Origin of the sequence: Streptomyces laurentii (assembly GCF_040635425.1) — a bacterium.
In the GTDB taxonomy this organism is placed as follows: domain Bacteria; phylum Actinomycetota; class Actinomycetes; order Streptomycetales; family Streptomycetaceae; genus Streptomyces; species Streptomyces laurentii.
Window position 1 is genome coordinate 110053 of record NZ_JBEYHT010000006.1, and the last position, 57671, is coordinate 167723.

The window sequence follows — 57671 nt, forward strand, 5'->3', positions numbered from 1 at the left end:
CGAGGTCCTGCCCCTCCTGCTTGCCGGCGAAGAGCCTCGCCGCCAGCAGCCCGAATTTGTACGCGTCGCTCGCCGGGGTCCCCTTGGGTTCGCCCGCGGGCACCTCCCAGTTGGTGGTCTCGGCCTGGGGCATCAGCGAACGGCCGCGTAGGAGCATCGCGTCGCAGTCGATGAGGAAACAGCCAGGTGTGCCGTCGAGGGAGAAGAACATGTTCTTCGGCGAGATGTCCCCGACGACGACACCCAGGGAGTGCAGCCGTCCGAGGGTGCGCGCGAAGTCCAGAAGCAGCTCGAATCGCTGCCGGGGGCTGATCGTGATGCCCGCGGTGTCGAGATATCCGGTGTCGTTCAGCAGGTACTCGAAGCCCGCGGCCTTCTGCACCCCCGGGTCGAAGGCGAACGCGCGCATGAACTGCGGGGGGATCTGGCGCATCAGGAATCCGCAGACCCCACCGGAATCGGTGACAAGACTCGCGGGCCAGGCCGTGCAGTTCGCCAGCCACGCGCCGGTGCCGCGCTCCAGGGAAGGGAGGAAGGCCACCATGTCGGCGAGGACACCGGCGTTCTCCAGAGGCCGTACCTTCGCGTGGTACTCCTTGTACGCCACCGGCCAGGACCCGTTGATGGTCCGGTCCTCGACCGCCCACACCGTGCCCTGCCCACCGGCCGCGAATCTCCGCCCCTTCGCGATCCGGCCGATGTCCATGGCCCCCGGATACGCGTGGTTCATCCCGTCGGTCCTCCCCCCCAGTACGCCGTCGTATCCCCGCTCTCGTCGAGGCGGTGCCGCGGCCAGACCGCCAGCAGTGTCCGGTCGTCGTCGAACGTCTCCCAGGAGAAGTCCAGCAGCTGGGCGAGGGCCAGCGGCTCACGCGGCGGACGCCCCAGCTCCCATGCCATGCGCTTGCCGATCCGGCCCGTGCCGTCACCCAGCGGATCGCCGAACCCGTCCGTCCCGATCAGCAGCGTCCCGTCCGCGGGGAGCGTGTACCAGGTCCCTTCGATCGACGGGGGCACCCAGGGAAGCGCCGCCACCGCGTGGGAGACGAGTCCTTCCGCACGCTCCTTCGTGTCGCCCCGCAGCGGGCGGAAGCGGCCCTCGTGGAGCATCCAGGCGCCGCTGTCACCGACGTGCACCAGATCGACCTCCAGCTTTCCGCCCTCGGCGAGCCGTACCAAGCCGGTCACCAGCGTCGTGGCCAGCAGGGTCTGGGCCTCGCGCTTCTGTTCCGGGGACGGCTCCGCACCGCGGGTCACCCGCATGAACAGCTGGTAAGCGGACGACTTGACGGTCCGGGCCCAGTCGACCTGCGGCCGTCCGTCGTCCAGCTGTCGCAGTACGTCGGCGACGGCGGTACGGCAGGCCAGTGCGGCACCCACATGCGACTGGGCGGCCGCCGAGACGCCGTCCGCGACCGCGAACACCACTGTGTCGGTCGGCTCGTGAGCCGCCACCACGATGTCGTCCTGGCGGGGCTGCCCGCTGTAGCGGTGCGCGTCCCCGCGTACGGAGGCCAGGCGGACGGTGAGCCCGCGCGTCGACCAGCCGTCGAACAGTGTGTCAGGGCGGTAGGGGTCCGCGGGCGGCGGCTTCGGTTCGAACGAGGCGGCCGGCCGGCCGAGCCGGATGCGTTCCCAGGGCACGGGCTTCGCGTCCGGGTCCCGCGGCTCCCGGGTCGTCGGTACGGGAGCCGAGGAGACGTGCCCCGGCTGGCGGCGAGGCGGTACGGGCCCCGCAGGCTGCGTTCGTCCCGGCGCCGGTCCCGTCTCCGGGGGCAGCGCCTGCCTCGGCGGCTGGACAGGCCCCGCCGACTGCGCCCCCGACGACGGCACGTGCCGCGCCGGGCCCGGGGCCCCGTGCCCCGAATCCGCCGGGGAGCCGGGATACGGTCCCGGCTCGTGTGCGGGCCTCGGCGGAATGGCCCGCGGTCCGCCCGGCGGGGGAACAGCGGGGTAGCCGCCGTTCCCGGGCGCGGCCGAGGCACGGACGTCGGGCGGCCGGCTTTCCGCCGGGGACGGCACGGCGCTGGAGGATCCGGCGGGCTCCGCCTCGTCCTCCCGCCAGCGCCACGAGTCGTGTGTCACGGTCACACCTCGTCAATCGCGAGCCGGAAGCCTTCCGGCCGCTCGACCACGAGCTCCGCCTGGCCCGCGGCCATCGCGTTGCCGGACTCCACCACGCTCCTGGTGAGCGCGGTGAAGAAGCGGGCGATGGACTCGCCCAGCTGGGCACCGGGCATCGAGATGAAGGCGAACTCAGGCTGCGTGGCGATCGCGAGCATCGTCTGGGCCTCGGCCTCGCCGATGCCGCAGGCGATGATGTTGGGCGCCGCCTTGGTCACCGAACGGTCGGTGAGTTCCCGGTGCCTGTCCCGCCATGCCTCCCCTGCGTTGGGCAGGCCGTCGCTGAGGAAGAACACCGCGGGCCGGTGGACGCGGTAGCCCTGGCTCTTGAGCGTGTCCACGTCCTGCGGAATCCGGCGCAGCAGCGCGGCGAAGGCCGCCTCGTAGCTCGTGCCCCCGTTTGCCGTGAGGCGGGGCAGCTCGCTCGCGGCCCGCAGATCGGCCAGGATCAGCCGCTCGGTGACGGTGTTGGAGAATCCCAGCACCGAGAAGCGGACCTTCGCCGCGGCCATCGGCTCGCCGAGCAGGGCCCGGTGGAGCGAGGCGAGTCCGGCGTTGAGGTCACCGACGTAGGAATGCATGGAACCGGACTCGTCCGCCAGGACGTACACCGGCAGCAACTGTCCTTGGGTTTCAGCCATGACTCTCTCGTTTCTCAGTTCTCTACTCGACGTCCTGGATGAGGCGCAGTCCCCGCGGGCGTTCCGGACGGAGCTCGGAAGAGCCCGCCACCGCGCTCCGCCCCAGGTGGAGCACGGTGTTCTGGAGGAGCATCGAGAACTGCGCCGCCGACTCCGCGAGGTGCGCCTGCGGGTCCGCCTCGACGGCGAACTCCGGGTGACTGGCGATCCGTGTCACCGTTCGCCGGTCGATCGCCCCGATGCCGCAGGCGATGACGTTCGGCCGGTAGGGGTGCCGCATCAGTTCCTGCTGTACGGCCTGCCACCGGCCGGAGTCCTCCGGGTCTCCCGCGACGAGGAAGAAGACGGTCGGCCGGTTCACGCGGGTCACCTGCTGCTTGAGCCGTTCCGTCTCCAGCGGTACGAGCTCCAGCAGACGTCGGAACACCGGTTCGTAGCGACAGCCGTTTCCTGACTGGAGGTCGGGGACGCCGGTCTGCCAGGACACCTCGGTGAGGGGCATTCGGACATCCGCCGTGTCGGAGAAGGTCAGCAAGGACAGCCGGACGGCCGAGGCCACATCCGGGCTGAGGGCGAGTGCGGTCTGCAACGAGCTGAGCGCGTCCCGGAGTTGGGTGACGCAGCCGGCCGCGGCGGGAGAGGTGTCCAGGACGACGTACACCGGCGCGAGCCCGGTCGGTGTCGGGCGCGCGTCCGCGGCGGGCGAGGCTGGCGTGCCGCCGGACTCCTGCGCGGCGCCGGGACGGGTCCCGCCCCACGGCGGGGCCGCCGGAGGTGCGGACGGGGACGCCGGGTACTGCGCCGCCGGCGGCAGCGCCTGTGCGGCCGCCGGCGCCGTTCCCATGGGCGCCCCGATGGCAGGCGGCAGCATCCCGCCGAGGACGCCGTTGCGTACGTCGGGCAGGTCCACTTCCCGCACGATGTTCTTGTCGACCAGGAACCGGAACATCTCGATCTGCCGTTGCTCCTGGTCCAGGGCCCGCGCGTGGCGGCCCTCTTCCCAGCGCAACAGCAGATCCATCGCCTTCTCGGTGTCGGCCGGGTGCTTGGCGAGATGTTCGACGACGAGACCGCGAAAGTCGAGCTGTACGGCGGCGAGGGCGGCGCGAGCCTGTTGCTCTCGCTCTATCTGGGCCACGTGTTTGATGTCCGTGATGACTTCTTCGTGGCGGGTGTTCCCGACGACCTGCGTGTGCTCCCAGCGGCCCCGCTCCCAGTCGCGGGCCGCCTGGGTGCGGCTGCGGACGAACTCGCGGACCGCCTCGTCGGGTTCGAGCTGCACATCGCAGTAGTAGAGCGTCAGGCCCTCCGGTAGCGGGATGGGCAGTGCCAGCGACCCGTTGATCCTGGCCTGTGCCTCGAATGCCTCGTCGATCGCGAACTGCATCGCGTACGGACGGATCCTGCTGATCAGATACGGGTATACGGCGCTGAGCACATCGGGGAGATTGCCCCGGACCACCGCCACCGGATCGTGCACGCGGAATCCGACGTCGATCGTCGCTTTGAAGCGGTGCGCCTGGTCCTTGCAGGTCAGCGGGGTCTTGGTGAGCACGGCCGTACGCCGGTGGTCACCCAGGTCCACGACGTAGCAGAGCTTGTTCTTGTGCAGCCACTTCTGGGTCGTCGTCCGGTGCTTCGGCGACTCGACCTCCCAGCCACCGCTGTCCAGGGGATAGACGACCGCGAAGTGCGGCGGCAGGTTGGGCAGGGTGCCGATCTTGGCCCGGAGCAGTGGGCGGTCGTTGAGAATCAGAGAGAGGGACACGTCAGACCCCTTCCAGATCGAGCTGGGCATGAACGACGGCGGCGGTCAGCGGCAGCGGTGCCAGCTCGTCCGGGTCGGTCCAGTCGGTCGCGCACCGCCTCAGGATCCGGCCCGTCCTCGGGTCCCCGTACGCGATCGCGCCCACCATCAGCTGGAACATGGAACGCAGCGCCTCGTCGAGTTCGGCGACCGTGGCCCAATTGCGCAGCACCTGTTGCGCGTTCCCGCCGAAGTCCGCGTGATTGAGCGACTCGCGCCACAGGGCGATGAACGCCCCACGCAACTCCTCCTGCCGGTCTGCCAGATAGAGGAGCTTCGGCCAGTTCTCGGCCTCGTTCCCGACCCCCGGCTCGTCCTTGCCCACCACCACCTCGGTCGCGACGATGAGGAACGAGAGCAGTGCCGTGGGCCGCATCCGGTGGTCGGCGGACCGCTCGTGAAGGGTGCGGAGCACCAGTCCCGTCGAGTCGGTGTTCCGCTCGAGCAGGTCGGTCAGGCTGTGGCCCACCGCCACCGCCACGGCCACCCGGTCGACGACGGTGAGGCGCGCCAGCGCCGCGACGGCCGGACCGGGTTCCTCGCGCATGCCGTACGCCCGGGCTGCCGTCGCCTGCGCGTAGGGCTCGCTCCGGTCGGCGAACCACCCCTCCACCAGCATGTCGGCCCGCTCCGCGATCCAGGGATCGCGCGAGGCGACCCGGAGCGCGTAGGCGACGGCGTCGCGCCGCAACGGGCTCTCGCTGCGCGCCCACGGGTGGAAGACTCGGTCGCAGAGGTAGGTGTACGACTCGGAGGCGATGACCCCGAGCGCCGCGGCCGCGTAGACCCGGACCTCTTCGGCGGGGTGTACGACCAGTGCCGACAGCCAGTCGAGCAGTTCGCTCTGGACCTCGTATTGGATCCACGCGTGCCGGACGACCCGCGGCGGATAGGCCGGATCCTTGTACTCCAGCGCCTGCCCCGGCTCGCCGTCCTCCTTGCCGATGGCGTGGGCGCGCAGCCGGGTCAGCTGCCTGCGCCGCGGGGCGCCGAAGGGGTCCTTGACGCGGGGGAGTTCGTTGCCGGGCCCGGCCATCAGCACATGCGGGCGGTCGTCCTCCAGCCGCTCGCGCAGCGCGCGGGCGGCCGTGGCGATGTACTCCTGAGGCAGCCCGTTGAGCACGGCGAGAGCGATCGCGAGACTCCGAACGGAGGGCTCCCGCAGGCTCTCCATCCAGATGTCGAAGTCCTCGTCGGCCTGGCGGGCGAAGCGTCTCTTGACGGCCTCGGGGTCCAGCTCGCCGGTCTCCCACTCCTCGGCGATCGCCGACGCCAGATCGGCCGCCCGCTGGCACGCGAGGCCGTCGAGGAGTTCGCCCAGCAGCGTGGTGATCCCGCCGTCGGCGAGAAGCCGGTCGCGGACCGCGTCCCCCACGCGCCAGCGCAGATGCGAGGAGACGATGTCGCGCGGGCCGGGCGCCTCGGTGACGTCGACGACGGCCGTGAGGAGTTCGCTGTCCGTGAGCTCGGTGCTGGAGACGGTGATCACCAGCCACGCACCGGCGAGGGCGAGCGCGCCCCGCACCTTCTCGTATTCCGCTCCGCGCAGCCCGTCGATCCCGGACGGCTGGTCGAGCAGGAAGGCCGCACCGCGCTCGATGGAGTCCCCGCCGCGCTCCAGGAGGTCGGCGAGGGAGCCGAAATCGACATCGCTGTCCAGGTGGTACGTGGTGGTGGCGCCCATGCCCTGGAGCAGGCGGACGGCCATGGCCGTCTTCCCGTGACCGGGGGCGCCGCGCAGGATCAGCAGATGCCGGCCCGCCAGGGCCTCCCGGGCAGCAGGCAGACCGGGGTGCTCCTGGTAGGCAAAGCGCACCGGCTCGGCCAGGAACGGGGAGAGGGTCCGTAGCCGCCGCCGGCCGCCGTCCAGGAGCAGGACGTATTTGTCGCCGCCGACGACATCGCCCTCGACGTTGGCGAAGGCGTTGCGCAGCCGGTCGTGGCGCAGAGACCCCTGTCCCATGGCGCCGGTGGCCTCGAAGGACTCGGTTCCGGGCCCGGACCGCGGGGGCTCGCCCGGGGCGCCGTTCTCCCCGCCGCCCTGCGCGCCCGGACTGCCGTCCGCGGACGGGGGCTGTCCCGCGCCCGTCGGCTGCGCCGGGCCGGGCGGACCGGCGTGACCCGCCGCCCCACCCTGCCCACCCGTCCCGCCGCCCGCCGCCGGGGCCGTTCCACCGCCGCCGGCGGCGGGTGCTCCGCCCGTCGGTGTGGTCATGGCCGGACCGGGCCGTTCGTGTGGATGTGCACGGTCTTGTCACCCTGGAACGCGTCACCCTGGACAGTTCCGATGCTGAAGACGGATCCGCCCGCCGGCCGCCGGTCCTGGGCGCCGCCGGCCTCCGTGGGACCGGTCTGCGCGGGGTCGGCCTGCGCAGACCGGTCCGGGGCCGCCGCGGGGAGACCGGGCGGGGCCGGGTAGCCCGGCACGGTCACCCAGCTCTCGACGAGTTCGCCGTGCTTGGTTCGGAAGGGCATAGGCAGGTACGCGGCCGGGTCGAGCGAGAGATGGCCGTGCCGGACGACGGCCTGGTAGATCCCGTCCGAGACCACGAAGACCATCCGCGACGAGGCTGCCGCGGCCAGGACCTCGCGGAGCGGGCCGGCGTCGACCAGTCGGCAGGCGGTGTTGACGGCGTCCCCGGACCAGCCCTCACCGTCCCGGGCGGTGAGTCCCTGGTGCAGCGCCACGCGGAACCGCATCGCGTGGGCGGGGCTGTACACGACCGCCTTCTGCTGCAGCTCGTCGTCGAGGGCGCGTACGAAAGGCCCGGCCAGGACGATCGGCGAGACGGTCGCTGGAACGATCATGAGGACCCCGTCCCCTCGGTCCTCGGTGACGATGTCGTCGGCCGGCAGCCCGGCCCGTACCAGCGCCGCGCGCAACACCTCGTACATTCCGGTGCGCAGCGAACGCTGGATCGGATCGGGCCGGGAGCTGAAGTTCTCGATGTCCAGAACCACGATCCAGCAGTGCATGGCCTCACCAGGCATGGTGATCTCCCCAATGCTCGGGCAGCAGATGCTCGATCAGTGGCCCCAGTTGTACGACACCAAAGTCGGCCGGGTCTACGCCACTTGACACATAAGGGGAAACCGGGGACGCGGGGTCGTCGAACGTGATGGGATGCCCGTCAGCCCGGCGACTTGTGACATCCGCCCCTCGGCACCCGGGCCACGCATAGGCCAGGGAAGTCCTTCGTGATCACGAGGCCGGTCGAGGTCATGGGGGAGTGTCTTTGCGATCTACTCCCGGCATCGCATGCCAGCATCCCCCCCGAGGCCCCGGAAACCACTCAGGGGCCCGACCCGCTTGCGCGGATCAGGCCCCTGAACTGGTATTTCGGCTGTCGGGGTGGCGGGATTTGAACCCACGACCTCTTCGTCCCGAACGAAGCGCGCTGCCAAGCTGCGCTACACCCCGATGTCGCTGTTCCGATTTCGCTTCTTCCCGGCGACATCGATTACTTTAGCCCACCCGCGCCCAGAGACGAAATCCGGTTCTCGGGGGCGCCCGCCGCAGGTCAGACAGGGCTCGCGGCGGGCACGGCCGAGAACCGGGCCTCTGCGCCGGGACTCAGCGCCGCGCCTCGGTCAGCGTCAGCAGCGTCGCCTCCGGCGGGCAGGCGAAGCGGACCGGGGTGTAGCGGTTGGTGCCGCAGCCCGCCGAGACGTGCAGGTACGAGGTGTGGCCGTCGGCCGTGTGGGTGGACAGGCCCTTGACCCGGTCGGTGTCCAGGTCGCAGTTGGTGACCAGCGCCCCGTAGAACGGCACGCACAGCTGCCCGCCGTGCGTGTGACCGGCCAGGACCAGGTCGTAGCGGTCGGCCGTGAACGCGTCGAGCATCCGCAGGTACGGGGCGTGCACCACGCCCATCGAGAAGTCGGCGTCCTGCTCCGGACCGCCCGCGACCCGCTCGTACCGGTCCCGCTTGATGTGCGGGTCGTCGACGCCGGTGAACGCGAGCTCCGCGCCGGGCAGCTTCAGCCGGCCGCGGGTGTTCGTCAGGTTCACCCAGCCCGCCGCGTCGAAGGCGTCCCGCAGGCCCTCCCAGGGGTTGTGCACGGCGCCGGTGACCGGTGCGTTGCCGTTGAGGCCGTGCCGGCCCTGCATCTTCTCCTTCAGGTACAGGGCGGGGTTGCGCAGCCGCGGGCCGTAGTAGTCGTTGGAGCCGAAGACGTACACGCCCGGGAACTCCATCAGCGGCCCGAGCGCGTCCAGCGTCTCGGGCACGGCCTCGGGGTCCGAGAGGTTGTCGCCGGTGTTGACGACGAAGTCGGGGCGCAGTCCGGCCAGGGACTGCAGCCAGGCGCGCTTCTTGCGCTGCCCGCTCACCATGTGGATGTCCGAGACCTGGAGGACCCGCAGGTCGCGCATGCCCCGGGGGAGCACCGGGATGGTCACCCGGCGCAGTCGGAAGGAGCGGGCTTCGAAGCCCGCCGCGTAGACGAGTCCGGCCGCGGCCGTCGCCGTGAGACCTGCCGTGATCTTCAGGGGGATCCCGTACCGTGCGCGCATCCCCTTATCGTCGCAGACCCGCCGGGCGTAAATGCGCGGGCGGTCGGCGCCGGGCACCTGCCACACTTGACCTCATGACCACGCTCAAGGCCAAGCTGAAGGACGACCTCAACGCCGCGATCAAGGAGCGCGACGAGCTGCGCTCCTCGACTCTGCGACTGACCCTCACCGCGATCCAGAAGGAGGAGGTCGCGGGTACCACCAAGCGCGAACTCTCCGACGACGAGGTGCAGAAGGTGATCGCCAAGGAGGCGAAGAAGCGCCGCGAGGCCGCGGACGCCTTCACCCAGGGCGGTCGGCCCGAGTCGGCCGAGCGCGAGCGCGCCGAGGGCGTCCTGCTCGACGCGTACCTGCCGCAGCAGCTGACCGACGCGGAGCTGGAGGCCGTCGTGGCCGGTGCCGTCGAGGAGGCCAAGGCGGGAGGCGCCGAGGGCCCGCGCGCGATGGGTGCCGTCATGAAGCTCGTGAACCCGAAGGTCGCGGGCCGGGCGGAGGGCGGCCGGGTCGCCGCCGTTGTGAAGCGGCTGCTCGCCGGCTGAGCCTCGGCACCTTTCTCGTCGACGACTGAGGGCGCCCCTCCGGGATCCGTTCGGATCCGGGAGGGGCGCCCTCGTCGTTCAGCCGGTCAGGTGTCGTTCAGCCGGTCAGGTGTCGTTCAGCCGGTCAGGCGGGTGCCGCGACCCTTACGGGCCGTTGCCGCCGCCCCCGTTGCCGTGGCCACGGCCGTTGCCGCCGCCCGCGCCGCCGATCATGCCGGGCGGGAAGATCCCGCCGGGAAGGGTCGGGGTGCCGGTGCCGGGGCGCTGGCCGCCCGGCTTGTTGTCGCCGTCCTCGCCGGGCTGCTGCGGCTTGGTCTTGTCCTTGTCGGCCGGGTCGGCGCCACGCGGCACGTCGACGGGGACGAAGGAGGGGGTCTGGCCGGCGTCCAGCGCGCCGGTCATCGCGATCTTCCAGATCGGGCCCGGGAGACAGCCACCACAGACCTTGTCGTAGTACACGCCGCCGATGTTGATGTCGTACATCGGGGTCTTCTCGCCGATGTCGTCACCGACCCACACCGCCGTGGACAGGTTCGGGGTGTAGCCGACGAACCAGGCGTCCATGCGGTCGTTGGTGGTACCGGTCTTGCCCGCGTTGTCCCGGTCGGTCAGACCGGCCCGGGTACCCGTGCCGTCCTCGACGACGCCCTTCAGCATCTGGTTGACGGTGTCGGCGGTCTTCTCGCTCATCGCGCGCGAGCAGCGGCTCTTCGGGACCTTCAGCTTCTCGCCGTTGGCCGTCGTGATCGACTGGATGGCGATCGGGGTGCAGTACGTGCCGCGGTTGGCGAAGGTGGCGTAGACGGAGGCCATGTCGAGCGGGGTGCTCTCGATGGCGCCGAGGGTCGCGGACGGGCTCTGCTTGATGGGCTTGCCCAGCTCGCGCTCGTAGCCGACGTTCTTCGCCATCGTCAGCGTCTCGCACAGACCGGCCATCTGCTCGAGCCGGGCGAAGTACGTGTTGATGGACTTGCCGAGGGCACTCGTCATGTCGTACATGCCCTTTTCCGACTCGAGCTCGTTGCCGACCTTCCACTCGCCGTTGCCGGCGGGCTTGCCGTCGCAGCGGGTGTACTCCCGCTCCGGAACGGTGATCTCGGTCGGGTCGTTGAAGCTCTGCGTCGGGCTCAGGCCCTTCTCCAGCGCCGCCGCGGCCGTGATCGGCTTGAACGTCGAACCGACCTGGAAGCCGAAGGTCGTGCCGCCCATCTTCTTGCCGACGGACAGGTTGAGCGTCGTCTGGTGCAGCTTCTGGTCGAGGCCGTACGGGCGGGACTGGCCCATCGACAGGATCTTGCCGCTGCCGGGCTGGACCTGGACCACCGTGGCGGCGACCTTGTCGTCCTTGTCGACCTTGGCGATCGCGGCCTCGTTGGCGGCGGCCTGGGCGGCCGGCGAGAGCGTGGTCCGGACGGTCAGACCGCCCAGGTTCCACAGCTTCTGGCGCTCCTCGGCCGTCTTGCCGAAGACCGGGTCGCTGAGGATCGTCTTGCGGACGTAGTCGCAGAAGAAGCCGGCGCCGTCGACGGCGGTGATGCAGCCGTTCTTCGGAGCCTTCACCTTCAGCTTGATCGGGGTGGCCTTCGCCTGGTCGGCCTCCGCCTGGCTGATGTCCTTGTGGTCGGCCATGCGCTGGAGGACGATATTGCGGCGCTTGGTGGCCTCCTGGATGTCGTTGACCGGGTCGTACCGGCTCGGCGACTGCACCAAGCCGGCCATCATGGCGGACTCGGCCAGGGTCAGGTCCTTGGCGGGCTTGGAGAAGTAGCGCTGCGCGGCGGCCTCGATGCCGTACGCCTGCTGCCCGAAGAACGTGATGTTGAGGTAGTTCTCCAGGATCTTCTTCTTGCCCAGCTCCTCCTCGACCTGGATGGCGAACTTCAGCTCGCGCACCTTGCGGCCCATCGTCTGCTGGGTGGCGAGGGCGACCTTCTCGGGGTCGTCGCCCGCCTCCTCCACGAAGACGTTCTTCACGTACTGCTGGGTGAGCGTGGACGCGCCCTGCGACACACCGCCCGACTGGGCGTTGCGGTTGATGGCGCGCAGCACGCCCTTGAGGTCGATCGCCCCGTGCTCGTAGAAGCGGCCGTCCTCGATGGCGACGATGGCCTTCTGTACGTACGGGGAGATCTTGTCCAGGGGGACGACCTGGCGGTCGCGCGAGTACACGGTGGCGAGGTGGCCGCCCTGCGAGTCGAGGATCGTCGTGCGCTGACTCAGCGGCGGCGTCTTCAGGTTGGACGGGATCTCGTCGAACCCCTCGACCGTGCCCTTCGCCGCCAGCCCGAGCGCGCCGGCGGCTGGCAGGGCGATGCCCGCCAGCACGGCTCCGGCGAGCACACTGACTCCGAGGAACTTGGCGGCCTGCTGGGTCCCGGTCAGACCTCCGCCCGAGCGCTTCTTTGGCATGGGGGCAGCCTACGTTCTCATTCGCCGGACACGCGTATATGCCTTGGCCTAAGCTGCTCCCAACTGTCACGGCAATGCGGTCACGCACCACGATTCCCGCATGACGGCGGCGTGCATTCCGGCGTACCCGAAACGCGTGGAATCCATGCCTGGTTGGTGCTTGTTTTCGGCCCATGTCCGATAAGTTCATTATGCTCTCAGGTCACTCCCCTGGGTGATCTCCCGCGCACGCATAGTCCGTTCGGGCCATTCAAGATTGGGCCCGAAGGGGGTGTTGCGCTGTCGCCACCTTCCGTAACGTCCCAACTGGCAGCGGTGAATATGCCGCTACCGCCGTGGGGGAGCCTCGATTCGGGAGAGGACGGCGCCGGTATGGGCTGGGTAGCTGACTGGAGTGCGCAGGCGGCCTGCCGCACTACCGATCCGGATGAACTATTCGTGCAGGGTGCGGCGCAGAACAGGGCGAAGGCGGTGTGCACCGGATGCCCGGTGCGGACCGAATGCCTCGCCGACGCCCTCGACAACCGTGTGGAATTCGGCGTGTGGGGCGGAATGACGGAGCGCGAACGGCGCGCTCTGCTGCGCCGGCGGCCGACCGTCACCTCGTGGCGGCGGCTCCTGGAGACCGCGCGCACGGAGTACGAGCGCGGCGCGGGCCTGCTGCCCGTGGCGATGGACGAGGACGCGACGTACGAGACGTACGCGGCGGTGGGCTGACCCGCCCGGATTCCTCCGGGCAGGGCGGCTCCCGCACCGGCCGGGCGGCCATGGGCCGGCGGGCCGGGCCGTCGCGCGCGGGAGCATGCGCGATCGCGGGCACGACCGTGGGCGAGAAGGCCCGGGGTGAGACGGCCGGGGCTGTGGCCCGCGGTGTGACGGCAGCGGTGTTACGGCATGCGGCCGATCGCGAGACGGTCGCCGATGGCGCGCAGCCCGTCGAGATCGTGCACGTCACCGGGGAGAGCGGCCACTTCGGCGACCGCGACCTCGGGATGGAGCGCGGTGAAGCGGTCGCGGGTGCGCTGCTCACGCGCGAGCACCCGCATCCGCTCGGCGTGCAGACGCAGCAGTCCGGCGGTGAGTTCCCGGACGTCGGGCGCGACGGACGCGTCCGGTGCGGTGGGTGCGCTGTGCTCCCCGTCGGCTGTGGGGGCAGCCTCGGGTACGGGTGGTGCTGAGGGTGCGACGGTGGTGCCGGCGGCGGTGGCGAGGTCGGGCGTGGGGGCCGCGGTGGGGGGTGCGGCGGGGGCGTGCGACTCGGGAGAGGCGGCCCGTGGGCCACGTCCAGGAGTCTTCCCGGCCCCCTGATCCACAATGCGGCCCTCGTCAAGATTTTCCGCCGCGGCCCGGGCCCGCTCGGCCGACAGCCGCGCGGCGCCGCTGCCGTGCACCCGGTTGAGGACGAGGCCGGCCAGCGGCATCTCCTCCGCCGCGAGCCGCTCCACGAAGTACGCCGCCTCGCGCAGCGCGTCCCGCTCGGGCGTGGCCACCACGAGGAAGGCCGTGCCCGGCGCCTGGAGCAGCTTGTACGTGGCGTCCGCCCGGGTCCGGAAGCCGCCGAACATCGTGTCCATGGCCGCCACGAAGGTCTGCACGTCCTTCAGGAACGGCCCGCCGAGCAGCTTGCCCAGCGTCCCGGTCATCATCGACATGCCGACGTTCAGGAACTTCATCCCGGCCCGGCCGCCCACCTTCGCCGGGGCCATGAGCAGCTTGATGAACTTCCCGTCCAGGAAGGACCCGAGACGCTTCGGCGCGTCCAGAAAGTCCAGCGCCGAGCGGGACGGCGGGGTGTCGACCACGATCAGGTCCCACTCGTCCCGGGCCCGGAGCTGGCCCAGCTTCTCCATCGCCATGTACTCCTGCGTACCGGCGAAACCGGCCGACAGGGACTGGTAGAACGGGTTCTCCAGGATGGCCCGGGCCCGGTCGGCGTCCGCGTGCGCCTCGACGATCTCGTCGAAGGTCCGCTTCATGTCGAGCATCATCGCGTGCAGTTCGCCGCCGTCCGAGCCCTTGATGCCCGGCACCTCGCGCGGCACGTTGTCCAGGGAGTCGATGCCCATCGACTGGGCGAGCCGGCGCGCCGGGTCGATGGTGAGGACGACCACCCGCCGGCCGCGCTCCGCCGCCCGCACCCCGAGCGCCGCCGCGGTCGTCGTCTTGCCTACCCCGCCCGCGCCGCAGCACACGATGATGCGGGTGGCCGGGTCGTCGAGCAGTGGGTCGAGATCCAGGACGGGCACGCTGTCCAGCCCGTTGTCGCCGCCGGGTCCGCCCGTCCCCGCCCGCCCCGGCCCCGCCGGCCCCGCTGTCCCCATCGTCACGCGCCCGCCCCCTGTCCGCCCGTTCCCCGCTCGCCCACCCCTTGGGCGCGCAGCTCCCTCGCCAGCCGGTACAGACCGGCGATGTCCGCCCCGTCCCCCAGGAAGGGCAGTTCGTACGTCGGGACCCCGATCGTCTCCAGGGCCGTGCGCTGGACCCGCTCCAGCTCCACCCGCCGCGCGTGCTCCGCCGCCTCGTCGAGCAGCGGATCGACCAGCAGCGGGCCGTCCTTGAGGCCGACGGAGGCCAACGCCCCCGCGACGGCGTCCCGGTGGACGCCGGAGGCGGCCCGTACCGCCGCCTCGTCCAGGACGTGCGGCCGGACCATGTTCACGATGGCGCGGCCGACGGGCAGGCCGGTCGCGCGCAGCTCCGCGATACCGTCCGCGGTCTCCTGGACCGGCATCTCCTCCAGGAGCGTCACCAGATGCACCGCCGTCTCCGGCGACTTGAGGAAGCCCATGATGGCCTGGGCCTGGTTGTGTATGGGGCCGATCCGGGCCAGCCCGGCCACCTCGTCGTTCACGTTGAGGAAGCGGGTGATGCGGCCCGTCGGCGGCGCGTCCATCACCACGTAGTCGTACGTGAACCCGCCCTGCTTCTCGCGGCGGCGCACCGCCTCGCACGCCTTCCCGGTCAGCAGCACGTCCCGTACGCCCGGCGCTATCGTCGTCGCGAAGTCGATCGCGCCGAGCTTCTTCAGGGCCCGGCCGGCGCCGCCCAGCTTGTAGAACATCTGGAGGTAGTCGAGGAGGGCGCGTTCGGCGTCGATGGCCAGCGCGAACACCTCGCCGCCGCCCGGCGCGACGGCGATCTTGCGCTCCTCGTACGGCAACGCCTCCGTCTCGAAGAGCTGCGCGATGCCCTGCCGGCCCTCCACCTCGACGAGGAGGGTCCGCTTCCCCTCGGTGGCGAGGGCGAGCGCGAGTGCGGCGGCGACCGTCGTCTTACCGGTACCGCCCTTGCCGCTGACGACCTGGAGCCTGCTCACGTATTCGAGCCTAACCACTGGCGCGCCGCACCAATCAGAGGGCTGCCCCGGACAAGGCCCTGAGAAGTCCCTGAGGCGTCCGTGAGGGCTTGGCGAGGGTCGGCGAGGGCCGTCGGGGGGCTGTCTGACGGGATGATGGGGGGCGTCCGCCGGCAATCCGCGGGGCCCGCGCGGGGAACTCCGGGTCCTTGGGCCCGGGCCTGCCCGGCCGGTCGGCTCGGCGGGCGGCCCGGCGCCAGCGACTACAGTCGGCTCATGACCAAGTGGGAGTACGCGACTGTGCCGCTGCTGGTGCACGCGACGAAGCAGATTCTTGACACCTGGGGCGAGGACGGCTGGGAGCTCGTCCAGGTCGTGCCCGGGCCGAACAACCCCGAGCAGCTCGTGGCCTACCTGAAGCGGGAGAAGACCTCGTGAGCGGGACCGGCGCCGTCGAGGCGAAGATCGCCGAGCTGGGCATGACCCTGCCGGACGTCGTGCCGCCGCTGGCCGCGTACCAGCCGGCCGTGCGGTCCGGCGTGTACGTGTACACCTCGGGCCAGCTCCCGATGGTGGGGGGCAAGCTTCCGGTGACCGGCAAGGTCGGCGCCGAGGTGACCCCCGAGGAGGCCAAGCAGCTCGCCGCGACCTGCGCGCTCAACGCGCTCGCGGCCGTGAAGTCGGTCGCCGGTGACCTGGACCGCGTCAAGCGGGTCGTGAAGGTGGTGGGCTTCGTCGCCTCCGCCCCCGACTTCACCGGCCAGCCGGGCGTCATCAACGGTGCCAGCGAGCTGCTCGGCGCCGTCCTCGGCGACAAGGGCGTCCACGCGCGCAGCGCGGTCGGCGTCGCCGTCCTCCCGCTCGACGCGCCCGTCGAGGTCGAGATCCAGGTGGAGCTGGTCGAGGACTGAGCGTCCCCGCACCTCACGCCTGCCCCGTACGGCAGCCCGTACGTCACGGAGCCGGTTCCCCCACCCGGGAGGAATCGGCTCTCGTGCATTCGGAAGCTTGCGCATAGCATCCGGCCATGTCGAATGGTCAGTCGAACGGTCAGTGGTACCCGCCGGAATGGCCCGACCGCATCCGCGCCCTCGCCGCCGGTGAGCTCGTCGCCGCCACGCCCCGGCGGGCCGCCACCGTGATGCTCCTGAAGGACGGCGCGGACGGCCCCCTCGTCCACATGCTGCGCCGCCGCACCTCCATGGCCTTCGCCGGTGGGGCATATGCCTACCCGGGCGGCGGAGTGGACCCGCGCGACGAGCACCCGGTGCGCTGGGCGGGCCCCGCGCGCGAGGAGTGGGCGGCCCGCCTCGGCCTCACGGACCCCGCACAGGCGCAGGCCGTCGTCTGCGCCGCCGTACGCGAGACGTACGAGGAGGCGGGCGTCCTGCTCGCCGGCCCGACGGCGGACACCGTCGTCGGCGACACGACGGGCGACGACTGGGAGAAGGACCGGGAGGCGCTGGTCGCCCGCGAGCTGTCCTTCGCCGACTTCCTCGACCGGCGCGGCCTCGTGCTGCGCTCCGACCTGCTGGGCGCGTGGGCCCGGTGGATCACGCCCGAGTTCGAGCCGAGGCGCTACGACACCTGGTTCTTCGTGGCGGCGCTCCCGGCCGGCCAGCGCACCCGGAACGCCTCCACCGAGGCCGACCGTACGGTCTGGACCCGCCCGGCGGACGCCGCGGCCGGCTACGACCGCGGCGAGCTGACGATGATGCCGCCGACCATCTCGACCCTGCGCGCCCTGGAGCCGTACGGGACGGCCGCCGAGGCACTCGCCGCCGCTCCGGCCCAGGACATGACCCCGGTCCTCGCCCGGGCGCGGCTCGACGGCGACCAGGTCGTGCTGAGCTGGCCGGGGCACGACGAGTTCACCAAGCACGTCCCGGCGAACGGGAGCGCGGGCACGGAGACGAACCCGGGCACGGCCACCGGTCCCGGTGCCGGCAGTGGAGACGGAGGCGCGGCATGAGCGACGCCGCCGCCCTCCCGGGCCAGCCGCGCGGCTCGGTGGTCTCCGGACCCGGTACCCCGCGCGCGTACAACGTCCTCGCGCCGAACCCGTCCGCCATGACCCTGGACGGCACCAACACCTGGATCGTCGCCGAGCCGGACTCCGGCCTCGCCGTCGTCATCGACCCCGGCCCGCTCGACGAGGGCCATCTGCGGCGGGTCGTGGACACCGCCGAGCGGCTCGGCAAGCGGATCGGCCTCACGCTGCTCACCCACGGCCATCCCGACCACGCCGAGGGCGCCGCGCGGTTCGCCGAGCTGACCCGGACCGCCGTCCGGGCCCTCGACCCGGCGCTGCGGCTCGGCGACGAGGGGCTCGCCGCCGGGGACGTGATCACCACCGGCGGGGTCGAGCTGCGGGTCGTGCCCACCCCCGGGCACACCTCCGACTCGCTCTGCTTCCATCTGCCCGCCGACGGGGCGGTGCTCACCGGCGACACCATCCTCGGGCGCGGCACGACGATGGTGGCCCACCCGGACGGGAAGCTCGGCGAGTACCTGGACTCGCTGCGGCGGCTGCGCTCGCTCACCGTGGACGACGGGGTCCACACGGTCCTGCCGGGCCACGGGCCGGTCCTGGAGGACGCCCAGGGGGCCGTGGAGTTCTATCTGGCGCACCGCGCGAGCCGGCTGGCCCAGGTGGAGACGGCGGTGGAGGCGGGCCACCGGTCGGCCGAGGACGTCGTGGCCCATGTGTACGCGGACGTCGACCGCTCCCTGTGGCCGGCGGCGGAGCTGTCCGTACGCGCGCAGCTGGAGTATCTGCGGGAGCGCGGTCTGATCTGACGGACTGTCCGGGCATATGCCCGGCGGTTCCTGACCGGTTCCTGGCCGATTCCCGGCAGATCGTTGTCCGGATCCTGGCCGGGAACCGCAACCTTTCGGCCTTGCCCCATGTCTTACGTTCCGCTTATATCGCGTACATCGCGTCGGAACTCTGGGGGGAATCCCGTGTTCGTCATAGCCATTCTGCTGGTCATAGCGGCGGTGGTGCTCTACATCGTCGGCCGCGTCAACGACACCCGCGGCCTGAGGCTGGGCGCCGTCGGCGCCCTGCTCGCCGGTCTGTTCTCCCTGATCGTCAGCATGACGTACGTGATCAGCGCGTACGAGGTCGGCGTGCCGGTCGCCTTCGGCAAGGTCGGCACGCCGATGTCCTCCGGCATGCACATGAAGTCGCCGTTCACCAACGTGACGACGTTCTCCACCCGGCCCGTCGACCTCAACCTCTCCGACAAGGACGTGGTCGAGGTCCGCTCCTCGCAGGGCGGCGTGATGTACGCCGAAGTCACCGTGAAGTGGGCGGTCCACCCGTCCAAGGCCGTCGAGCTGTACAAGCTGGCCGGCAGCGAGGACGCCATCCAGCAGCGGCTCGTCTACCCGGACAGCCGCGAGATCGTCCGCAACGTCTTCGCCCGCTACTCCAGCGAGCAGGGCTACGCCACCGACCGCGAGAAGATCAACGCCGAGATCGCGACCCTGATCAAGGACCGGCTCGCCCCGCGCGGCATCGACGTCACCACCGTCAACCTGCGCAATGTGAAGCCCTCCAACGCGCTCCAGGACCAGATCGACCGCAAGATCCAGCAGCAGCAGGCCACCGAGCGCGCCCTGGAGGCCTCCCGGACCGCCAAGGCGGAGGCCGACCGGCGCCGGATCGAGGCCGAGGGTATCGCCCGTGCCAACAAGATCCTCAACGAGTCGCTGACCGACAAGGTCCTGACGAACCAGTGCATCGACGCGTACAAGGAGGCCGCGGCGAAGAACCCGGTCTACGCGGTGCCCTGCGGCGGTGGCGGCTCGAACCCGCTGATCGTCGACGGCACGAAGCGCTGACAGCCCGCGCGCGACGCCCCGCGACGCGAAAAGGGGGCCGCCCGGTCGAACCGGGCGGCCCCCTTCCCGTACGTACGAGGGGTACGGAACCGCTGAGCGCGAGGCCCTGGAGCGGAGCCTTACCGCGAGCGCTTCGCGAGGCGCTCCACGTCGAGCAGGATCACGGCGCGGGCCTCCAGACGCAGCCAGCCGCGCTGGGCGAAGTCGGCGAGCGCCTTGTTGACCGTCTCGCGGGAGGCGCCGACGAGCTGGGCCAGCTCCTCCTGGGTGAGGTCGTGGACGACGTGGATGCCCTCCTCCGACTGCACGCCGAAGCGGCGCGACAGGTCGAGGAGCGCGCGGGCCACGCGGCCCGGGACGTCGGAGAAGACCAGATCGGACATCTGGTCGTTGGTCTTGCGCAGCCGGCGGGCGACGGCGCGCAGCAGGGCGCTGGCCACCTCGGGGCGCGCGTTCAGCCAGGGCTGGAGGTCGCCGTGGCCGAGGCCGAGCAGCTTGACCTCGGTCAGCGCGGTCGCGGTCGCGGTGCGCGGGCCCGGGTCGAACAGGGACAGCTCGCCGATGAGCTCGCCGGGGCCGAGGACGGCCAGCATGTTCTCGCGGCCGTCGGGCGAGGTGCGGTGCAGCTTCACCTTGCCCTCGGTGACCACGTAGAGCCGGTCGCCCGGGTCGCCCTCGTGGAACAGTGCGTCGCCACGGGCGAGCGTCGCCTCACTCATCGAGGCGCGCAGCTCGGCGGCCTGCTCGTCGTCGAGCGCCGCGAACAGCGGCGCGCGTCGCAGAACGTCGTCCACGAGTTCTCTCCTATGTCGACCTCAGTGCGATCAATCACAACAAGTTTGACTCACCGGGCGGCCTTTCCGTACGTCAGGGGCCCGATTGGGTCCCGATCGGGTGCGCGCGGGGCGGATGCGGGCGGCGGCGCCTAGGCTGGCCGGGTGTCCAACTCGCCGGTGAGAGCGCAGGCCAAGGGGGCTGGAAGAGTGCGGGAGGAAGGCGATTCCGCTGTGGGCGAACATGGTGCGTCGAAACGGGTGAATGTGGCAAAAGCTCCATCCGCGGGTGTGGTGGGTGTGGTGAAGACCGGGCCGGGGAGGGCCGCATCCGGAAGGACTGCTTCCGGAAAGGCTGCCCCGGAGAAGGCTGCCGGAAAGGCAGCCTCCAAGAAGGCCGCTCCCCGGAAGGCGTCGACCAAGGCATCGGCCAAGGCGTCGACCAAGGCGACGGCCGAGACTCCGGTGGCCGGGGAACCCGCCGCCGGGACGCACGCGTCCCCGAAGGGCGCCGCCAAGCCCGAGTCGCGGCTGGCGATGGTCCGCCGGGCCCGGAAGATCAACCGGGAGCTGGCCGAGGTCTACCCGTACGCCCATCCCGAACTCGACTTCCGCAACCCCTTCGAACTCCTGGTCGCCACGGTCCTGTCCGCCCAGACCACGGACCTGCGGGTCAACCAGACCACCCCCGCGCTGTTCGCGGCCTACCCGACCCCCGAGGACCTGGCCGCCGCCGTCCCCGAGGAGGTCGAGGAGCTGATCCGGCCGACCGGGTTCTTCCGCGCCAAGACCAAGTCGGTCATGGGCCTGTCCGCCGCCCTCCGCGACGACTTCGGCGGCGAGGTACCCGGCCGCCTGGAGGACCTGGTCACACTGCCCGGCGTCGGCCGCAAGACCGCCTTCGTCGTCCTCGGCAACGCCTTCGGTGTCCCCGGCATCACCGTCGACACCCACTTCATGCGGCTCGCCCGGCGCTGGAAGTGGACCACGTCCGACGACCCCGTGAAGATCGAGGCCGAGATCGCCACGATCTTCCCGAAGAGCGAGTGGACCATGCTCTCGCACCGGGTGATCTTCCACGGCCGGCGCATCTGCCACGCCCGCAAGCCCGCGTGCGGCGCCTGCCCGATCGCCCACCTCTGCCCGTCGTACGGCGAAGGCGAGACGGACCCCGAGAAGGCGAGGAAGCTGCTCAAGTACGAGAAGGGCGGCTTCCCGGGGCAGCGGCTCAATCCGCCCCCGGACTACCCCGGCCGCCCGGCGCCCCCGCCGGGCGCGTCCACCTGAGTCCCCCGGCCGTGCTCCCGACCGCTGTCCCCCACAGGAGCGAACCTGTGCGGGATGCCGGTCCCGGGGGAACGAATGACGACCGCGACCGCGTTGTGAATCACGGGGGTGCCTATGACGCGCACGAGTGAAGAGATCCATGGAACGGGCGGCCTGCTCCGCCGGGACGGGCTGCCCGCCTGGCTGACTCCGGTCGACCACGCGGCCCGTACGGTCGCGCCCGAGCAGTTGAGCAGCTTCCTGCCGCCCGCGGACGGCGGCGGGCGGCAGTCCGCCGTGCTCATCCTCTTCGGCGACGGCGCGCACGGCCCCGAGCTGCTCCTGATGGAGCGCGCCGGCAGCCTGCGCTCGCACGCCGGGCAACCCTCGTTCCCCGGCGGCTCCCTGGACCCGGAGGACGGCCCGCCCGCCCGGGGCGGCCTGCTGCGTGCCGCGCTGCGCGAGGCCCGCGAGGAGACCGGCCTCGACCCGTCCGGCGTCCAGCTCTTCGGTGTGCTGCCCCGCCTCTACATCCCCGTTAGCGGCTTCGTCGTCACCCCCGTGCTGGGCTGGTGGCGCGCGCCCAGCCCGGTCGGGGTCGTGGATCCCGCCGAGACCGCCCGGGTCTTCACCGTCCCCGTGGCGGATCTCACGGACCCCGCGAACCGCGCCATGGCCGTCCACCCGATGGGGCACGAAGGCCCCGCGTTCCTCGTCTCGTCCGCCCTGGTCTGGGGTTTCACCGCCGGAGTGATCGACCGCATCCTGCACTACGCCGGCTGGGAGCGGCCCTGGGACCGCTCCAGGAAGGTCACGCTGGACCGGAGGTCGTGACAGGCTGGGCCGGGCGACCGAAGACGAATCTGCGAGGCTACCGACGGTGAACGTGCTGGACATCCTGCTGCTGCTCGCCGCCGTGTGGTTCGCGATCATCGGCTATCGCCAGGGATTCGTCGTCGGCATCCTCTCCGTGATCGGATTCCTCGGCGGCGGCCTCGTCGCCGTTCTTCTGCTCCCCGTCCTCTGGAACCAGCTGACCGACCGCAGTCAGGTCACCACCGCGGTCACCGTCGTCTTCGTGATGGTCGTCATCGTCTGCGCCTCCGTCGGCCAGGCGTTCACCACCCATCTCGGCAGCAAGCTGCGCGTCCACATCACCCTGGCCCCCGCCCGCGCCCTGGACGCCACCGGCGGCGCGCTGGTCAACGTCATCGCGATGCTCCTGGTGGCCTGGCTGATCGGCTCCGCCCTGGCCCGTACCGCCATACCCACCCTGGGCAAGGAGGTCCGCGACTCCAAGGTGCTGCTCGGGGTCTCCCAGGTGATGCCCGCTCAGGCCCCTGGCTGGCTGAACGATTTCACCTCGGTCCTCGCCCAGAACGGCTTCCCGCAGGTCTTCAGCCCCTTCGTCAACGAGCCCATCACCGAGGTCCTGCCCCCCGACCCGGCCCTCGCGGGCAGCCCGGTCGCCGCCCGCGCCCAGCGCTCCATCGTCAAGGTCGTCGGCACCGCGCCCAGCTGCGGCAAGGTCCTCGAAGGCACCGGCTTCGTGTTCTCCGACCGCCGCGTCATGACCAACGCCCACGTGGTCGGCGGCGTCGACGAGCCCACCGTGCAGATCGGCGGCGAGGGCAAGCTCTACGACGCCAAGGTCGTGCTCTACGACTGGCAGCGCGACATCGCCGTCCTCGACGTGCCCGAGCTGGACGCCAAGCCGTTGGAGTTCACCGACGACGACGCCCGCAGCGGCGACGACGCCATCGTGGCCGGCTTCCCGGAGAACGGCGACTACGACGTCCGCTCGGCCCGCGTCCGCGGCCGCATCAGCGCTGACGGCCCGGACATCTACCACCGCGGCGAGGTGCGCAGGAACGTCTACTCGCTCTACACGACGGTCCGCCAGGGCAACTCCGGCGGCCCGCTGCTCACCGAGGACGGCAAGGTGTACGGCGTGATCTTCGCCCGCTCCCTCGACGACGCCCAGACGGGCTACGCGCTGACGGCCGACGAGATCCGCGGCGACATCGACCGGGGCCGCACCGCCGTCCAGCAGGTCGACAGCCAGGGCTGCGCCCTCTAGGGCCTTACGGCGACTCCCGTACGAGTGAGGCCGCTTCGACCGCGGTGGGGCGCGGCGGCCGCGTACGGGAGCGGGAAGAGAAGCGCGGCGCGCGCCTAGGTGCGGGTGTGGCGCAGCCGCGCCGAGACCCAGCGGGCCCGGCGGCGCAGGATGCGCGAGATGCCCACGGCCCGCGCGGGATGCGCGTGGCCCTGGTCCTGTCCACCGCCCCGCTCGGGGGCCTCGGATCCGCCGATCGAGCGGCGGTCGCGTGCCGTTTCACCGTAGTCGTGCGTCCAGCTCATACCGGGACGTGTGCCCGGGCCCCAAGGTCGGTAACCGCCTGGGGGCCCGCCAATTGGCGTATGCGCGGGGCACATGGCGGTTCTCCGGACGCATGTGCGTCAACGGTCCCTCAGGCGGCCCGTCAGCGGTCCGGTTCAGGGTCCTTCAGCCAGTTGACAAGCTCCGCGGTGAACGCCTCCGGGTCCTCCTCATGGGGGAAGTGCCCGAGGCCGTCGAAGAGCCGCCAGCGGTACGGGGCCTCCACGAACTGCCCGGAACCCGCCGCGCTGCGGGTGCGCATCACCGGGTCGAGCGACCCGTGCAGGTGCAGCGTGGGCACCCGTACCGGCCGCTTCATCCGCCGGTTGAACTGGACGCCGTCGGGCCGGGCCAGAGACCGCACCATCCAGCGGTACGGCTCGATCGAGCAGTGCGCGGTCGACGGGATGCACATGGCCCGCCGGTAGACCGCCAGCGCCTCGTCGTCGACGGCCGACTTCAGATGCGGGCCGGACCAGTCCTCGATGAGCCGGCCCACCAGCGACCCGTCGTCCGCGACGAGCTGACGCTCCGGAATCCACGGCCGCTGGAAACCCCACACGTACGAGCCGGCGCGGGTCTGCGCGAAGTCGGAGAGCATCGCCGAGCGCCAGCGGCGCGGGTGCGGCATCGAGGAGACGACCAGCCGGCGCACCAGCTTGGGCCGCATCACGGCGGCCGTCCAGGCGAGATAGCCGCCCAGGTCGTGGCCGACGAGCGCGGCGTCGGGCTCGCCGAGCGAGCGGACCACACCGGTGATGTCGAGGGCCAGGTTGGCGGGGTCGTAACCGCGCGGCGTGCGGTCGCTGCCACCGACGCCCCGCAGATCCATGGCCACGGCCCGGAAGCCGGCCTCGGCGAGGGCGGGCAGCTGGTGCCGCCAGGTCCACCAGAACTGCGGGAAGCCGTGGAGCAGCAGGACCAAGGGGCCGTCGCCCATCTCGGCGATGTGGAAACGGGCGCCGTTGGCCGCCACGTCGCGGTGCGTCCAGGGGCCGTCGATGCGGACCGGGCCGCTGCCGGCCGTGGTGCTGCTCTCGGGAACGGTCATGCGGAGGAGCGTGCCACAGACGCGGCCTTGTCCTGGGCCGCCCGGGCCGCCTCGGCAGTGGCCGGCCGGGGGTGCGGCTTCACGTTCTGCACGATCGCGGCGGTCTGCTTGACCGAGGCCAGGGACTGCTCCGGCTTCTTCATCTTCTTGAACTTGGCCAGGCCGATCAGCCCGAACAGCACGGCGAGCAGGAGGCTCGCGAAGAAGGAGATCACGAAGCACACGGCGAGGTTCCAGCCGCCGTTGCCGTTGTGGCCACCGGTCCAGGCGTTGATGCCGTACGCCAGCGCGAAGCTGAGCATCGGCAGCGAGAACAGCAGCACCACCAAGGCACTGATGACCAGTCCGGCGCCGATGCCGCCGCGCTTCACGTCCTGCCGGATCTCCGCCTTGGCCAGGGCGATCTCGTCGTGCACCAGTGCGGACATCTCGGCGGTCGCCGAGGCGACCAGCTGGCCGAGGCTGCGCTCGGTTCCGTCGAACGGGTCGCTCATGGCTGCTCCCTCTTCTCCCCTTACGGGCCGGTTAGTGGCTCTCAGATCATGCCGGACGGCCGGGCTCGTCGCGCGATGCCCCCGCCAGTCGGGCGCGCTCGCGGTGCTCGGCGGCCTTCCGCTCGTACATCTCGGCCATTCTCAGGTGGTACGCCGGATCGTCCTGCTCGTACACGTCGGGGATGCCGTCGTGGTCTTCGTCACGGTCCTCCTCGGCGCACAGCGCCTGGTAGCGACGGACCCGCAGTTTCAGCAGGATGGAGGCGAGGACGGCGGCGATCAGCGAGCCCATCAGGATGGCCGCCTTGACCTCGTCCGTCAGGGTGGCGTCGCCCGCGAAGGCCAGCTCGTCGATGAGCAGCGAGACGGTGAAGCCGATGCCCGCGAGGGTGGCGAGCGCGAAGACGTCGGGCCAGCGCAGATCGGGATTGAGCCGGGCCTTGGTGAAGCGGGCGATGAGCCAGGTGCCGCCGAAGACGCCGACGGCCTTGCCGACCACCAGACCGAGCAGCACACCGAGCGGGGCGGGGTGGGTGAACACGTCGGTCATGGCCCGCCCGGAGAGGGTGACCCCGGCCGCGAACAGCGCGAACAGCGGGACCGCGAGGCCGGCGGACAGCGGGCGTATCAGGTGCTCGACGCGCTCGCCGGGGGAGTGCGCCTCGCCCTCGCGGGTGGTGCAGCGCAGCATCAGGCCCATCGCGACGCCGGCGATGGTGGCGTGGACGCCGCTGTTGTACATCAGGCCCCAGATGACGAGGGCGAGCGGCACGTACACGTACCAGCCGCGGACGCCCTTGCGCAGCAGCACCCAGAAGACGACCAGGCCGGCGAAGGCGCCGCCGAGGGCGAGGAAGTTCAGGTCGCTGGTGAAGAAGATCGCGATGATCAGGATGGCCAGCAGGTCGTCGACGACGGCGAGGGTGAGCAGGAAGGCGCGCAGCGCCGAGGGCAGCGAGGTGCCGATCACGGCGAGGACGGCGAGCGCGAAGGCGATGTCGGTGGCGGTGGGCACGGCCCAGCCGTCGAGGGTGCCGCCGCCGATCGTGTTGACCAGCGCGTAGACGAGGGCGGGGGCCGCCATGCCGCATACCGCGGCAACGACGGGCAGGGCGGCGGCCCGGGGGTCGCGCAGCTCGCCCGCGACCAGCTCGCGTTTGAGCTCGACACCGGCGACGAAGAAGAAGATCGCGAGCAGTCCGTCCGCGGCCCAGTGCTGGACCGACAGATCGAGCCCGAGCGCGGCCGGGCCGAAGTGGAAGTCGCGGATGGCCGCGTAGCTCTCCTTGAGCGGGGTGTTGGCCCAGACGAGGGCGACGACGGCCGCGACCAGGAGCAGCACGCCGCCGACGGTCTCGGTGCGCAGCGCGTCTGTCAGGTAGCGGCGCTCGGGCAGCGACAGTCGGCCGAGGAAAGTGCGGCGGGGGGTGGGCGCGGACACGGGGTGAACCTCCGGTGGATGGGCATGACGAAACCATGCCGACCAGACTTCCCGGCGCACCAATAAATTCTTACTTTACCTAAAGATGCCCGATCGCGCGCGGTGATGCGCGCGACGGGTGCCGGAACACGCGCCGAAGCGGGGTCGGTCCGCCGTGCCGGGACCAGGCGCGGGCCATGCGAAAGCGCCCGCCCCGGAGCTCCGGGACGGGCGCTGACCTGTGCTTTTCGGATCAGCCCTCGCTGGGCGAGGACGGCAGCTTGGTCTGGATGAGATCCATGACCGACGAATCCGTCAGCGTCGTCACATCGCCCAGCTCGCGGTTCTCGGCGACGTCGCGCAGCAGCCGGCGCATGATCTTGCCCGAACGGGTCTTCGGCAGCTCGGCCACCGGCAGGATCCGCTTCGGCTTGGCGATCGGGCCGAGCGTGGCGCCGACGTGGTCGCGCAGGGCCGCGACGAGGCCCTCGTCCTCGGTCGCGGTGCCCCGCAGTATGACGAAGGCGACGATCGCCTGGCCGGTGGTCTCGTCGGCGGCGCCGACCACGGCGGCCTCGGCGACGGCCGGGTGGGAAACGAGCGCGGACTCGACCTCGGTGGTGGAGATGTTGTGGCCCGAGACGAGCATGACGTCGTCGACCCGGCCGAGCAGCCAGATGTCGCCGTCGTCGTCCTTCTTGGCGCCGTCGCCCGCGAAGTACAGGCCCTCGAAGCGCGACCAGTAGGTGTCGATGAAGCGCTGGTCGTCGCCCCAGATGGTGCGGAGCATCGCCGGCCACGGCTCGGTGAGGACCAGGTAGCCGCCGCCCCCGTTCGGGACCTCGCGGGCCTCGTCGTCGACGACGGTGGCGGAGATGCCGGGCAGCGGGCGCTGGGCCGAGCCGGGCTTGGTCTCGGTGACTCCGGGCAGCGGGGAGATCATCATGGCGCCGGTCTCGGTCTGCCACCAGGTGTCCACTATCGGGCAGCGGCCCCCGCCGATGTGCTCGCGGTACCAGACCCACGCCTCGGGGTTGATCGGCTCGCCGACCGAACCGAGGACGCGCAGCGACGACAGGTCGAACTTCTCGGGGATGTCGTCGCCCCACTTCATGAACGTGCGGATCGCGGTCGGCGCCGTGTAGAGGATCGTGACGCCGTACTTCTGCACGATCTCCCAGAACCGGCCCTGGTGCGGGGTGTCCGGGGTGCCCTCGTACATGACCTGGGTCGCGCCGTTGGCCAGCGGCCCGTACACGATGTACGAGTGGCCGGTGACCCAGCCGATGTCGGCGGTGCACCAGAAGACGTCGGTCTCCGGCTTGAGGTCGAAGACCGCGTGGTGGGTGTACGAGGCCTGGGTGAGGTAGCCGCCGGAGGTGTGCAGGATGCCCTTCGGCTTCCCGGTGGTGCCCGAGGTGTACAGGATGAACAGCGGCTGCTCGGCGGGGAACGCCTCGGGGGTGTGCTCCGTGGACTGGCGGGCCACGATGTCGTCCCACCAGACGTCCCGTCCCTCGGTGAAGGCGGTGTCCTGGCCGGTCCGGCGGACCACCAGGACGTGCTCGACCTGCGGGCACTTGTCCAGCGCCTCGTCGATCGCGGGCTTGAGCGCGGACGGCTTGCCGCGGCGGTAGCCGCCGTCGGCGGTGACGACCAGCCTGGCGTCGGCGTCCTGGATGCGGGAGGCGACGGCGTCGGCCGAGAAGCCGCCGAAGACGACCGAGTGGGCGGCGCCGATCCGGGCGCAGGCCAGCATCGTGATGGCGGCCTCGGGGATCATCGGCAGGTAGACGGCGACCCGGTCGCCCTTCCGCACCCCGAGCTCGAGCAGCGCGTTGGCGGCCTGGGAGACCTCGTCCTTGAGCTGGGCGTAGGTGAGGGCGCGGCTGTCGCCGGGCTCGCCCTCGAAGTGGATGGCCACCCGGTCCCCGTGGCCGGCCTCGACATGCCGGTCCACGCAGTTGTACGCGACGTTCAGCTCGCCGTCGGCGAACCACTTGGCGAAGGGCGGGTTCGACCAGTCGAGGGTCTCGGTGGGCTCGGTGGCCCAGGTCAGCCGCTTCGCCTGCTCGGCCCAGAAGCCCAGCCGGTCCGCCTTGGCCTGCTCGTAGGCGTCCGCCGTGACATTGGCGTGCGCGGCCAGCTCGGCGGGCGGTGCGAACCGCCGCTCCTCGCGCAGCAGGTTGGCCAAGGATTCGTTGCTCACGACTTCTCCCTTTCCCAGGGCGTCTTATGTGCCTCTGTGTCCCGTCGCCTAGCTCACCAGCCAGACGCCCGGGTGACAAGAGTTTCCGGGCAAGTGGTTTAGACCTATGAGTGTGGGCGAAGGTGACCCCCGCTCTCCCGGGCGGGGGAAAGCGGGGGCCATCCACTTACACGCGCGAACGGAACGGACGGTTCAGGACGCGCGAGCGGTTTTCAGGGCTTTCTCCTTCCGCCCGGGCGTGTCGGAGGGGTGGGCCGGGTCGGGTACGGCCGGGGCGTCCGGGGCAGGCGGTACATGTGTGAACACGTCGTCGTAGCCGTAAACCTCCGTGGCGTCCGAGGTCAGCAGATAGGCCTGGGCCTCGCCCACATGGAAGTACATTCCGTGCAGGCTCAGGGTGCCCTCGGCGAGCCTCCGAGCCACCGAGGCATGGGCCCGCAGGTGCTCCAACTGCTGCACCACATTGGTCAGGCACAGCTGTTCGAGTTCGTCGGCCGGCAGCCGGCCTGCGATCCGGGCCCAGGAGTGGCCTCTGTTCCGCATCCGGGCCAGGCTCGGCCGGGCGTGTCGCAGCCAGCGCCGCAGCGGGGTCGGCGCGCCGTCCGCGGCGCCCTTCAACAGGGCCTGCATCGCGCCGCAGCCGGAATGGCCGCACACCGTGATCGATTCGACCCGCAGCACCTCCACCGCGTACTCGATCGCGGCCGCCACCGAGTCGTCCCCGCTCTCCTCGCCGGGCAGGGGCACCAGATTGCCCACATTGCGCACGGTGAACAGGTCGCCCGGGCCGCTGGACGTGATCATGCTCGTGACGAGCCGGGAGTCGGAACAGGTCAGGAACAGATGGGTCGGCCGCTGCCCGTCCCGGGCGAGCCGTGCCAGCTCGGATCTGACCAGGGGCGCCGTGTCCCGCTGGAAGGCGCCGATGCCGCTCGCCAGCCGATGCCCGGTGCCACCGCCCGGCGCCTCCTCGGGCGCCTCGGGGCGGAGCGGGCCGGTCCCGGGCTCCTCGCCGCACTGGTGATTGCGCCAGGGCGTCCAAGGGCGGCAGCAAGGGTGTCCGCCGGACCGGGCGCCGAGCGCGGCGGCCGAGCCGGCCTCGAAAGGCTCGTCGGACGGCGGGCGTTCAGGGATCCGGCCGCCGGCCGGACCGGTCGTGGCCACGGTGCCGCCGGAGGCCAGATGCGTGGTCTGCCAGTCGTGCAGCGTCTCGTACGCCGCGTGGTCCATGAACGAGCCGTCCAGCTCGACGACGGCGTCGGTGCCCGCCGGAATCTGGTGCAGGGCCCGGCTCAGCCGCGGTACCGCGAGAAAGGTCAACTGGCCCCGGATCCGGACCAGATACGAGCCGCCCCGGCTCTCCCGGGTGATCCGGGTGCGGGCGAGCCGGTGCAGCGCGACGGCCACCGCCGCGGCGATGCCAAGACCCACGCCCTGGAGGATCCCGAGGAAGACCACACCCGCCGACGTCACCACGTACACCAGGACTTCGCGATGGCGCGTGACCGTCCGGAGGTGGGTGATGCCCGCCATCTGGATTCCGACCACCATCACCAGGGCGGCCAGCGCGGGCAGCGGGACGAGGTCGAGGACCGGGACGAGGAACAGTGACGCGAGGACGATCCAGACGCCGTGCAGCATCGTCGCGTTCCGGCTGACGGCGCCCGCCGAGACGTTCGCGACGCTGCGCACCGCCACACCGGCCACCGGCAGCCCGCCGAGTGCTCCGGAGACGATGTTCGCCGCGCCCTGCCCGGCGAGTTCGCGGTCGAGGTCGGAGCGGGGAGGGAGGGGCGCGGGGGCTCGCGAGTCGGCGCGGGGGGCGGTGGCGCGCCGGGCGGCCAGCTTGTCGACGGCGACGGCGGACAGCAGCGACTGCACGCTGGTCACCAGGGTGATGGTGAGCACCCCGGCCGCGATGCCGAGGGCCGGCCCCTCGGGCAGTCCGGGCAGCACATGGCCGCTCCACGACGGCAGATCGACCCGCGGCACCCGGAGCCCCGCGCCCGCGGCGAGCGCCGTGGCGGCCGCGACCGCGACGAGCGCGGCGGGCACCGTACGACGCAGCAGCCGTCCCGTACGGCCGGGCAGGCGCGGCCAGAGCAGCAGCAGAGCGACGGTGAGCGCGCTGACGGTGAGCGCCGCGCCGGACACGTGGGTCAACTGGGCGGGCAGGCCGCGGGCGTTGTCGACGGCGGAACTCTGCGGGCTGCCGCCGAGCACGATGTGCAGCTGAGCGAGCGCGATGGTGACGCCGATGCCCGCGAGCATCCCGTGCACGATGGCGGGCGAGACGGCGAGGGCGGAGCGCGCCACCCGCAGGGCGGCGAGGCCGAGTTGGGCGCATCCGGCGAGGACCGTGATCGCGCAGGTGGTGCGCCAGCCGTAACGCTGGATCAGCTCGGCGGTCACCACGGTGAGTCCGGCGGCGGGGCCGCTGACCTGGAGCGGGGAGCCTCCGAGACGTCCGGCGACGAGGCCGCCGACGGCGGCGGCCACCAGGCCGGCCTGGAGCGGGGCTCCGGTGGCGAGGGCGATGCCGAGCGAGAGCGGCAGCGCGATCAGGAAGACGGCGAGAGACGCGGACACATCCGCCGCGTTCGCGCCCGCGAGGGCGAAACGGCGTGGTCCGCCCGGTGGCGCGTGGGGCCGCGGGGTGCGGGGGCGGTCGGCCTTGGTCGTACGGGCAGGGGGGCCTGGGACGCGGAAGGTCATGATCCCGTCTCCTCCGGGACGGCCGCGGACGCGGCTCGGGCGGGGTGCGATGGAGGGGCACCGATCAACGCTCGGTAAATGAATGGTAATGGAGAGTAAAGACTCTGGCAGGAAAATCCGGGCAAATAGGTCAGCGATTCACCGGTTCCGGTGACAGAAAGTAGCCGCGCCGCTTGTCGTTGACGCTCTCCGGCTTCTCGGATGCGACGTTGACGCCGCTTGTACGTAAATCTGAGAATCCGAAGAGAGGTGGGCGGATGTCAGCCACCGGGAGAAGGCCAGCGAGACAGACGAGAAGCGGAACCACCGCGCGGAGGAAGGCGCTTGCCCTCGGCGCCCTCGGCGTCGCCCTGACGGCCGGCGCGGCCGGCTGCTCCTCCCCGCAGGGCGCACCGGGCGCGGGCGGAGTGAAGAAGGGCGACGGCGCCCCGCAGGGCGTCGTACGCCTGATCGGTGACGGCTCCACCGCCTTCACCGGGACGCAGCCGCGCCAGCCCGCCTGGCAGCGTTTGAAGCAGGGTCAGGAACCCCCGCAGTTCGTGGTGTTCTCCTGGGACGGCGCGGGCGAGGACAGCCAGAAGCTCTTCTCGCACTTCCGCGAGGTGGGCAAGAAGTACGGCGCCACGATGACGTACTTCCTCAGCGGCGTGTACCTGCTGCCGGAGGCGAAGCGCGACCTCTACGACCCGCCGAAGCACTCCCCGGGCCAGTCCGACATCGGTTTCAACGACCTCCAGGGCATCCGCGACACCGTGCGCGAGCTGCGCGGCGCGTGGGAGGAGGGCAACGAGATCGGCACCCACTTCAACGGCCACTTCTGCGGCGAGGAGGGTGGCGTCGGCACCTGGTCGGTCGACGAGTGGAAGAGCGAGATCAACCAGGCGAAGTCCTTCGTCAAGCACTGGAAGACCAACTCCGGCCTGAAGGAGGAGAAGCCGCTCCCCTTCGACTACGACAAGGAGCTGGCGGGCGCCCGCACCCCGTGCCTGGAAGGCCGCAAGAACTTCGTCCAGGCCGCCTCGCAGCTGGGCTTCCGCTACGACACCAGCGGCGTCAACGACCAGATCTGGCCCAACAAGGACCACGGCCTGTGGGATCTGTCGATGCAGCTCGTCCCGGTCCCCGGCCGCGAGTTCCAGACGCTGTCCATGGACTACAACTTCATGGTCAACCAGTCCGGCACGGCCACCCAGGGCGACCCGTCGCAGCACGAGTACTGGGGCAACCAGATGCGCGACGGCCTGGTGGAGGCCTTCGAGCGCTCGTACCGGGGCAACCGCGCGCCGCTGATCATCGGCAACCACTTCGAGTCCTGGAACGGCGGCACCTACATGCGCGCCATCGAGGACACCATCGCCACGGTCTGCGTGCAGAAGGACGTCAAGTGCGTCTCCTTCCGCCAGCTCGCGGACTGGCTGGACGCCCAGGACCCGGCCGTCCTCGCCAAGCTCCACACACTGAAGGTCGGCGAGGCCCCGTCGGGCGGCTGGACGTCCTTCCTGGCTCCGAAGCCCGCCGCGCCGGCGGGGGTCCCGGCCGCCAAGCCGGCCGAGGTCAAGCCGGCTGCACCGCACTGAGCCCTTCGGACAGCACGAACCCGGGGTCGACCTGCGCCGCCAGGTCGGCCCCCGTCCGGGCGTTGCCCCAGCTCTCCGCGTTGCGCAGATGGAAGTGGACCATCTGGCGCGTGTAGCGCTCCCAGTCGCGCCGCGCGTACGAGTCGTCGGCGGCGGCCTGGAGGGTGCGCAGCGCCGCCCGGTTGCCCGCCTCCAGCACCCCGAACGCGGACGGACGGCCCTTCTCCATCGCCCGGACCCAGTCGGAGTGGCCGACCGTCACCAGCAGGTCGTCGCCCACCTCGGCGCGCAGGAAGTCGACGTCGTCCTCGCCCTGCACCTTGTTGCCGACCACCTTCAGGGCGACGCCGAAGTCCCGCGCGTACTCCTTGTACTGGCGGTAGACGGAGACGCCCTTGCGGGTCGGCTCGGCGACCAGGAACGTCATGTCGAAGCGGGTGAACATGCCGGAGGCGAACGAGTCGGAGCCGGCCGTCATGTCGACCACCACGTACTCGTCGGGGCCGTCCACCAGGTGGTTCAGGCACAGTTCGACCGCGCCGACCTTCGAGTGGTAGCAGGCCACGCCGAGATCCGACTCGGTGAACGGGCCCGTGGCCATCAGCCGGATCCCATGCTCGTCGAGCGCCACCGGCCGCGCGCAGGCGGTGTAGACCGGGTTCTCCTCGCGGACCCCGAGCAGCCGCGAACCCTCCCCGGGCGGAGTCGTCTTGATCATCGTGTCGGCGGAGGCGATCCGCGGGTTGGCCCCCCGCAGGTACTCCTTGATCAGCGGCAGATGCGCCCCCATCGCGGGGAGCGCGGCGGTCTCCTCGTCGGAGAGCCCGAGAGCGGCGCCGAGGTGTTGGTTGATGTCCGCGTCGACGGCGATGACCGGAGCTCCGGTGGCGGCGAGGTGGCGGATGAAGAGGGAGGACAGGGTGGTTTTGCCACTGCCGCCCTTCCCTACGAAAGCGATCTTCATGTTCACCTAGCGTAGTAGCCGCATCGCGGTCCGTGGTCAAGGTGCGTGAAGAAGACCACTCCAAGGTGGGGTGGCGCCCCGGGGCGCGTAGCCTCCCTACTTATGAGTACGCACGCCTCTGACCCCCTGGCCGCCCTCGGCTCCCTGCCGGGCGTCGCCGACTCGGTGGACTCCGTACGCAAGGCTGTCGACCGCGTGTACGGCCACCGTGTGATGCGCCGCCGCAGCAACGAGATCACCTCCGAGGCGGCCCTGCGCGGGGCGCGCGGCTCGGCCGCGCTCGCGGGCGCCGACTGGGCCCTGGAAGAGGTCCGCCGGCGGACCGACTTCAGTGCCGACCCGGAGTCCCGCACCGTGGGTGCGGCGCTGCGACTGAGCGCCGAATGCGGGCAGTTGCTCTCCATCTGGCGCCAGTCGCCGCTGCGAGTGCTGGCCCGGCTGCACCTGGTCGCCCAGGGCGAGCCGCTCGACTCGACGGGCCGGCCGCGTCAGGCGGGCGAGCCGGTCGACGAGCCGCTGATCGAGGCGCCGCTGCCGACGCCCGAGGAGGTCTCGGGCCGGCTCGACGGTCTCGCGGAGCTGATCATCGCGGGCGGCGAGGCCCCGGCCCTGGTCACGGCGGCCGTGGTGCACGGCGAACTGCTCGCCCTGCGTCCCTTCACCTCGCACAACGGGCTGATCGCCCGGGCCGCGGAGCGGATCGTGCTGATCGGCAGCGGTCTCGACCCCAAGTCGATCTGCCCGGCCGAGGTCGGCCACGCGGAACTGGGGCGGGACGCCTACGTGGCCGCCTTCGAGGGGTACCGGTCGGGGACCGCCGACGGCATGGCGGCCTGGATCGCGCACTGCGGGCGGGCGGTCGAACTCGGCGTCCGCGAGTCGACGGCCGTCTGCGAGGCGCTGCAGCGCGGCGCGGCCTGAGCCGACTCGGGGTTCTCCACAAAGGGTTGCGGCGGTACCGGTTCCGGTACCGCCGCTGGCACGTCCACCCAGTTACCAAGCGTCCTCGATATATGCCCATCAGGCGGGGATGCTTTGCCCTGCGCCTGGTGCGGCTGGCCCTTAATCGAAGGGTCGACGTCGCGTGGGTGCCAGGTTTCTGTGCGTCAGGTCCGTGGGGCCGTCTTGCTCAACGGGTGATCCTCTCGGATGTCCCCGGTCTCGCGGGCCTGATTCCTTTCTACTCCTGTCCGGAAAGAAGCGAAAGTCCTGACTCCGCTTCTTTGGCTTTCCCCTGGAAGCCGGGCAAAACGACGGGCCCGGCCGGTGCTTCGGCTCTGCCTAGGCAGAGCAGCGGGCGGACGAGATCCGGCGACGGCGCCCGGTGTACCAGACGACGCCGGCCGTGACGGCCGCCGCGCCCACGGCGACCGCGGCGACCAGTGCCGGGCGGGCCGGCATGGTGAACGCGGGCAGCCGCTGCTTGAGCCGGACCGGCTTGTCGAACACCAGCACCGGCCACTCCCGCGCGGCCGCCTCGCGCCGCAGGGCCCGGTCCGGGTTCACCGCGTACGGGTGGCCGACGGCCTCCAGCATCGGCACATCGGTCGCCGAGTCGCTGTACGCGTAGCAGCGCGCCAGGTCGTAGCCCTCGGACGCGGCCAGCTCCCGGACCGCCTCCGCCTTGGTCGGGCCGTACGCGTAGTACTCCACCTCGCCGGTGAAGCAGCCGTCCTCGCCGACCACCATCCGGGTCGCCACGACCCGGTCGGCGCCCAGCATGTCGCCGATGGGCTCGACGACCTCGGCCCCGGAGGTCGAGACGATCACGACGTCGCGGCCGGCGGCGTGATGCTCCTCGATGAGCGAGGCGGCCTCGTCGTAGATGATCGGGTCGATCAGGTCGTGCAGGGTCTCGGCGACGAGCTCCTTGACCTGTGCGACGTTCCAGCCTTTGCAGAGCGCGGAAAGATATTCACGCATCCGCTCCATCTGGTCGTGATCGGCTCCGCCTGCCAGGAACACGAACTGGATGTACGCCGTCCGCAGTGCGGCACGGCGACTGATCAGTCCGCCCCGGTAGAAGGACTTGCTGAAGGTCAGCGTCGAGGACTTCGCAATGACCGTCTTGTCCAGGTCAAAGAAGGCGGCTGCGCGCGGCATCGAGTGGTTTTCCACGAGCCCGAGCATAGGTGCCCGCCATTCGGCGTACGCTGGGGCGCGTGGGTTTGCCTGAGAAGGCTCTCGGGTACACCATGGAAGTCACGGATCGTTCGCGACCGTGCTAACCCGGTCCGGCTCCTCCCCCCCCGAGTCGGCCGGAGAGACGACCCCCGCTCTCCCCCCCGGCGGGGGTCGTCGCATGTCCGGAGCGGTTTTCGCCCGTCGACTCGTCATCGCCACCCCTTTCCCGGCCCGCGCACGGGCACACGTCGGACGGCCGCGAGCGACCCCGATTCGTCACTCAGCGTAGTCGATGGACTGCTCTCCGGGCAGTGCCGGTTCGGGTGGCGAAGTTATTCACAACCGGCGAGTTATCCACAGTTTTTCAGCAAGATCCACAAGATTTCCGAGATGGCTGCACGGTGATTCCGGCCGCGAAGTTCGCGGACCGCAGGAATCACGTGAGGAGTGTGCCGCCGTGAAGGGATCGACCACCCGCGGAAGGACCCGGCGAGACGGTTCGGCCGCCCGCCCGGACCACGAATCCGCCCGGGCCGAGAGCGTGGCGACGGGCCCCGTCGCGGACCGGGACACGGGGCACCCGGCCCGGCCGCTGATCGTGACGGAGGACCTCGCGCTCCTCGACGACCTGCTGCGGCTGTGCGCCGCCGCCGGCGCCGAACCCGAGGTGTACCACGCGGTGCCCGAGCCCCGGTCGGGCTGGATCCGGCCCCCGCTCGTCCTCGTCGGCGACGACGCGGCGAGCCGCTGCCGGGGCGCCACCCGCAGGCCCGGCGTGCTGCTCGTCGGCCGGGACCTCGGCGACGACCCCGGCAAGTGGCGGCGAGCCGTCGAGATCGGCGCCGAAGGCGTGCTCGACCTGCCCCGCGACGAGAGCCGGCTCGTCGACCTGCTCGCCGACGCCGCCGAGGGCGTCGGCCGGCCCGCTCTGACCGTCGGCGTCCTCGGCGGTCGCGGCGGAGCCGGGGCCTCGACTCTGTCCTGCGCCCTCGCGCTCGCCGCCGCGCGGGCCGGGCAGCGCACCCTGCTCGTCGACGGCGACCCGCTCGGCGGCGGACTCGACGTCCTGCTCGGCGGCGAGCGCGCCGAAGGCCGGCGCTGGCCGGACTTCGCGGCCTCGAAGGGGCGGGTGGCGGGCGGCGCCCTGGAGGAGTCCCTGCCCCTGGTACGCGGAGTACGGGTGCTCAGCTGGGACCGCGGCGACCCGGTGCCCGTCCCGCCCGAGGCCATGCGCTCGGTGCTCGCGGCCGCCCGCAGGCGCGGTGGAGCCGTCGTGGTCGACCTGCCCCGCCGCATCGACGGCACGGTCACCGAGGCCCTCGCCCAGCTCGACCTCGGACTGCTGATCGTCCCCGGCGAACTGCGCGCCGTCGCCGCCGCCCACCGGGTGGCCGCGGTGGCGGGCCGGGTGCTGCGCGATCTGCGGGTGGCCGTTTGTGGCCCGTACGCCCCCGGACTCGACGAGCGATGGATCGCCGACGCCCTGCGGCTGCCCCTCGTCGGCGAACTCCCCTGCGAACCAGGGCTCTCGGCGGCCGGGGACGGCGGCCCGCCGCCGGGCGCCGACGCCCGTGGCGGACTCGGCCGCTTCTGCGCCGAGTTCTGGGAGCGCGTCCTGCTCGTGGAGCGTGCGGCATGAGCGGCGCGGGACTGCTCGACGCCGTCCGGCAGCGGCTCGCGCAGAGCGGTGCCGAACCCACCCCCGCACGGGTCGCGGCGGCACTGCGGGCCCAGGGACGGCTGCTGGGCGACGCCGAAGTGCTCGGCGCCGCCGAGGAACTGCGCTGCGAACTCATCGGCACCGGCCCCCTGGAGCCGCTGCTCGCCGACCCTCGCGTCACCGACGTCCTGGTCTGCGCGCCCGACCGGGTCTGGGTGGACCGCGGCGCCGGGCTCGAACCGACCGGCGTGACCTTCCCGGACGCGGCGGCGGTCCGCAGGCTCGCCCAGCGGCTCGCGGCCGTGGCCGGACGCCGGCTCGACGACGCCCGGCCCTGGGTCGACGCCCGGCTCCCGGACGGCACCCGGATGCACGCCGTCCTGCCCCCGATCGCCGTCGGCTCGACCTGCCTCTCGCTCCGGGTGGTGCGGCCGAGGGCCTTCTCGGTGGCCGAGCTGACCGAGGCGGGCACCGTCCCGCCGGGCGGCGAGCCACTGCTGCGGGCGCTGGTCGAGGCCCAGGTCTCGTTCCTCGTCAGCGGCGGAACCGGATCCGGAAAGACCACGCTCCTGAGCACGTTGCTCGGCCTGGTCGGCGGGCGCGAGCGGATCGTCGTCGCCGAGGACTCGGCCGAACTGCGCCCCGACCACCCGCATGTGGTGCGCTTGGAGGCCCGGCCGCCCAACCAGGAGGGCGCCGGACTCGTGACCCTGCGGGATCTGGTGCGCCAGGCCCTGCGGATGCGGCCGGACCGGCTGGTGGTCGGCGAGGTCCGGGGCCCCGAGGCGGTCGATCTGCTGGCCGCTCTCAACACCGGCCACGCCGGCTGCGGGACCGTCCACGCGAACACGGCGGCGGACGTACCGGCTCGGCTGGAGGCGCTCGGGACCTCGGCGGGGCTCGACCGGGCGGCCCTGCACAGCCAGTTGGGCGCCGGGCTCTCGGCGGTGCTGCACCTGGTGCGGGACCGGTCGGGGCAGCGGCGGATCGCCGAGGTGCACGTCCTGGAACGGGACCGCGAGGGGTTGGTCACGACGGTGCCCGCGCTGCGCTGGGCGGCGGACGGGTTCGCGCGGGAGCGGGGCTGGGGGCGGCTGTGGTCGCTGATCGGGGACGGGGCCCGATGAGGGCCGGAGCCGGAAGGGGACGACGACGGTGACGACCCTGACGACGCTGACGACGGGGACGAGTGCGACGACGGGCGTGGCGGTGCTGTGCGTCGTGGCGTTCTGGTGGTGGACGGCCGGGCGGCGGAGGGCGCTGCGCAGAGCGCGGGTGGTCCTGGCGCTGCCGGGCGGGGCGGACGCGCTGGTGGTGCCCGTGGCCTTGGGGCGCTGGTGGGGCGCGGTGCGCGGGCGGCGGGAGTGGCTGTGCCTGCCCGTGGCGGCCGTGATCGCGCTGCTCGGCGCCTCGCCGCTGCCGTTGCTCGCGGGAGCGGCGGCGGTGCCGCTGGTGGGACGGGGGCTGCGGACCGCCCGGGAGCGCGCGGAGCGGGACGCGCGCGCCGACCGGGTGGTGGCCCTGTGCGGGGCCGTCGCGGGAGAGCTGAAGGCCGGCTGGCAGCCCGCTCAGGCACTGGCGTTCGCGGCGCGGACGACGGGGGCGCTCGACGGTCAGGAGGCGGCGGTGCTCGCGGCGGCCCGGTTCGGCGGGGACGTGCCGGAGGCGCTGCGCCGGGCGGCGAGGCGGGACGGCGCCGACGGACTGGCTGGGTTGGCCGCCTGCTGGCAGGTCGCCGTCGACGGAGGCGCGGGTCTGGCCGCCGGCCTGGACCGGCTGGAGACGGCGCTCCGCGCCCACCGGGACCAGCGGGAGCGGCTACGGGCCCAACTGGCCGGCGCCTGGGCCACGGTGGCGGTCCTCGCCGTCCTGCCGGTCGCGGGGCTCGGGCTCGGGGCGGCGCTCGGGGCCCAGCCCCTGGAGGTGCTGCTGCACACCCCGGCGGGCTTCGGCTGCCTGCTCGTCGGTGGCGCTCTGGAGGCCGCGGGGCTGTGGTGGGCGACCCGGATCGTGCGGGGCGGTGAGCGGCTGTGACGGCGGTGTTGGCGGCGCTCTGCGCGCTGGTGACCGTGGTCGGCGCGGTGGTCGAGCGGCGGCGGGGACGGCGGTCGCGCCGGTGCCTCGCGCTGTTGCTCGGGATCGAGCCGGTCGCCGCGGCCCGGCGGCGTCGCTCCGTGCCGTCCTGGGTGCGGGCCTGGGGTGTGCCGTGCGGGGCGGGGCTCGCGACGTACGTGCTGATCGGCGGCCTGACGGGGCCGCCGGCCGGTGCCGGTGTCGCCTGGGGGCTGTGGTGGTGGCGCTCGCGCCGAGCCCGCGACACCCCGGAGAGCCTGGCCGAACGGGCGGAGACGGAGCGCCAGCTGCCGCTCGCCGCCGATCTCCTGGCGGCCTGCGCCTCGGCCGGGGCCGCGCCCGGTGAGGCGGCCGAGGCGGTGGGCCGGTCGCTGGGCGGGCCCGTCGGCGGACGGCTGGTCCGTACGGCGGCGGAGCTGCGGCTCGGCGGCGAACCGGCCGAGGTGTGGCGGAGGTTCGGGGCGATACCCGGCGCGGAGGGCCTGGCCCGCTGCCTGGAACGCGCGGCCTCGTCCGGGGCGCCCGCCGCCGAGGCCGTGGCACGGCACGCCGAGGGACTGCGGGCGGCCCGCGCCCGCGCGGCGGCGACCCGGGCCCAGCGGGCGCAGGTGCTGATCACGGCGCCGGTCGGGCTGTGTTTCCTGCCCGCCTTCCTGGCGGTGGGGGTGGCCCCGGTGGTGATCGGGCTGGCGAGCGGACTGCTCGACGGCCGGTGACGGCATGACACGCGAGATCACGAACAAGACCAACGAGACGAGGAGAAAGCTGTGATGCCGAAGGCCTGGAAGCGACTGGGGACCTGGTGGCGGGTCCGGACGGCGTCGGCGGGGCGCGACGCGGGCATGAGCACCACCGAGTACGCGATGGGCACGATCGCCGCCGCGGCCTTCGCGGCCGTGCTCTACAAGGTGGTCACGAGCGGCACGGTGTCGAAGGCCCTGGAATCGGTGATCGGCAAGGCCCTCGATGCGCCGTTCTGACCGGGGGTCGGTGACCGCGGAGGCGGCGGTCGTCCTGCCCGTGCTGGTCCTGTTCACGGCGGCCCTGCTGTGGGGGCTGGCCGCTGCCGCCGCCCAGATCCGGTGCGTGGACGCGGCCAGGGCCGGGGCGCGGGCGGTGGCCCGCTCCGAGCCGGAGCCCGCCGCCAGGGCCGCGGCCCGCGCGGCGGCCCCCGACGGCGCCCGGGTCATCGTGGTGCGGGAGGGCGAGCTGTGGCGGGTCACCGTGGAGGCGAGAGCGCCCGGTCCCGGCGGCCTGGGGCTGACCCTGCGGGCCGGGGCGGCGGCGCTCGCCGAGGACACCGTGGGGGAGGCGGCGCCGTGAGCCGGCACCGGGACGACCGGGGTGTGGCGACGGTGTGGGCGGCGTTCGCCGCGTGCGCGCTGTGCGTGGTGTTCGGCGCGGTTCTCGCCCTCGGGCAGGCCGTGACCGCCCGCCACCGGGCCGGGGCGGCGGCCGACCTGGCGGCCCTCGCCGCCGCGGACCGCTCCCTGTGGGGCGAGCCGGACGCCTGCGCGGCCGCCCTCCGGGTGGCCGAGGCCCAGGGCGCCACCCTTCCGCGCTGCGGTGTCCGTGAGGACGTCGCGGAGGTCACCGCCAGGGTCGCCGTCGGCCCCTGGGCGGCGGAGGTCAGGTCGCGGGCGGGCCCGCCGGTGCCTCGGGGTCTGCCGGGGCTGACGGGCCGGCCGGCTCCGGCGAGTCTGCCGGCGCCCCGCGCAGGAGTTCCGTGAGGAGGCGGACGGCGCCTCGTTTGTGGAGCGGGTCGTTGCCGTTGCCGCACTTCGGGGACTGGATGCAGGAGGGACAGCCGGCCTCGCACTCGCAGGAGGCGATGGCCTCCCGGGTGGCGGTGAGCCAGGCGCGGGCGGTGTGGAAGGCGCGCTCGGCGAAGCCCGCGCCGCCCGGGTGCCCGTCGTAGACGAAGACGGTCGGCAGCAGGGTGTCGGGGTGCAGCGGTACGGAGACGCCGCCGATGTCCCAGCGGTCGCAGGTGGCGAAGAGGGGAAGCATGCCGATGGAGGCGTGTTCGGCGGCGTGCAGGGCGCCGCCGAGGATCTCCGGGTTGATCCGGGCGGCGTCGAGCTGGTCCTCGGTGACCGTCCACCACACGGCCCGGGTGCGCAGGGTGCGCGGCGGCAGGTCGAGCTTGGTCTCGCCGAGCACCTCGCCCGTGACGAGACGGCGGCGGAGGAAGGAGACGACCTGGTTGGTGACCTCGACGGAGCCGTAGCAGAGGCGGCCGGCTCCCCAGGGGATCTCGGTGTCGGTGGACAGGACGGAGATGGCGGTGGTGTCGCGGGCGGTGGTGGAGTACGGCGGGTTCGCCTCCTCGACCAGGGCGACGGAGTCCTCGAGGTCGAGCTCGCGGACCAGATAGGTGCGGCCCTGGTGGAGGTGGACGGCGCCCTCGTGGACGGAGGCGTGCGAGGCGGCCTCGTCGACGGTCCCGAGCAGCCGGCCGGTGCCGGTCTCGACGATCCGGACCGGACTGCCTCCGCCGCCCCGGATGTCGGTGAGGTCGGCGGCCCGCTCCCGGCGGGTCCAGTACCAGCCGGTGGCGCGGCGGCGCAGCAGTCCGGCCGCCTCCAGCTGGGGCAGCAGGTCCGGTACGGCGGGGCCGAAGAGCTCCAGGTCGGATTCGGTCAGCGGCAGTTCGGCCGCCGCGGCGCACAGATGGGGGGCGAGGACGTACGGGTTGTCGGGATCCAGGACGGTCGACTCGACCGGCTGCCGGAAGATCGCCTCGGGGTGGTGGACCAGGAAGGTGTCCAGCGGGTCGTCCCGGGCGACCAGGACCGCCAGCGCGCCCTCGCCCGAGCGCCCGGCGCGGCCGGCCTGCTGCCACAGCGAGGCGCGGGTGCCGGGGTAGCCGGCGATCACGACGGCGTCCAGGCCGGAGACGTCGACGCCCAGTTCGAGGGCGGTGGTCGCGGCCAGGCCGAGGAGTTCGCCGGAGTGCAGGGCGCGCTCCAGGGCCCGCCGTTCCTCGGGGAGGTAGCCGCCGCGGTAGGCGGCGACCCTGCGGACGAGGGAGCGGTCGACCTCGGCGAGGCGTTCCTGGGCGATGACCGAGATCAGCTCGGCGCCGCGCCGGGAGCGCACGAAGGCGACCGAGCGGACGCCCTGCACGGTCAGGTCGGTCAGCAGGTCGGCGGTCTCGGCGGTGGCGGACCGCCGGACGGGGGCGCCGTGTTCGCCGTGCAGTTCGGTCAGCGGCGGCTCCCACAGGGCGAACACCAGCTCGCCGCGCGGGGAGGCGTCGTCGGCCACCTCGGTGACGGGCAGACCGGTGAGCCGGCCGGCGGCCCGGGCCGGGTCGGCGGAGGTGGCCGAGGCGAGCAGGAAGACCGGCTCGGAGCCGTACCGGGCGCACACGCGCCGCAGCCGGCGCAGCACCTGGGCGACATGGGAGCCGAAGACGCCCCGGTAGGTGTGGCATTCGTCGACGACGACGTAGCGCAGGGAGCGCAGGAAGGAGGACCAGCGGGGGTGGGAGGGCAGGATGCCGCGGTGCAGCATGTCGGGGTTGGTGAGGACGTAGTTCGCGTACTGGCGGACCCACTCGCGTTCCTCCACCGGAGTGTCGCCGTCGTAGACGGCGGGCCGGATCCGGTTGCCGAGCGGGGCGGCGAGTTCGCGGACGGCGCGCCGCTGGTCGGCGGCGAGGGCCTTCGTCGGGGCGAGGTACAGGGCGGTGGCGCCGCGCCCGTTGGCGGCCTCGGAGCCGTCCAGGAGCGTGGACAGGACGGGAGTGAGATAGGCGAGCGACTTGCCCGAGGCGGTTCCTGTGGCGATCACCACTGAGGTGCCGTCCAGAGCGTGCTCGGCGGCCTCGGCCTGATGGGCCCAGGGATGGTCGATGCCGGCCTTCTCGATGGCGGCGATCACCTCGGCCCGGACGCGGTGCGGCCATACGGCATGGCGGCCCGTACGGGCGGGCAGATGCTCCGTATGAGTGATGCGCGCGGCCCGGCTCTCGCCACTGGAGAGCCGGTCGAGGACCTCGCCGGGAGAGGGGCGATTGCCCGGTTCTCCGGCGGGTCGGCTGGGGCGGTGTTTCTCGGCCATCGGCACCGAGTGTGTCACCGGCGTGACGGACAATGCTTCCAAGGCGTCGTGCATGGCAGCCGGTAAGTGATTGAATGCCATCGCGGCCGGCGTTCCGTCCCGTGGCTCCACACGGGAGTTCCGAGGGACGGCCGCTCGATAGCTAGGTGCTGGAGGACCCGTGGACCTGTCTCTGTCGACTCGCACTGTGCCCGGCCCCAATGGCGACCGTACGGTCGTCGAGGTCGGTGGCGAGATTGATGTGTATACCGCGCCCAAGCTGCGCGAGCAGTTGGTCGAGTTGGTGAACGACGGCAGCTACCACCTGGTTGTCGACATGGAAGGCGTGGACTTCCTCGATTCGACCGGCCTCGGTGTGCTGGTGGGCGGCCTGAAGCGCGTGCGCGCGCATGAGGGATCGCTGCGTCTGGTGTGCAACCAGGAGCGCATTCTCAAGATCTTCCGGATCACCGGCCTCACCAAGGTGTTCCCGATCCACACCTCGGTCGACGAGGCCATCAACGCCGCCGACTGAGGCCGGGCGTCGCCACCGCGGGCCTGTCCGACCAGGAACCACCGGACAGGCTCCGAGGGCTTACCCGCCCGCCTCGGCCCCGCGAACCGTCGAGCATCCCAGGGGGATCGCATGGCAACCGTGGAACTCCTCTTCAGTGCCCAGCCCGAGCACGTCCGTACGGCCCGTCTCGTGGCCGCCGCGGTGGCGAGACGGGCCGGGGTCGACGAGGCGGTCCTCGACGAGGTCCGGCTCGCGGTCGGCGAGGCGTGCTCGCGTGCGGTCGGGCTGCATCGCAGCAACGGGGTCACCACCCCGGTCCGGGTCGCGCTGACGGAGGAGGAGAAGTCCTTCACGATCGAGGTCGGCGACGAGGTGCCGGGTGCCGGTGTGGCGGCCGCCGACGCCGCCGGGGTGCCCGGCGCGCGTGACGCGGCGCCGGCCGAGGACTTCGACGACGCCGACGGCGAGGACGAGATGGGTCTCGCGGTGATCCGCGGGCTCGTCGACGACGTGGAGGTGAGCGCCGGCGAGGAGGGTGGCACCATCCGGATGCGCTGGCCCGCCAACCCGGACGCCGCCTTCAGCTGACCTGCCGGTCTCGGAGGACCGCCGGAGCGCCCGCGGACTCCGAAGACCCCGAGAAGGCCCCGCCCAGCGGGGCCTTTTTCGCGTTGTCGAGATCTCTGAGCGCATATTTTGGCTGGTTTCATTCGCCACTGTGTTCGTTACCGCGTTCGGCGGCACTTCGAAGGTATTCACGACCAGGGAATGCTGTGCCCTGATTTGAGGTGCTTTGCATCCATAGAATCCGCTTTGTCCTGACGTCGTGATGTCTGGAGGCGGACATGACGGATCTCGCAGCCGCGGTGCTCACCCAGGGAAACCGCGTGATCGTCGCCGTCGTCGCCGTGGTCGCGCTGGCGGCGCTCCTCGTGGCCCGGCTCCTGGTCCGCCAGGTCCTGCGGGCCGACGAGGGCACCGAGGCCATGCGGCGGATCGCGGCGGCCGTCCAGGAGGGCGCGAACGCGTACCTGGCCCGGCAGCTGCGTACGCTCGCGATCTTCGCCGTCGCCGTGTTCTTCCTGCTGTTCCTGCTGCCCGCCGACACCTGGTCCCAGCGCGCCGGGCGCTCGCTCTTCTTCCTGGTCGGCGCGCTCTTCTCGGCGGTCACCGGATACGTGGGCATGCGGCTGGCCGTCCGCGCGAACGTCCGGGTCGCCGCCGCGGCCCGGGAGGCGACGCCCGCCCCCGGAGAGCCGCCGAAGGAGTTGCCCGTCGTCGCGCACCACGCGATGAAGATCGCGTTCCGCACCGGTGGTGTGGTCGGCATGTCCACCGTCGGCCTCGGCCTGCTCGGCACCTCCTGTGTGGTGCTCGTGTACGCCGCCGACGCCCCCAAGGTCCTGGAGGGCTTCGGCCTCGGTGCCGCGCTCATCGCGATGTTCATGCGGGTCGGCGGCGGCATCTTCACCAAGGCCGCCGATGTCGGCGCCGACCTCGTCGGCAAGATCGAGCAGGGCATCCCCGAGGACGACCCGCGCAACGCCGCCACCATCGCCGACAACGTGGGCGACAACGTCGGCGACTGCGCGGGCATGGCCGCCGACCTCTTCGAGTCGTACGCCGTCACGCTCGTCGCCGCGCTCATCCTCGGCAAGGCGGCCTTCGGCGACATCGGGCTCGCCTTCCCCCTCATGGTCCCGGCGATCGGCGTGGTCACCGCGGTGGTCGGCATCTTCGCGGTGGCCCCGCGCCGCTCCGACCGCAGCGGCCTGACCGCCGTCAACCGGGGCTTCTTCCTCTCCGCGCTGATCTCGCTCGCCCTCGTCGCGGTCGCCGCCTTCGCCGTCCTCCCCTCCTCGTACGCCGCGCTTCAGGGCGTCACCGACCCCGGCATCCCCGGCCACGGCGGTGATCCGCGGGTCCTCGCCCTGGTCGCCGTGGCGATCGGCATCGTGCTCGCCGCGCTCATCCAGCAGCTCACCGGCTACTTCACCGAGACCGGCCGCCGCCCCGTCCGCGACATCGGCGCGTCGTCCCTGACCGGCCCCGCGACCGTGGTCCTGGCGGGCGTCGCGATCGGCCTGGAGTCCGCGGTCTACACGGCCACGCTGATCGGTCTCGCCGTCTACGGGGCGTTCCTGCTCGGCGGGTCCTCGATCATGCTGGCGCTGTTCGCGATCGCGCTGGCCGGCACCGGTCTGCTCACCACGGTCGGTGTGATCGTGGCCATGGACACCTTCGGCCCTGTCGCCGACAACGCGCAGGGCATCGCCGAGATGTCCGGCGACGTGACGGGCGCGGGCGCGCGGGTGCTCACCGACCTCGACGCCGTCGGCAACACCACCAAGGCGATCACCAAGGGCATCGCGATCGCGACCGCGGTCCTGGCGGCGGCCGCGCTGTTCGGCTCGTACCGGGACACCATCGCGACCTCCGTCGCCGAGGTCGGCGCGAAGGCGGACGAGGCGACCCTGTCCATGGACATCTCGCAGCCGAACAACCTCTTCGGGATGGTGCTCGGCGCCGCGGTGGTCTTCCTCTTCTCCGGGCTCGCCATCAACGCCGTCTCGCGGGCGGCGGGCGCGGTGGTGTTCGAGGTGCGGCGGCAGTTCCGCCTGCATCCCGGGATCATGGACTACAGCGAGCAGCCCGAGTACGGACGGGTCGTCGACATCTGCACCAAGGACGCGCTGCGCGAACTCGCCACGCCCGGCCTGCTCGCCGTGATGGCCCCGCTCGCGGTCGGCTTCGCCCTCGGGGTCGGCGCGCTCGGCGCGTACCTCGCCGGAGCCATCGCCACCGGCGCGCTGATGGCCGTCTTCCTCGCCAACTCCGGCGGTGCCTGGGACAACGCGAAGAAGCTGGTCGAGGACGGCCGGTACGGCGGGAAGGGCAGCCCGGCGCATGCCGCGACCATCATCGGGGATACGGTCGGCGACCCGTTCAAGGACACCGCGGGCCCGTCGATCAACCCGCTCCTGAAGGTGATGAACCTGGTGGCGCTGCTGATCGCGCCGGCGATCGTGCGGTTCGGTTACGGCGCGGGGGCCCGGCTGTGGCTGCGCGTGCTGGTCGCGGCCGTGGCGTTCGCGGTCATCGTCGTCGCGGTCGGGGTCGCCCGGCGCCGCCCGGTGGCGGTCGGGGGCGACACGCCCGAGCGAAACGGTTCGTCGCCGGGTGCCGCCGTCGCCCCCTGACCGGCTTGTTGATGCCCTGTCAAGATCGTTCGGAGTCGAGGCTCCTGACGTGACGTCCACCCCTGTCTGCTTGGTTCAAAAGACTGCAATATGGGATGAACCGCTCGCATGATCAGTGGATGATGCGCCCGTGGCGTGTATGTTCCGGGGCCGAGAGCCTTGGAAGGGACCGATCCGGTGAACAAGAAGCTTGCGGCCGCACTGTCCGGCGGCGCGGTACTGATGCTCGTGCTGTCCGGTTGCGGAGGCGACGACGGCAACAAGGTCGACGACTGGGCGAAGACCTTCTGCGATTCGGCGAAGCCGCAGATCCAGAAGCGCGCGAACGCCAACCAGCTGATCATCTCCACGGCTGCCGACAGCAAGCCCGCCACCATCCAGGCCGCCGACTCCAAGGCCTTCGCGGACATCGCCGCCGCCGACCGCGCGCTGGCCAAGGCGGTAGAGAGCGCCGGGACGCCGCCGGTCGACAACGGCGAGAAGATCAAGCAGGACGCCGTCAAGCAGCTCAACGCCACGGCCGCGGCCTACGACGACCTGAAGAAGCAGGTCGACGCGCTCGACACGGCGGACCAGCAGAAGTTCGCCGACGGGCTCAAGACCGTCTCCGACAACCTGGCGAAGATCCAGAACATGGACCAGGCCGCCATCGCCAAGCTCCAGTCCGGCGAGCTGGGCCAGGCCATGGCCAAGCAGCCGGGCTGCCAGACGCCGAAGGCGTCCGTGCCGCCGTCCCCCCAGGGCGGCTCCGAGGGCTGAGCAGCCGGCTGAACGACGGCTGCGCGCGGGGCGGCGCGCGGGCGTGCGCCCCTGGAGATTCCCGTACGGGACAGCTCAGGGCTCGCGGTCGCAGGGCAGGGCCGGTACGGCGTGTCGCGCCGGACCGGCCCTGCCGCGGCGTGAGGGTGACGGGGTTCCCCTACGGGTCCCGCGCCGCGTGCGCGGTGGCGGTGGCGGCGGTTGCCGGTGGTGGCCGTCACAATGGGGCACGTGAGTACGACCAGCACCACCCCCAGCCTCCCGGTGCCCGCGCACGCCGCCCGACTGCGCGAGGCCCTGCTCGCCGCCGACTTCACCGCCGACGGTCTGCTCGACCGGCTCGGCGCCCAGGCGTACGCGGCCCTCGCCCGCAGCGAGACCGTGCCCGCCCTCCGTGCCACCCGCGGCGACTCCGCGCTGGACACCCTCGTCCGGCTGTTCCTGCTCCAGCAGCCCGTGGAGCACGACCGGGCCGCGGCCGCGCTGCCCCTTGAGGACGCGCTCGCCGACGGCTGGGTGGTACGGGAGGACGACGCCGTGCTCGCCACGGTCGACGTCCGTCCGTACGGCGGCCCCGACGGCGAGGACTGGTTCATCGTCTCCGACCTCGGCTGCGCCGTCGGCGGCGCGGGCGGCATCGGCAAGCAGGGCCGTGACGTGGCGGGCGAGGCCGTCGTCCTCGGTGTCGGCGGCGCCTCCACCACCCTCGCCGGCATCACCGTCCGCACCCCCGTGGCCACCGCCCTCGACCTGGGCACCGGCTCCGGCATCCAGGCGCTGCACGCCTCCCGGCACGCCACCCAGGTCACCGCCACCGACCTCAACCCGCGCGCCCTCGACTTCACCCGGCTCACCCTCGCCCTGTCCGGGGCCGGCGAGGCCGACCTGCGCCAGGGCTCGCTGTTCGAGCCGGTCGACGGCGACACGTACGACCTGATCGTCTCCAACCCGCCGTTCGTGATCTCCCCCGGTGCCGGGCTCACCTACCGCGACGGCGGCATGGGCGGCGACGACCTGTGCCGCACGCTCGTGCGGCAGGCCGGCGAGCGGCTCAACGACGGCGGCTACGCCCAGTTCCTCGCCAACTGGCAGCACGTCGAGGGCGAGGAGTGGCAGGACCGGCTGCGTTCCTGGGTGCCGGCCGGCTGCGACGCCTGGATCGTGCAGCGCGAGGTCCAGGACGTCACCCAGTACACCGAGCTGTGGCTGCGCGACAGCGGCGACCACCAGGGCGACCCGGCCGAGTACCGCCGGGCGTACGGGCGCTGGCTCGACGAGTTCGAGGCCCGCAAGACCAAGGGCATCGGCTTCGGCTGGATCACCCTCCGCAAGAACCCGGCCGTCGCCGCCGGCGCGATCGAGCCGTCGATCGTCGTCGAGGAATGGCCGCACCCCGTCGAGCAGCCCCTCGGCGACACCGTGCGCGCCCACTTCGAGCGCCAGGACTACCTGCGCGGCCACGACGACGCCGCGCTGCTCACCGGCCACTTCGTCCTCGCGCCCGAGGTCGTGCAGGAGCAGGTCGGCCTGCCCGGCTCCGAGGACCCCGAGCACGTGCTGCTGCGGCAGAACCGGGGGATGCGCCGCGCGACCCGCGTCGACCATGTGGCCGCCGGGTTCGCGGGCGTGTGCGACGGGACGCTGAGCGCCGGGCGGATCCTGGACGCGATCGCCCAGCTCACCGGCGAGGACCCGGTCGTGCTGCGGGACCGCACCCCGCAGGCCATCCGGCTCCTGGTCGAGGAGGGCTTCCTGCTGCCGGCCGCCGACGGGGGCGCTGCTTGATACGGATCGAGCTGGACGAGGCCGCGCTCGGCGCGACCCGGATCGCGATGAGCCCGCTGCGCGACGCGTTCTGCGCCGCGCACCTCCAGCTGCCGGGGCGCGCCCCCTCCTGGCCGTACCAGGAGTGGGCGGGCCACGCCCGCGCGGTGTGGCGGGAGGACGACCGGCTGCGGCCGCTGTGGGAGCTGTTCACCGAAGGGCCGCCCGGAGTCTCCGACTTCCTGATGCCCCGGCCGCTGGGCACCCCCGACGTGTACGAGGAACTGGACCAGCTGCGGGCCACCGACCCGGCGTTCGTCCGCGCCCAGGTCGCCGTTTGCTACCCCGGCATGGGCGAAGAACCTTTCCTGCGGCCGTATCTGACGGACCCGCAGGCCGCGTGCGCGGCGCTCGCCGACGCGTACGCCGCCTGGTGGGAGGAGGCCATCGCCCCGTGCTGGCCGGTGATGCGCCGACTCGTCGAGGACGAAGTCCTGCTCCGCGCCCGGACGTTCGCGACCGAGGGCGTCGACGCGCTGTTCGGCGGCCTGGAGAGCCGGGCGCGGTGGGAGCGGCCGGTGCTCGAACTGACCAAGTACATCGACGCGGAGTACGCGGCGGGGGAGCGGCGGCTCGTGCTCGTGCCGCTCGTCTTCGCCGAGGGCTGCCGGCTCTACTCCACCGACGACCCCGAGGTCCTCGCCGTCTCCTTCCAGGCCAGGGGCGCCGCCGCGCTGCGCGAACGGACGCCCGGACCCGCCGACGGCGGCGACCGGCTCGGGCTGCTCCTCGGCCGAGGCCGGGCCGCCGTCCTGCGTGAACTGGCCGGACCGCTGACCACCGCCGGTCTCGCCGACCGGCTCGGCCTCGCGCCCAGCACCGTCTCCGAACACCTGTCGCTGCTGGCCGGCGCGGGCGTCGTCACCCGACACCGGGTGGGCCGCTCCGTCTACTACCAGCTGACGGACACCGGGCGTTCGCTGCTCGCGCTGCTCGCGGGCGAGGGCGTGCTGGGCACCGCGGCGGCCTGAACGGCGCCTCGGCGGGCCGGGGCGTCCCGACGATTCGGGCGCTTCCGAATCGATGGCCCCGGTCTGTCCCGCGCCCGCAGACTCCCGGCCATGCTCGCCATCGAAGCGGACGCGCTGCGCCGCACCTACACCAGCCGGACCGGATGGTTCCGGCCGCACCGGACCGAGACCGAGGCCGTCCGCGGAGTCACCTTCGAGGTGGCGCCCGGCGAACTGTTCGGCCTGCTCGGACCCAACGGCGCCGGCAAGACCACCACCATCAAGATGCTCAACACCCTGCTCCTGCCGACCTCCGGCACGGCCCGGGTGTTCGGCCACGACGTGGCCCGCGACCCCGTCGCCGTACGCCGCCGCATCGGCTACGTCTTCGGCGGCGACCGCGGCCTCTACGACCGGCTCAGCGCGCTCGACAACCTCCGCTACTTCGCCGAGCTGTACGGCGTCGAGGCCCGCGGCCAGAAGCGGCGCATCGCCGAACTTCTCGACCTGGTCGGCCTCACGGGCCGCGAACGGGAGCGCGTCGAGGGCTACTCGCGCGGCATGCGGCAGCGGCTGCACATCGCGCGCGGGCTGCTGCACCACCCCGACGTCCTCTTTCTTGACGAGCCGTCCATCGGCGTCGACCCGGTCGCTGCCCGCGACCTGCGCCGCACCGTCGCGGACCTCACCGCCGCCCGTACCACCGTGCTGCTCACCACCCACTACATGGCCGAGGCCGACGAGTTGTGCGACCGCGTCGCCGTCATCGCGGGCGGCCGGATCCGCGCGCTCGGCACCCCCGACAGCCTCAAGTCCCGTGTCGGGGACCGGGACGTCCTCGACATCGAGGTGTACGGGGCGGGCGAGGACGCGCTGGAACGGATCCGGCGCATCCCCGGCGTGCGCGGGGTCTCCGTGGCGGAACGCGGCACCGCCCAGACCCTCACCGTGCAGACCGACCGGGGCACCGAACCGCTCGCGCCGGTCCTGGCCGCGCTCGACGGCGTACGGATCGGCCGGGTCGCCGCCCGCGAACCCTCCCTGGAGGACGCCTACATCGCCATCGTGGAGGACGCTGCTCTCCCGCCGCGCGTGGAGGTGACCGAGTGACCCGCGGGCCGCGGCCGGGGCGCCTGCCGCGGCTGATCGGCGTCGGGGTACGCACCCACGTCTCGTACATGTCGCGCTCGCCGCTCGAGATCACCTTCGCCGTCCTCGTCCCCCTCGTCTACGCGACCCTCGCCGTCTACCTGTTCCGTGCCGCGGGCGATCCCGACCGGCTGCTCGACGCCGCCGTCGGGGCCGGACTCATGGGCATCTGGGGCTCGGTGCTCTTCGGTTCGGGCGGCGCCGTGCAGAACCAGCGCTGGCTCGGCACCCTGGAGACCCTGGTCGCCGCGCCGACCCCGCTCGCCCTCGTCCTGCTGCCGATCACCCTCGCGACCGCCGTCATCGGCACGTACGCGATGGGCGCGACCGTGCTGTGGGGCGTGGTCCTCTTCAGGGTGCCGCTGGACTTCGCGCACCCGCTGCTCTTCCTGCTCGCCGTCCCGGTCTGCGTGCTCGCCCTCGGCATGATGGGCCTGCTGCTCGCCGCCTGTTTCGTGCTGCTGCGGAACGCCAACGCCCTGGCCAACCCGCTCGACACGCCCGTCTGGCTGCTGTCCGGGCTGCTCGTGCCGGTCACCGCGCTGCCCGCCTGGACGCATCCGCTGTCCTGGGCGCTGCCCACCACCTGGGGCGCCCGGGCCGTGCACGCGACGGTCTCCGGCGGGCCCGCCGCCGGGGACGTCCTCGTCCCGCTGGCCGTCGCCGCGGGCCTCGGCGCCGCGTACGCCCTGGCCGCCGTTCTCGTCCTCGGCCGGGTGGAGCGCCGGGCCCGGGCCGCCGCCACGCTCGCCCTCGCCTGAAAGGCCGACAGATGTTCCGCTTCCGTGCCTCCGCCCGGCTGCTCGTGGTCGGCGGGGCGATCTCCTACCGCGCCCTGTTCAACTGGACGACCCCGCCGATGTTCATCGGAACCCTGCTGGCCGGGCCGCTCCTCCAGGTTTTCTTCTTCGTCTTCCTGGGGCGGGAACTCGGCGTCGCGGACGACCGTTTCCATCTTGTCGGGAACGCCGTCCTCGCAGCCTCCGCCTCCTGCGTGTACGGCGGCACCATGGCCGTCGCCAACGAGCGCCGGTACGGCACGCTCGGCGCCGTCCTGCTCTCGCCCCGGCACCGGATCCCGCTGTGGGCCGGGCGCGCCCTGCCCTACGTCCTCAACGGGCTGTTCGTCAGCGCCTTCGTGCTCACCGCCGCCGCGACGGTGCTCGGTCTGCCCGTGCCGGCGGGCGCGCTGCCCGGACTCGGGCTCGTGCTGCTCGCGGGCGCCGGGGCGTGCTCGGCGTTCGGGCTCGCGCTCGGGGCGCTCGGGCTGCGCTTCCGGGACGTGTTCCTGGTGTCGAACGTGGCGAGCTCGCTGCTCCTGCTCCTCACGGGCGCGGCCGTGCCCCGGGAGACCCTGCCGGAGTGGATGCGCGTGGCCGGGGACCTGCTGCCGCTGACCCACGCGGCGGACGCGGCGCGCCGCCTCACCGCCGGCGGCGGGCTCGACCCGCGACTGCTCGGGGCCGAGGCCCTGGTCGGTGCGGGGTACGCGGTGCTCGCGGTCCTGCTGCTCGCGCTCTTCGAGCGGGGGAGCCGACGGCGGGCCACGCTCGATGTGATGTGACGAGGGAAGGGGACCGGAGGAGGGGCCGGGGAACGAGGCACACGAAGGGGAAGGGGAGCGGAATACCGTTTTCCGCCTGAGGCCCGGTCGGACTGGACCGGACGGAGACGGAGGGGACCGGAGCGGGGTGTTCCGGGGGGTACGGAAAGAGCGGCCGGAGGCGCGGCCGGGGCCGTCCACGCCGTTCACCGGGAGTTCGCCATGCCGATGCCGAGGGCTGCCACGCTCGGCGCCACGGGCCCGAAAGGTCCGTTGTGAGGCCATGGCGAGGGGAACGGGGTACGGGCATGGAGAGCGGGCCGGCGATCTTCGCGGGAGCGGCGTTCGCGCTGTTCGGAGCCGCGCTGCTGCTGTGGACCGGCGTCCGGCTGCGGCAGGGCGAGCCCGTCGCGCTCGGCGTGGCGCCGCGTACCGCCGCCGTCGTCACGACCCTGTCCGGCGCGGCCTCCCTGCTGCTCGGGATCTGGTGCTTCGGCCGGCTGTGACGGGTGGCCGACGGCTTTGCCATGGCTGCTGAGTCCTGGGCGTCGAATCTCGTGCGCTGAGCCCTGGCCGGTGAGGGCTGGTCCCGCGCGGTGGCCCTGGTCGGGCCCGGCCAGGCTTCGGCTACGACGGTGCCGTGCCTGCGTCCCGGACCGGCGCCGTCCCGCGCCCGGGCCGCCCCATCCCGTACCCCTGACGCGTCCGCGACCTTGCCCCCGACCCCGCCCGTGGCCGTGCCGCGGCTGTCGTCCGCATATTCCCCGGGCCCGTTCCCGGGGCCCGCCGGAAGGGCGTCCGGGAGGACGTCATGGTGTCGGTCCGGGAGTCCGGGCGGCGGGATGGGCAGGAGTCGGGTTACCGTTCGAGTGGCCGTTGCGGGCTTTTGCCGTTTGACACGGGGGCGGGTTGTACCGTCACACTCCGCAGCGACGACAGTGTCACCGTACGTGCGCTGCCGTGCGTGCCAGCACCGTACGTGCGCCGTGCCGTCCGTACGCCGTCAGTACGCAGTACGTGCCAGAGAGCGTCGACCGGAGAGAAGAGCGAAGTTGTCCCCGACCAGCGAGACCGCACAGGGCGGCCGCCGACTCGTCATCGTCGAGTCGCCTGCCAAGGCGAAGACGATCAAGGGCTACCTCGGCCCCGGCTACGTCGTCGAGGCGAGCGTCGGGCACATCCGCGACCTCCCGAGCGGCGCCGCCGAGGTGCCGGAGAAGTACACCGGCGAGGTGCGCCGGCTCGGCGTCGACGTCGACCACGACTTCCAGCCCATCTATGTCGTCAACGCCGACAAGAAGGCTCAGGTCCGGAAGCTGAAGGAACTGCTCGCCGAGTCCGACGAGCTCTTCCTCGCCACCGATGAGGACCGCGAGGGCGAGGCCATCGCGTGGCACCTCCAGGAGGTCCTGAAGCCCAAGGTCCCGGTCCACCGGATGGTCTTCCACGAGATCACCAAGGACGCGATCCAGCAGGCCGTGCGCAACCCGCGCGAGCTGAACAAGCGGATGGTCGACGCCCAGGAGACCCGCCGCATCCTCGACCGCCTCTACGGCTACGAGGTCTCGCCGGTCCTGTGGAAGAAGGTCATGCGCGGCCTGTCCGCCGGCCGCGTCCAGTCCGTCGCCACCCGTCTCGTCGTCGAGCGGGAGCGCGAGCGCATCGCCTTCCGTTCCGCCGAGTACTGGGACCTCACCGGCACCTTCTCCACCGGCCGCACCGGTGACCCGTCCGACCCGTCGTCGCTGGTCGCGCGGCTCGCGACGGTCGACGGCAAGCGGGTCGCGCAGGGCCGTGACTTCGGCGCCGACGGGCGGCTGAAGAACGCCGGCGTGCTCCACCTCGACGAGGAGAAGGCCCGCGCGCTCGCCGCCTCCCTCGCCGGCACGCGCTTCGCCGTCCGCTCGGTCGAGTCGAAGCCGTACCGCCGCTCCCCGTACGCGCCCTTCCGCACCACCACCCTCCAGCAGGAGGCCAGCCGCAAGCTCGGGTTCGGTGCGAAGGCGACCATGCAGGTGGCGCAGAAGCTGTACGAGAACGGCTTCATCACCTACATGCGTACGGACTCCACCGTGCTGTCCGACACCGCCGTGTCGGCCGCCCGCGCGCAGGTCACCCAGCTCTACGGCGCCGAGTACCTGCCGGAGAAGCCGCGTGTCTACGCGGGCAAGGTCAAGAACGCCCAGGAGGCGCACGAGGCGATCCGCCCCTCCGGCGACCGCTTCCGCACCCCGGCGGAGACCGGCCTGACCGGCGACCAGTTCCGGCTGTACGAGCTGATCTGGAAGCGGACCGTCGCCTCCCAGATGAAGGACGCGACCGGAAACTCCGTCACCGTGAAGATCGGCGGCACCGCCGCCGACGGCCGCGACGCCGAGTTCTCGGCCTCCGGCAAGACCATCACCTTCCACGGCTTCATGAAGGCGTACGTGGAGGGGGCCGACGACCCGAACGCCGAGCTGGACGACCGCGAGCGGCGGCTGCCGCAGGTCGCCGAGGGCGACGCGCTCGCGGCCGAGGAGATCACGGTCGACGGGCACGCCACCAAGCCGCCCGCCCGCTACACCGAGGCCTCCCTGGTCAAGGAGCTGGAAGAGCGCGAGATCGGCCGCCCGTCGACGTACGCCTCGATCATCGGCACCATCCTCGACCGCGGCTACGTCTTCAAGAAGGGGACGGCGCTCGTGCCGTCGTTCCTCTCCTTCGCCGTCGTCAACCTCCTGGAGAAGCACTTCGGGCGGCTCGTCGACTACGACTTCACCGCCAGGATGGAGGACGACCTCGACCGCATTGCGCGCGGTGAGGCGAAGGCCGTGCCGTGGCTCAAGCGCTTCTACTTCGGAGAGGGCGGCGGCCCCGGGGCCGGCGAGAGCGGCGCGGCGGACGCCGGGAACGGCGACGGCGACCACCTCGGCGGTCTGAAGGAGCTGGTCACCGACCTCGGCGCCATCGACGCCCGGGAGATCTCGTCCTTCCCGGTCGGCGACGGCATCATGCTGCGCGTCGGCCGCTACGGCCCGTACGTCGAGCGCGGCGAGAAGGACCAGGAAGGCCACCAGCGCGCCGACGTCCCCGACGACATGGCGCCCGACGAGCTGACCGTCGCGTACGCGGAGGAGCTGCTCGCCAAGCCGAGCGGCGACTTCGAGCTGGGCGCCGACCCGGTGACCGGCCACCAGATCGTCGCCAAGGACGGCCGCTACGGCCCGTACGTGACGGAGATCCTGCCCGAGGACACCCCGAAGACCGGCAAGAACGCGGTCAAGCCGCGTACCGCCTCGCTCTTCAAGACGATGTCCCTGGACACCGTCACCCTCGAGGACGCGCTCAAGCTGATGTCGCTGCCCCGCGTGGTCGGCACCGATGCCGAGGGCGTCGAGATCACCGCGCAGAACGGCCGATACGGCCCGTACCTGAAGAAGGGCACGGACTCGCGCTCCCTCACGGACGAGGAGCAGCTGTTCACGATCACGCTGGAGGAGGCGCTGGCGATCTACGCCCAGCCCAAGCAGCGTGGCCGGGCCGCCGCCAAGCCGCCGCTGAAGGAACTGGGCACCGACCCGGTCAGCGAGCGTCCGGTGGTCGTCAAGGACGGCCGCTTCGGCCCGTACGTGACGGACGGCGAGACCAACGCGACCCTGCGCACCGGCGACAGCGTCGAGACGATCACGCCGGAGCGCGGCTACGAGCTGCTCGCCGAGAAGCGGGCCAAGGGTCCCGCGAAGAAGGCGGCCAAGAAGGCGCCGGCGAAGAAGACGGCGGCCAAGAAGACCGCCGCGAAGAAGACCACGAC

General features: G+C 72.2%; 50 protein-coding genes and 1 tRNA gene (2 of these 51 only partly in view). 30 read left to right on the forward strand and 21 right to left on the reverse strand.

Translation table 11 applies throughout. From position 1 onward, the window contains the following. The 8 genes from ABZ693_RS05970 to ABZ693_RS06005 all read right to left on the reverse strand — a co-directional run. Positions 1-730, reverse strand: the 5' portion of a protein-coding gene (locus ABZ693_RS05970) for a hypothetical protein (RefSeq protein ID WP_359873813.1). The gene continues 872 nt to the left of window position 1, outside the view; only the first 730 of its 1602 coding nucleotides appear in the window; its start codon is at positions 728-730; its stop codon lies off the left edge, out of view. Further along, complete coding sequence (locus ABZ693_RS05975; protein ID WP_359873815.1) at positions 727-1644, reverse strand: protein phosphatase 2C domain-containing protein; 918 nt, start codon at positions 1642-1644, stop codon at positions 727-729. The genes ABZ693_RS05970 and ABZ693_RS05975 overlap by 4 nt, the downstream gene beginning before the upstream one ends. 443 nt (positions 1645-2087) lie before the next feature. Then, positions 2088-2765 carry a vWA domain-containing protein gene (locus tag ABZ693_RS05980; protein ID WP_359873817.1) on the reverse strand — a complete coding sequence of 226 codons (678 nt, stop codon included), beginning with the start codon at positions 2763-2765 and terminating at the stop codon, positions 2088-2090. Between the two features lie 22 nt (positions 2766-2787). Further along, complete coding sequence (locus tag ABZ693_RS05985; RefSeq protein WP_359873819.1) at positions 2788-4533, reverse strand: vWA domain-containing protein; 1746 nt, start codon at positions 4531-4533, stop codon at positions 2788-2790. Position 4534: 1 nt separating this feature from the next. Next, positions 4535-6787 carry a hypothetical protein gene (locus ABZ693_RS05990; protein ID WP_359873821.1) on the reverse strand — a complete coding sequence of 751 codons (2253 nt, stop codon included), beginning with the start codon at positions 6785-6787 and terminating at the stop codon, positions 4535-4537. Then, positions 6784-7563 (reverse strand): nucleotidyl cyclase domain-containing protein, encoded by a 780-nt coding sequence (locus ABZ693_RS05995; RefSeq protein ID WP_359873824.1) that lies wholly within the window; start codon positions 7561-7563, stop codon positions 6784-6786. The genes ABZ693_RS05990 and ABZ693_RS05995 overlap by 4 nt, the downstream gene beginning before the upstream one ends. 356 nt (positions 7564-7919) lie before the next feature. Next, a tRNA-Pro gene (locus ABZ693_RS06000) sits at positions 7920-7993 on the reverse strand. Positions 7994-8146: 153 nt separating this feature from the next. Next, complete coding sequence (locus ABZ693_RS06005) at positions 8147-9088, reverse strand: metallophosphoesterase (RefSeq protein WP_359873826.1); 942 nt, start codon at positions 9086-9088, stop codon at positions 8147-8149. Between the two features lie 74 nt (positions 9089-9162). Here ABZ693_RS06005 and ABZ693_RS06010 point away from each other — a divergent pair, with 74 nt between their 5' ends. Continuing rightward, a complete protein-coding gene (locus ABZ693_RS06010) occupies positions 9163-9627 on the forward strand; it encodes a GatB/YqeY domain-containing protein (RefSeq protein ID WP_359873828.1) in 465 nt (154 codons plus the stop codon). Positions 9628-9771: 144 nt separating this feature from the next. Here the strand turns inward: ABZ693_RS06010 and ABZ693_RS06015 are convergent, their stop codons facing one another. Continuing rightward, positions 9772-12036: a transglycosylase domain-containing protein gene (locus tag ABZ693_RS06015; protein ID WP_359873830.1), complete on the reverse strand. Its 2265-nt coding sequence runs from the start codon at positions 12034-12036 to the stop codon at positions 9772-9774. Positions 12037-12408: 372 nt separating this feature from the next. On the opposite strand from ABZ693_RS06015, the gene ABZ693_RS06020 reads away from it, so the two are divergent. After that, positions 12409-12753 (forward strand): WhiB family transcriptional regulator, encoded by a 345-nt coding sequence (locus tag ABZ693_RS06020; protein ID WP_359873832.1) that lies wholly within the window; start codon positions 12409-12411, stop codon positions 12751-12753. Between the two features lie 170 nt (positions 12754-12923). On the opposite strand, the gene bagB is transcribed toward ABZ693_RS06020, so the two are convergent. Together bagB and bagA are read right to left on the reverse strand one after the other, a co-directional pair. Next, positions 12924-14357, reverse strand: a complete 1434-nt coding sequence (bagB, locus tag ABZ693_RS06025; RefSeq protein WP_359873974.1) for an ATPase BagB — start codon at positions 14355-14357, stop codon at positions 12924-12926. 2 nt (positions 14358-14359) lie between these two features. Further along, entirely contained in the window at positions 14360-15352 is a 993-nt protein-coding gene (gene bagA / locus ABZ693_RS06030) for an ATPase BagA (protein ID WP_359873834.1), read from the reverse strand. A 255-nt stretch (positions 15353-15607) separates the two neighbouring features. Here bagA and sp36 point away from each other — a divergent pair, with 255 nt between their 5' ends. The 5 genes from sp36 to ABZ693_RS06055 all read left to right on the forward strand — a co-directional run bounded on the left by sp36 (position 15608) and on the right by ABZ693_RS06055 (position 19180). Beyond that, entirely contained in the window at positions 15608-15769 is a 162-nt protein-coding gene (gene sp36 / locus ABZ693_RS06035; RefSeq protein ID WP_137988514.1) for a Sp36 family protein, read from the forward strand. Next, complete coding sequence (locus tag ABZ693_RS06040; RefSeq protein WP_359873836.1) at positions 15766-16242, forward strand: RidA family protein; 477 nt, start codon at positions 15766-15768, stop codon at positions 16240-16242. The genes sp36 and ABZ693_RS06040 overlap by 4 nt, the downstream gene beginning before the upstream one ends. A 116-nt stretch (positions 16243-16358) precedes the next feature. Continuing rightward, positions 16359-17303 (forward strand): NUDIX hydrolase, encoded by a 945-nt coding sequence (locus ABZ693_RS06045; protein ID WP_359873838.1) that lies wholly within the window; start codon positions 16359-16361, stop codon positions 17301-17303. Next, entirely contained in the window at positions 17300-18130 is an 831-nt protein-coding gene (locus tag ABZ693_RS06050) for an MBL fold metallo-hydrolase (protein ID WP_359873840.1), read from the forward strand. The genes ABZ693_RS06045 and ABZ693_RS06050 overlap by 4 nt, the downstream gene beginning before the upstream one ends. A 165-nt stretch (positions 18131-18295) precedes the next feature. Then, complete coding sequence (locus ABZ693_RS06055; RefSeq protein WP_359873842.1) at positions 18296-19180, forward strand: SPFH domain-containing protein; 885 nt, start codon at positions 18296-18298, stop codon at positions 19178-19180. 119 nt (positions 19181-19299) lie between these two features. Here the strand turns inward: ABZ693_RS06055 and ABZ693_RS06060 are convergent, their stop codons facing one another. Then, positions 19300-19974 (reverse strand): Crp/Fnr family transcriptional regulator, encoded by a 675-nt coding sequence (locus ABZ693_RS06060; protein ID WP_046910193.1) that lies wholly within the window; start codon positions 19972-19974, stop codon positions 19300-19302. Between the two features lie 213 nt (positions 19975-20187). Between ABZ693_RS06060 and nth the strand changes: the two genes are divergently transcribed. The 3 genes from nth to ABZ693_RS06075 all read left to right on the forward strand — a co-directional run bounded on the left by nth (position 20188) and on the right by ABZ693_RS06075 (position 23299). Then, positions 20188-21240, forward strand: a complete 1053-nt coding sequence (gene nth, locus ABZ693_RS06065; protein WP_435842355.1) for an endonuclease III — start codon at positions 20188-20190, stop codon at positions 21238-21240. 114 nt (positions 21241-21354) lie between these two features. Continuing rightward, positions 21355-22053 (forward strand): NUDIX hydrolase, encoded by a 699-nt coding sequence (locus ABZ693_RS06070; protein WP_359873845.1) that lies wholly within the window; start codon positions 21355-21357, stop codon positions 22051-22053. A gap of 46 nt (positions 22054-22099) precedes the next feature. Continuing rightward, positions 22100-23299, forward strand: coding sequence for a MarP family serine protease (locus ABZ693_RS06075; RefSeq protein ID WP_359873847.1), 1200 nt, complete (start codon positions 22100-22102; stop codon positions 23297-23299). A gap of 95 nt (positions 23300-23394) precedes the next feature. On the opposite strand, the gene ABZ693_RS06080 is transcribed toward ABZ693_RS06075, so the two are convergent. The 6 genes from ABZ693_RS06080 to ABZ693_RS06105 form a co-directional block, all read right to left on the reverse strand. Beyond that, a complete protein-coding gene (locus ABZ693_RS06080) occupies positions 23395-23583 on the reverse strand; it encodes a hypothetical protein (protein ID WP_359873849.1) in 189 nt (62 codons plus the stop codon). 122 nt (positions 23584-23705) lie between these two features. Continuing rightward, on the reverse strand, positions 23706-24653 hold the full coding sequence (locus ABZ693_RS06085; RefSeq protein WP_359873852.1) for an alpha/beta fold hydrolase: 948 nt from the start codon (positions 24651-24653) through the stop codon (positions 23706-23708). After that, positions 24650-25147, reverse strand: coding sequence for a phage holin family protein (locus ABZ693_RS06090; RefSeq protein ID WP_359873854.1), 498 nt, complete (start codon positions 25145-25147; stop codon positions 24650-24652). Before ABZ693_RS06090 ends, ABZ693_RS06085 begins: the two co-directional genes overlap by 4 nt. Before the next feature lie 46 nt (positions 25148-25193). Beyond that, positions 25194-26588 (reverse strand): Na+/H+ antiporter NhaA, encoded by a 1395-nt coding sequence (gene nhaA, locus ABZ693_RS06095; RefSeq protein WP_359873856.1) that lies wholly within the window; start codon positions 26586-26588, stop codon positions 25194-25196. Positions 26589-26820: 232 nt separating this feature from the next. Continuing rightward, the gene (acs, locus tag ABZ693_RS06100; RefSeq protein WP_359873858.1) at positions 26821-28776 is read right to left on the reverse strand and encodes an acetate--CoA ligase; all 1956 of its coding nucleotides are present in this window, start codon (positions 28774-28776) and stop codon (positions 26821-26823) included. 192 nt (positions 28777-28968) lie between these two features. Next, positions 28969-31491 (reverse strand): SulP family inorganic anion transporter, encoded by a 2523-nt coding sequence (locus tag ABZ693_RS06105; RefSeq protein WP_359873860.1) that lies wholly within the window; start codon positions 31489-31491, stop codon positions 28969-28971. Between the two features lie 257 nt (positions 31492-31748). On the opposite strand from ABZ693_RS06105, the gene ABZ693_RS06110 reads away from it, so the two are divergent. Further along, the gene (locus tag ABZ693_RS06110) at positions 31749-33068 is read left to right on the forward strand and encodes a polysaccharide deacetylase family protein (RefSeq protein ID WP_359873862.1); all 1320 of its coding nucleotides are present in this window, start codon (positions 31749-31751) and stop codon (positions 33066-33068) included. Here ABZ693_RS06110 and ABZ693_RS06115 read toward each other — a convergent pair. Beyond that, on the reverse strand, positions 33046-34032 hold the full coding sequence (locus ABZ693_RS06115; RefSeq protein ID WP_359873864.1) for an ATP-binding protein: 987 nt from the start codon (positions 34030-34032) through the stop codon (positions 33046-33048). The two genes, ABZ693_RS06110 and ABZ693_RS06115, sit on opposite strands and share 23 nt — an antisense overlap. A 102-nt stretch (positions 34033-34134) precedes the next feature. On the opposite strand from ABZ693_RS06115, the gene ABZ693_RS06120 reads away from it, so the two are divergent. Beyond that, the gene (locus ABZ693_RS06120; RefSeq protein ID WP_359873866.1) at positions 34135-34953 is read left to right on the forward strand and encodes a Fic family protein; all 819 of its coding nucleotides are present in this window, start codon (positions 34135-34137) and stop codon (positions 34951-34953) included. A gap of 360 nt (positions 34954-35313) precedes the next feature. Here ABZ693_RS06120 and ABZ693_RS06125 read toward each other — a convergent pair whose 3' ends face one another. Beyond that, entirely contained in the window at positions 35314-36162 is an 849-nt protein-coding gene (locus ABZ693_RS06125; protein ID WP_359873868.1) for an HAD-IB family hydrolase, read from the reverse strand. Positions 36163-36697: 535 nt separating this feature from the next. Between ABZ693_RS06125 and ssd the strand changes: the two genes are divergently transcribed. From ssd to ABZ693_RS06160, 7 genes are read left to right on the forward strand one after another with little or no spacing between them, the layout of a single operon-like run. After that, positions 36698-37795 (forward strand): septum site-determining protein Ssd, encoded by a 1098-nt coding sequence (gene ssd / locus ABZ693_RS06130; RefSeq protein ID WP_359873979.1) that lies wholly within the window; start codon positions 36698-36700, stop codon positions 37793-37795. Further along, positions 37792-38943 carry a TadA family conjugal transfer-associated ATPase gene (locus tag ABZ693_RS06135; protein WP_359873870.1) on the forward strand — a complete coding sequence of 384 codons (1152 nt, stop codon included), beginning with the start codon at positions 37792-37794 and terminating at the stop codon, positions 38941-38943. Before ssd ends, ABZ693_RS06135 begins: the two co-directional genes overlap by 4 nt. 28 nt (positions 38944-38971) lie before the next feature. Further along, entirely contained in the window at positions 38972-39850 is an 879-nt protein-coding gene (locus ABZ693_RS06140; protein WP_435842356.1) for a type II secretion system F family protein, read from the forward strand. Continuing rightward, positions 39847-40605, forward strand: a complete 759-nt coding sequence (locus ABZ693_RS06145; RefSeq protein ID WP_359873872.1) for a type II secretion system F family protein — start codon at positions 39847-39849, stop codon at positions 40603-40605. Before ABZ693_RS06140 ends, ABZ693_RS06145 begins: the two co-directional genes overlap by 4 nt. A gap of 54 nt (positions 40606-40659) precedes the next feature. After that, positions 40660-40869 carry a DUF4244 domain-containing protein gene (locus ABZ693_RS06150; protein WP_359873874.1) on the forward strand — a complete coding sequence of 70 codons (210 nt, stop codon included), beginning with the start codon at positions 40660-40662 and terminating at the stop codon, positions 40867-40869. After that, a complete protein-coding gene (locus ABZ693_RS06155) occupies positions 40856-41212 on the forward strand; it encodes a TadE family type IV pilus minor pilin (RefSeq protein WP_359873876.1) in 357 nt (118 codons plus the stop codon). Before ABZ693_RS06150 ends, ABZ693_RS06155 begins: the two co-directional genes overlap by 14 nt. Continuing rightward, positions 41209-41619 carry an Rv3654c family TadE-like protein gene (locus tag ABZ693_RS06160; RefSeq protein ID WP_359873878.1) on the forward strand — a complete coding sequence of 137 codons (411 nt, stop codon included), beginning with the start codon at positions 41209-41211 and terminating at the stop codon, positions 41617-41619. The genes ABZ693_RS06155 and ABZ693_RS06160 overlap by 4 nt, the downstream gene beginning before the upstream one ends. Here the strand turns inward: ABZ693_RS06160 and ABZ693_RS06165 are convergent. After that, on the reverse strand, positions 41519-44038 hold the full coding sequence (locus ABZ693_RS06165) for a DEAD/DEAH box helicase (protein WP_359873880.1): 2520 nt from the start codon (positions 44036-44038) through the stop codon (positions 41519-41521). The genes ABZ693_RS06160 and ABZ693_RS06165 overlap by 101 nt on opposite strands. Before the next feature lie 79 nt (positions 44039-44117). Here ABZ693_RS06165 and ABZ693_RS06170 point away from each other — a divergent pair, with 79 nt between their 5' ends. The 11 genes from ABZ693_RS06170 to topA form a co-directional block, all read left to right on the forward strand. Next, complete coding sequence (locus ABZ693_RS06170; RefSeq protein WP_345487142.1) at positions 44118-44471, forward strand: STAS domain-containing protein; 354 nt, start codon at positions 44118-44120, stop codon at positions 44469-44471. A 111-nt stretch (positions 44472-44582) separates the two neighbouring features. Then, entirely contained in the window at positions 44583-45041 is a 459-nt protein-coding gene (locus ABZ693_RS06175; RefSeq protein WP_359873883.1) for an ATP-binding protein, read from the forward strand. A gap of 257 nt (positions 45042-45298) precedes the next feature. After that, positions 45299-47653: a sodium-translocating pyrophosphatase gene (locus ABZ693_RS06180; RefSeq protein WP_359873885.1), complete on the forward strand. Its 2355-nt coding sequence runs from the start codon at positions 45299-45301 to the stop codon at positions 47651-47653. A gap of 177 nt (positions 47654-47830) precedes the next feature. Beyond that, complete coding sequence (locus tag ABZ693_RS06185) at positions 47831-48412, forward strand: prolipoprotein diacylglyceryl transferase (RefSeq protein WP_359873887.1); 582 nt, start codon at positions 47831-47833, stop codon at positions 48410-48412. Positions 48413-48634: 222 nt separating this feature from the next. Next, on the forward strand, positions 48635-50197 hold the full coding sequence (locus tag ABZ693_RS06190; protein ID WP_359873889.1) for a DUF7059 domain-containing protein: 1563 nt from the start codon (positions 48635-48637) through the stop codon (positions 50195-50197). Then, complete coding sequence (locus ABZ693_RS06195) at positions 50194-51207, forward strand: helix-turn-helix domain-containing protein (RefSeq protein ID WP_359873891.1); 1014 nt, start codon at positions 50194-50196, stop codon at positions 51205-51207. Before ABZ693_RS06190 ends, ABZ693_RS06195 begins: the two co-directional genes overlap by 4 nt. A gap of 90 nt (positions 51208-51297) precedes the next feature. Then, positions 51298-52296, forward strand: a complete 999-nt coding sequence (locus ABZ693_RS06200; protein WP_359873893.1) for an ABC transporter ATP-binding protein — start codon at positions 51298-51300, stop codon at positions 52294-52296. Next, the gene (locus tag ABZ693_RS06205; protein WP_359873895.1) at positions 52293-53096 is read left to right on the forward strand and encodes an ABC transporter permease; all 804 of its coding nucleotides are present in this window, start codon (positions 52293-52295) and stop codon (positions 53094-53096) included. Before ABZ693_RS06200 ends, ABZ693_RS06205 begins: the two co-directional genes overlap by 4 nt. Before the next feature lie 11 nt (positions 53097-53107). Beyond that, positions 53108-53899, forward strand: a complete 792-nt coding sequence (locus ABZ693_RS06210; RefSeq protein WP_359873897.1) for an ABC transporter permease — start codon at positions 53108-53110, stop codon at positions 53897-53899. Between the two features lie 287 nt (positions 53900-54186). Continuing rightward, a complete protein-coding gene (locus ABZ693_RS06215; RefSeq protein WP_359873899.1) occupies positions 54187-54384 on the forward strand; it encodes a hypothetical protein in 198 nt (65 codons plus the stop codon). A 546-nt stretch (positions 54385-54930) separates the two neighbouring features. Further along, a protein-coding gene (topA, locus tag ABZ693_RS06220; RefSeq protein ID WP_359873901.1) for a type I DNA topoisomerase crosses the window boundary here: on the forward strand, positions 54931-57671 show its 5' portion. Its footprint extends 148 nt past the window's final position; 2741 of the gene's 2889 nt are visible here — the first part of the coding sequence; it begins with the start codon at positions 54931-54933; its stop codon lies beyond the right edge, outside the window.

Coding starts and splice junctions, on each gene's coding strand:
- ABZ693_RS05980 (WP_359873817.1), bottom strand. CDS start 2,765: ATGGCTGAAACCCAAGGACAGTTGCTGCCGGTGTACGTCCTGGCGGAC.
- ABZ693_RS05990 (WP_359873821.1), bottom strand. CDS start 6,787: ATGACCACACCGACGGGCGGAGCACCCGCCGCCGGCGGCGGTGGAACG.
- ABZ693_RS05995 (WP_359873824.1), bottom strand. CDS start 7,563: ATGCCTGGTGAGGCCATGCACTGCTGGATCGTGGTTCTGGACATCGAG.
- ABZ693_RS06005 (WP_359873826.1), bottom strand. CDS start 9,088: ATGCGCGCACGGTACGGGATCCCCCTGAAGATCACGGCAGGTCTCACG.
- ABZ693_RS06010 (WP_359873828.1), top strand. CDS start 9,163: ATGACCACGCTCAAGGCCAAGCTGAAGGACGACCTCAACGCCGCGATC.
- ABZ693_RS06015 (WP_359873830.1), bottom strand. CDS start 12,036: ATGCCAAAGAAGCGCTCGGGCGGAGGTCTGACCGGGACCCAGCAGGCC.
- ABZ693_RS06020 (WP_359873832.1), top strand. CDS start 12,409: ATGGGCTGGGTAGCTGACTGGAGTGCGCAGGCGGCCTGCCGCACTACC.
- bagB (WP_359873974.1), bottom strand. CDS start 14,357: ATGGGGACAGCGGGGCCGGCGGGGCCGGGGCGGGCGGGGACGGGCGGA.
- sp36 (WP_137988514.1), top strand. CDS start 15,608: ATGACCAAGTGGGAGTACGCGACTGTGCCGCTGCTGGTGCACGCGACG.
- ABZ693_RS06045 (WP_359873838.1), top strand. CDS start 16,359: ATGTCGAATGGTCAGTCGAACGGTCAGTGGTACCCGCCGGAATGGCCC.
- ABZ693_RS06050 (WP_359873840.1), top strand. CDS start 17,300: ATGAGCGACGCCGCCGCCCTCCCGGGCCAGCCGCGCGGCTCGGTGGTC.
- ABZ693_RS06070 (WP_359873845.1), top strand. CDS start 21,355: ATGACGCGCACGAGTGAAGAGATCCATGGAACGGGCGGCCTGCTCCGC.
- ABZ693_RS06080 (WP_359873849.1), bottom strand. CDS start 23,583: ATGAGCTGGACGCACGACTACGGTGAAACGGCACGCGACCGCCGCTCG.
- ABZ693_RS06085 (WP_359873852.1), bottom strand. CDS start 24,653: ATGACCGTTCCCGAGAGCAGCACCACGGCCGGCAGCGGCCCGGTCCGC.
- ABZ693_RS06090 (WP_359873854.1), bottom strand. CDS start 25,147: ATGAGCGACCCGTTCGACGGAACCGAGCGCAGCCTCGGCCAGCTGGTC.
- ABZ693_RS06105 (WP_359873860.1), bottom strand. CDS start 31,491: ATGACCTTCCGCGTCCCAGGCCCCCCTGCCCGTACGACCAAGGCCGAC.
- ABZ693_RS06110 (WP_359873862.1), top strand. CDS start 31,749: ATGTCAGCCACCGGGAGAAGGCCAGCGAGACAGACGAGAAGCGGAACC.
- ABZ693_RS06115 (WP_359873864.1), bottom strand. CDS start 34,032: ATGAAGATCGCTTTCGTAGGGAAGGGCGGCAGTGGCAAAACCACCCTG.
- ABZ693_RS06120 (WP_359873866.1), top strand. CDS start 34,135: ATGAGTACGCACGCCTCTGACCCCCTGGCCGCCCTCGGCTCCCTGCCG.
- ABZ693_RS06125 (WP_359873868.1), bottom strand. CDS start 36,162: ATGCTCGGGCTCGTGGAAAACCACTCGATGCCGCGCGCAGCCGCCTTC.
- ABZ693_RS06135 (WP_359873870.1), top strand. CDS start 37,792: ATGAGCGGCGCGGGACTGCTCGACGCCGTCCGGCAGCGGCTCGCGCAG.
- ABZ693_RS06150 (WP_359873874.1), top strand. CDS start 40,660: ATGCCGAAGGCCTGGAAGCGACTGGGGACCTGGTGGCGGGTCCGGACG.
- ABZ693_RS06155 (WP_359873876.1), top strand. CDS start 40,856: ATGCGCCGTTCTGACCGGGGGTCGGTGACCGCGGAGGCGGCGGTCGTC.
- ABZ693_RS06165 (WP_359873880.1), bottom strand. CDS start 44,038: ATGGCATTCAATCACTTACCGGCTGCCATGCACGACGCCTTGGAAGCA.
- ABZ693_RS06175 (WP_359873883.1), top strand. CDS start 44,583: ATGGCAACCGTGGAACTCCTCTTCAGTGCCCAGCCCGAGCACGTCCGT.
- ABZ693_RS06180 (WP_359873885.1), top strand. CDS start 45,299: ATGACGGATCTCGCAGCCGCGGTGCTCACCCAGGGAAACCGCGTGATC.
- ABZ693_RS06190 (WP_359873889.1), top strand. CDS start 48,635: ATGGGGCACGTGAGTACGACCAGCACCACCCCCAGCCTCCCGGTGCCC.
- ABZ693_RS06200 (WP_359873893.1), top strand. CDS start 51,298: ATGCTCGCCATCGAAGCGGACGCGCTGCGCCGCACCTACACCAGCCGG.
- ABZ693_RS06210 (WP_359873897.1), top strand. CDS start 53,108: ATGTTCCGCTTCCGTGCCTCCGCCCGGCTGCTCGTGGTCGGCGGGGCG.
- ABZ693_RS06215 (WP_359873899.1), top strand. CDS start 54,187: ATGGAGAGCGGGCCGGCGATCTTCGCGGGAGCGGCGTTCGCGCTGTTC.